Genomic DNA, 57,671 nt, shown 5'->3' on the forward strand with positions numbered 1-57,671 from the left:
AATTAGACAAGAATTTCCGGATTTGGCGGCAAAGTATTTCGACAACAAACCCTATTTTTGGGCGGGAGCTTATTTCGTGGCTAGTTGTGGCGACGTTACTGTCGAACAACTAAAAAAATACGTCGAGAACCAAAACTCCCCGAAAGTGGAAACGCTACCGCGTTAGTTTTATTCTGGTCGCGATTCATCTCGCTCCATTGAGATAGTTTTGATTCCCGCTCTGGCCCGGTCGGGAGGAAATAATACCAATTCTCCAAAGTCTGACTACAGAAGTTTAATCCCCCTAAATCCCCCTTAAAAAGGGTGACTTAAATTCGATGTGTAGTTTTCATTTAGAGAAATGGTATAAGCATATTCCAGAAAAAGGGTTTTTTTGAGAAACCCGTTTTCTAACTGATAACTCAAAAAGATTGGGATTGAATTGCCGTGATTACCACCGTATTGATAATATCGGGAACGGTACAACCGCGACTGAGATCATTGACGGGTTTTTTTAATCCCTGTAGGATTGGACCAATCGCTAAAGCTTTCGTTTCCCGCTGCACGGCTTTATAAGTATTATTCCCTGTATTCAGGTCAGGAAAAATAAACACCGTTGCTTGGCCTGCTACCTCTGACCCCGGCATTTTTTGGGCGGCTACTTCCCTATCCACGGCCGCATCGTACTGAATCGGCCCTTCTAGCTTCAAATCGGGGCGTTTTTCCCTAGCGATTTTGGTCGCTTGTCGTACTTTTTCCACGTCTTCTCCCTGGCCCGATTGACCCGAAGAATAGGAAAGCAGGGCGATTCGCGGTTCAATTCCGAATTTTTGGGCAGTTTCAGCAGAAGATAGGGCGATTTCGGCTAATTCCTCAGCGCTGGGGTCGGGATTGACCGCACAATCCCCATAGACCAAGACCCGATCCTCTAGACACATAAAAAAGACCGAGGAGACGATCGCACAATCGGGCTTAGTTTTGATAATCTGGAGTGCAGGCCGAATCGTGTGTTGAGTGGTATGCACTGCCCCCGATACCATACCATCAGCATCGCCTTGATACACCATTAAAGTCCCAAAATAGGAGACATCCTGTGCATAATCCCGGGCCATATCCAGATTCATTCCCTTGGCTTTTCTCGCTTCGTAGAGGGTCTGCACATAGCTTTCAAAATGGGGACTAGCCACGGGGTTAATAATTTGCAGGCGATCGAGATCGAGAGTGATACCATGTTTTTTAATCACCATTGCAATCTCGTCTGGTTGTCCCAAGAGGGTTAAATCGACGATATCCTGTTCGATTAACACTGTGGCCGCCTGGAGGATGCGCGGTTCAGTCCCTTCGGCCAAAACGATGTGACGTTTTTGCGCTTTGGCCTGTTGTACGAGATTATAGGTGAACATCTTCGGGGTAATCCCCTGGGTCCGCAAAGTGCGAATTTGCGCTTCTAGGCGATCGAGATTGATGTTACTGTGAAAAAGCTGCAGACTGAGGTTAATTTTATCGTAGTCCGTCGAGGTTAGGGTGGTCCGCACATCGTGGATGCGTTCGGCCGTGGTGTAGGTATCGGTGGTGACGGAGAGAATCGGCAAGGGATCGGGCAAACCTTCAATTAAACGGGCGATCGAAGGATTGAGACTATGACCTGCTGTTAAGACTATACCGGCTAATTGGGGATAATTGGCCGATTGATGGGCCTGTAACATCCCGATAATCACATCGCCGCGATCCCAAGGAGTGATAATTAAACTATCTTCTTTTATCCGCTCTAGGGCATTTTGCATCTGCATGGCCACCACCAGAAAGTTACTGGCTAAACTATCTAATCTCTGCTGTCCGTAGAGAACTTTTGCCTGCAATTGTTGGGCGATTTCTGCCACTCGCGGGCTGCTCAGTTTGGCATTGTGGGGAATCACTCCTAGGGCATATTCTTGGGGAGGAAAAATTTTAGTCAGGGTTTTCCGTAATTCCTCTATTTTTTCCTCTTCAGCTTGGTTGATAATAATCCCAATCACCGTACAACCTTTATCCTGGTAGGTGTCGCAGGAAATCAGGATCGGACTAAGGGCATCTTCGATACTGCGATTGTGGGCATTACCTAATATTAAGATGGGATGGCCGAGATTTTTGGCGATTTCTGTATTTAGTTCAAATTCAAAGGCGGAATTTTCTTGCAGATAATCGGAACCTTCACAAAGGATAAAATCATATTTATTTTCTAAGTTTTTAAACTTTTTGATAATTCTTTCAATGATTTCATCAAATTTTTGTTGTACCAATAAATCCTTAACTTCTTCGTAACATAACCCGAAGGCTTCTTCGTAGGTTTGTTCTAATTTAAAATAATTGAGGATTAAGTCAATGTCTTCGTCCCGATGACCTTCGGAGCAGTCGAGAACAATTGGCTGGAAAAAAGCAACTTTATTAGTTTTGCGGAGAATTAAGTCAATAATTCCTAAAGCTACTAACGCTTTACCGCTTCCCGTTGCCGTCGTGCTGATATATAAAGAGTTAGTCATGGGTAGAGCAGAATAATAACGAGGTGGGATTTAATTGGGCTACCCCAACCTTGAGGTGAGCGATTGATCCCCCCTTAATCCCCCCTTGATCCCCCCTTAATAAGGTGGTTTTGATCCCCCCTTAATCCCCCCTTAATAAGGGGGGCAGCGATCAAGTTGTCTATAAGGGCGTGAACTGTTGGCAAATTTTCAGGTAAACTATCTTCAGTTGTTGGCTAATCCAGAGATTTTTGTCCCAGAGCGATCGCTGTTTGAATATCTGCTAGAGAGTGATGGAATATACCTTGTAATCTAGCAGTTATTTTGTCCGATTGCTGTTCACTGGTAACATTTTTTCCATGAACTTGATTTAATTTCCTCAGACTAAAATAAAGACTCCGGCAAATCCTATCACTGGCTTTCCAGCTAGGGCTTGGTTTTTCATAAAGATTTAAGTAGGTGGGTATTAAAAACTTTCAGATCCCCCCGCCTATCGGCACCCCCCTTATCAAGGGGGGCAGGGGGGATCGAACCTAAAATCCATTTTTAATTTAATTATAACCAGCTACTTAAGCTTATCTCCCTCCGCTTGCCATTAAATTTTAACTAGAAGCGATTACCCCAGATTGTTGAAACCATTGGCTAATTCCGGCGGCTAAAACTTGCGCTAGTTGTTTTTGTGCCTGAGTATCGGTAATCCATTCAAATTCTTGAGGATTACTCATAAATCCTAACTCTAATAACAAAGAAGGACTACTATAGGGACGAGTTAAAGCTAAATTATTCCAAAATACTCCATAGGAAGGACGGTTAAGATTTTTGGTTAAATAATCGTGGAGAAAAACCGATAGATCCGATGCCTGGGGATGATACCAAAATATGCCGATTCCTTGAGTATTTAAGGCATCTCCATCATCAGGCAAAGCATTATAGTGAACCGATAGTGCTAGGGTTGGTTGCAGATTATTAATCATCTCTACCCGTGCTGGTAGGGATAGTTCGATGTCCGTTTCTCTGGTTAAATAAACTGTTGCCCCCAATTTTTCTAACTCCCGTTTAATTAATTTAGACATAACTAAATTAATCTCTTTTTCCGTGTAACCCGTTGGACCGACAGCACCGGTTTCTTTACCTCCGTGTCCGGGATCTAATAAAATAACTTTGCCCTGTAAATTATCACTTTTTTCTGGGGAATGACGCAGGGTTAAGATTAAATTTGTCCCCTGGTAACGAAGACTATAACCCCACTGTTGTTTTTGATTAAGATTAAAAGTGTATTCTATCGTAGTCGGGTTAATTTGTCGCCAATCTAAACGTCTGATTAAAGGATTATTCCCCAGAAAAATTGTATCGGTTTGGGCAATAGTATTATAAAGGGTCAAAATAAATTTATCATCTTCTTGTCTCACGGCGATGGGTACAGGATGGGAGAGGGGAAAAATAATTTCTGTTGCTTGATTGATACTGCGAGAAGAGAGACCGCGAATATTAGCATTATCTAGGACTTCATTAACTATTAAACGGGTTTCTCGCTCTAAAATCCAACCACCATAATCTAACCGTAACCAATCCCCTTCTTTCCCAGTGACTCTCGCTTTTGTGCCTTGGGGTAAAGGAGTTAAACGGGAATAATCACTACCTGGCCCCGTGCGTGCTACCCCTTGGACCGCTATAATTTCAATCACTGGTAAATTTTGATCGCTAATAATGTTAATTTCTCCTTGACCTTGTTGACTAATCGAGCGATTATTTAATTGTGCTGTAAAAATAGGTTTTCCTAAGTTAGCCTCTTGCTTAAACTGCTGACAACCTCGATAGTAACCAGTTTTATCCTCGGAATTCGCTTGATTAAGATTAGTTAAAACTGCGGCATTACTAGGCAGTTTTGTAGTTTGAGTTTGGGGTAAAAGAGGTAAGATTTTATCTCCTAACTGCACAGAAACCTGAGCTTGGGGAGTGGCAATCGCACTAAAACAAATCCATTCCCCCACTAACCTCGTCTTATTGACAGAAGGACTGAGAGAGTTATCAGCAAAAGCTAATCCTTGGGGAATAATTGCTTGAGTATCTCGACGAATTATTTGACGATTAATAGTTTGGTTTTGATAGCGAATAGTGAAATTATTTTCGCCAACTTCTAGGGGAAAACTAGGGGCAAAATATCCTTTAGCACTGCGTTGAATCGGTTGATTATTAAGCAAAACTTGACCCGATGGAGGAGCAGAACCAATAAAAAAGATTCTCGATGCCGTGGTTTGATGATTATCGGGAGGATAAACAATCATTAATGAGGCAGATTTAGCGCTGATGCTGTGATAAAAACCGATTAATAGCACTAAAACTAAACCGATTAAGATATTTTGCCCAAAAGTTCTCACCTTTAACCAGAATAGCCCCATATTATCCCCCTCTTAGCTGACAAATATTATCCTAGGACAAATTCTAGAGGTTTGTTGTTCGTCTTCTCAGTTGTACTGCATTTAAACTGATCAGGAAATTCAGTACAAATGCTCTGACTTCTTCTCCCCTCTCCCTGTTTTTGACCCTCATCCCTTATGATCAATATAGATTAGCTTTTGTAAAGGAATCGGAGTTATGGCTTTAACCGTTGGAACAATCGCACCGAACTTTACCACCACCGACGATACTGGAAAAACCGTTTCCCTGTCGGATTTTCAAGGTAAAGTCGTAGTTTTATACTTCTATCCCAAAGATGATACCCCCGGCTGCACCAAGCAAGCGCAAAGCTTCCGGGATAACTACGAACAATACCAAGACAAGGAAATAGTAGTCTTCGGGGTGAGCAGGGATGACCAGGGTTCCCATGCACAATTTAAAGAAAAATACAGTTTACCCTTCCAATTGCTTGTAGATACCGATGGTGCTATCACCAAAGCTTATGACGTCGATGGGGGTGGCTATTCTAAGCGCGTCACCTATATCATCGATGCAGAAGGCAAAATTAGCCATGTGGATGACAAAGTGAATACCGCTAGTCACGCATCGGATATTCTCTGTGTCGTCGGTTAATTTTTCCTAAAATCTTTTCTGGGTGTTTTAGGGGAGCCTAATACACCCGATATTTATACCCACTTTCCGCAGTTGCTGGTGAGTCTTTCGTCTAAAAAGGGTTGACAAGCTCAGGTGAGGACGGTGGAGCGTCAGGGTTATTTGTTGGGAGTTTGTGGTCATGCGTCATCTTTTTAATTATATTCCTCAGTTTTAACCGGCTAAACAGTAGGTTGTCTGAAATACCCAGTTAATATTATAATTTTTTTATCTCAGTCAATGAATCGGCCATCAGACGCTTATGAGTTTAATTCAAGAAGGAATAAAAAAAGGCTTAATTAAGTTAGATGATGAGGAGAAATATATTACATATATTAATCAAAATAAAAAGCGAAATTATAGCAATCATGAAGAACAGGTACAAGCTGAGACTTTTTTAAAATTAGTTTTGACCTATGGTTATGCTCAAAAGCGGATTCGGTTATTTGTTCCCGTAGTAATGGGATCATCGACCAAAGAAGCGGATATTATTGTTTATAATGATGATGGGCATAAATCGCCTCATATCGTTGTTGAATGTAAAAAACAAGAGGTTTCAGAATTAGAATTTACTCAGGCAGTAGAGCAGGGTTTTAGTTATGCGGTGGCGGAAGGAGCGAAATATGTTTGGATAACTTCCGGTATTAAAGATGAATATTATCAAGTACCAACAGAAAAGCCAAAGGAAAGAATTACTATCACTGATATTCCACAATCGGGAGTGGAAACATTAGCGCGTTTTAAATATGCTAAAGGTGGTGGTATTTCTAATGGACAAAAGTTATTTGAGTTAACAGTAGTTACAGAGGATGAGTTAACCCGTCGTTTTAAGCAGGCTCATCAATCGTTATGGGGAGGGGGAGAGTTGAATCCCTCGGAAGCTTTTGACGAGTTAGATAAGCTAATTTTTTGTAAAATTTGGGATGAAAAGAAAGCTCGCAAGGTAGGGGAACCCTACGATTTTCAGATCTTTAGTGTTGCACCTAAAGCTAATGAAAAAGAGGAGGAAAGAAAGCAACGGGAAAATAAGCAATTAAGTGAGCGCATTAAGGCTTTATATGAAGAAGGCCGTCGAGCAGATGCAGAAGTTTTTAAGGATGATATTCGCTTAAGTCCAGAGAAGTTGCGGACGGTGGTGGGTTATTTGGAAAGTATTAATTTAGGCGAAACAGACTTAGATAGTAAGGGTCGCGCTTTTGAGACGTTTATGGGGTCATTTTTTCGCGGAGATTTTGGGCAGTATTTTACACCTCGACCAATTGTTAAGTTTATTGTGGATGTGCTACCCATCAAGCAGAGTTCTCTTGTTTTAGACACATCTTGTGGAAGCGGTGGTTTTCTGCTTCATGCGTTAGAGAAGGTTCGTACGGAAGCTGATGAATACTATCCCAATTATCAAACGGATCCGAAAGAATATAACAAACATTATCAGCATTGGCATAATTTTGCTCAGAGTAATTTGTTTGGCATTGAAATTAATGAACAGATTGCCCGGGTTGCCAAAATGAATATGATTATCCATGATGATGGTCATACCAATGTGATTGCAGCGGATGGTTTACGCGATAGTGAAGATTTAATTAAACGGACAGAAAATAAAGGCTTTACATATAATCGCTTTGATTTTGTTATTACTAATCCGCCTTTTGGTTCGGTTATTAAACAAACGGAACAGGCTTATATATCCCAATATAGCTTTGCGATTAAGGCGGTAGATTGGTTAAATCCTAAAAGTAGAACAACGGAGCGGGATAGCCAAAGTACAGAAGTTTTATTTCTTGAGCAATGTCATCGTTTTTTAAAGGAAGGTGGCTATTTAGCGATGGTGGTTCCTGATGGTATTTTGACTAATTCAAGTTTGCAGTATGTCAGGGAGGGAATCGAGGAAAAATATCGCATTGTGGCTGTGGTTTCGATGCCTCAGACGGCTTTTTCTGCAACGGGAGCGGGGGTTAAAAGTTCGGTTTTATTTTTGAAGAAGCATTCGCAAGCAGTAACGGAAAGTATTCAACAGGCTAAACTGGCTTTACAGGATCAAATTAAGCAAGGCAATGATTATTTAAAGTTATTGGATAAGATTGAAAATAATAAGAAGCGGCATTTAAAGGAGTTACGAGGTTTTGATAATGCTCAAAATTTGTCCGGTAAAGCGTTGACGGATTCGGAGCTTTATAAGGAGTGGAAAAAGTCGGTCACGGCGGAATATAATGACCAAATTGAGGCGTTAAAGGAGTCTTTGAGTGATCAGTATGCGGAGGAAAAGCAAAAGGTAATCGAAGATTATCCGATTTTTATGGCGATTGCCGAAGATATTGGTTATGATGCAACGGGTAAATCAACTAATAATAATGAGTTAGATTTTATTGGTCGGGAGCTTGCGCGGTTTATTGAGTCGATAGAGTCAGCAAAAGATAGTTTTTTTTTAAGTCTTGATGTGGATAAAGATAAAATTTTTCTGGTTAATTTACAAGGATTAGAAGGAAGACTCGATCCACATTTTTACGAGCCAAAATTTATAGAGAATGAAATAAAATTACAAAAAATAGGTTGTACTAAATTAGCTCATCAAAGTTTATCTATATTTTCTGGAATTACTCCGAAAAGTGGAGGTGATGCTTATTGTGAAATGAATGTAGGGATACCTTTTATAAGAAGTGGTGACTTTTTAGAAAATGGTAATATTAATTTTTCCGAATTACTATATATAAAGCCAGATATTCATAATGGCATTATGAAAGGTTCACAACTTAAAAAAAATGATCTCTTGATCGCTATTGTTGGGGCTACGATAGGAAAAGTAGGAATCTATCAAGATGCAAGAGAGTCTAATATTAATCAGGCGATTGCGGCTGTTAGATTAAAACAAAATCTCAAGCCAGAATTTGTCAGAGCTTTTTTGCTTACACCAATCGGTCAAAAAGTAATTGATCGAATCAAAAGACCAGTTGCAAGAGCAAATTTAAATCTTGAGGAAGTAGGTTCTTTTCTCATACCTAATTTTTCTATTTCTAAACAAAATAAAATTATCTTAGCAATGGAGAATGCTTATGCGGCTAAAAAACAAAAAGAATTAGAAGCACAGCGATTACTAGATAGTATTGATGATTATCTGTTAGGGGAGTTGGGGATTGAGTTGCCTGAACCCGAAGAAAATACTATTAAAAACCGAATTTTTATCCGTAATTTACGCGAGGTATCAGGCGATAGGTTTGATCCTCTATATTGTTTCAGCAATATCTATAAATCACTAGAAAAATCAGCTTTTAAACTTGATTATATTTCCAGAATAACCGCCTATATGAAAACAGGCTTTGCATCAGGAAAGCAAGATCAATCAAAAGATGATCAAGGCATTATTCAAATAAGACCAACTAATATTAATAACGCAAGAGAATTTGTTTTTACTAAAAATGTTTATATTCCTCATTTTGAACTACTAAAAAGAAAAGAAGATATTCTGCAAAAAGATGAAATACTTTTTAATAATACTAATAGTCAAGAGCTTGTTGGTAAATCAATACTTTTTAACTTAGAAGGTTTTTATTTTTGCTCAAATCACATAACTAGAGTTGGTGTTAAAAAAGATAAAATAGACCCTCAATATTTGGCACATATATTTAATCTTTATCAACATCAGCAAGTTTTCTTTAAAATCTGCACAAATTGGAATAATCAATCTGGTGTTAATGTTGAAGTATTAGATCAACTAAAAATTCCTATCCCTCCTCTTGAAAAACAAATCGAAATTAGTGAGCATATCACCGCAATTCGTAATCAAGCCAAACAACTCCAACAACAAGCCAAAGACGACCTAGAAAAAGCTAAACAGGAAGTGGAAGCCATGATTTTAGGTGATGACTAAAAGCCTAATTTATCGGCTCTTCTAGGTTCTGTGTGATCAGTTTAACTTACAATATGATCGATCTTTGTGTCCTCTGTGTCTTTGTGGTTCGTTCCACTCCCTCGCCAGCAGGACTGTATCTTAGAATCCATTTTACCCACCAAACCTAAGAGAGCCATATTTTTAATACAATCGACCGCGCCAACTTTGGGGACGGGTAAAAGCAGAGATAAAAATGCGGATAACTGCCAGCGGATCCGCGAGGGGAGATAGCCAAAATAATCCCGAAGATAGATTGACTTTTTCGCCGCGATAGTAGCTAGGAGAGACAGCCAATAAAAGGGCAAAACGAATCAATAACAGCAGCAGGTTTAAAGTCAAAACAATTTTTAAACTCAGGAAATTGTAGCCAAAAATCAAAGCTGTGAGCAGTAAAGGGGTGATAATTATCGGTAATCCCTGAGTAAGAGCTAATAAAGCTAAATCGCCCCATAATTGCCCCTGATAGGAGGCATCTTTGAGGTCAAGGGATCTGCCCCATTCGCGCCAAGTTTCCTTAAGTCCTTCGTACATCCGCACGCGAATCAACTTCGCCCCATCGAGAAATCCCACCCGATAGCCTTTCGTTGCCGCTAGACGGGCCAGGGTGACATCATCGCAAAAAGAACCTTTTGCCCCGCTATAACCGTTTAAAGCCGCTAAAACTGACCGCCGGCAGAGAAAACATTGACCATTGGCCATGACTCGTTCGGGATCTTGCCCGCGCACTCCAGCCGCATCAAAGCGATAGAGCAAAGTCATCAATAAAGCCGGCTGTAACCACCATTCTCCCGGATAGGAGAGGATAAATTGCGGCGACAGGGAAACTAAATCGTAACCTTCTGCGATCGCAGCTTTAACTAAACTAGCCACTAAATTTGCTTGGGGTTGGGTATCGGCATCAATGCCCAAAATCCAGTCACTTTTAGGAGAACTAAACAAAAAACCATTGTGTAACGCCCAGGGACGACCTACCCAATCGGGGGGCAAAGGATAATCGGTTTTCAAGCGAAAGCGGGGGTCTTTTGCCGCTATCTCTTTGACTTTTTCCCGCGTACCATCTTGGGAATTGCTATCGACAATCAGAATTTCTCGCACTTCGTAACTCTGTTGACTCAATCCCCGTAAACAACCGTCAATCCTGGCCACTTCGTTTAACGTCGGCACAATCACGCTTACCGTCCCTAACATCTCCGGGGTGGGGGGTTGGGGAGTCAGGGGAGGACGACGACGCGCCCCTTTCAGCAGACGGGAAAGAAGGATAAAAAAGGCAACAGCCTGAGACAGCAGTAGCCCCAGGCAGAATGCACCGAGAATTATCTCAGTTAACAACTTATTTGGCTCCTCTCACCGAAACAACGGGGATTTTTAGGGTTGTTACTTCGCTGGTTGCCACTGTTTGCCCGGAAGCAACAGCCTTGGCGCGATTATAGAGGAGTATTAAAGGCAGAATACCGGTGAGTAATCCTAGGAAAATCGGCGGATAAATACCAGCACCGATACTCATGACCGTAGCAAAGCCAAAATTACCCAAATACATCACAAAAGGTAGGGTTAAATCTTGACTTGGCAGTTTCACCGGTTGCACTTGCCAGATTAAAGTGGCTACCGTCATAAAAACACAGCCTGTACCGAACCAACCAGCAAAATTTTCATAGGGCATCCCAAAGAAGGCCCCCGGTTGTTCCCAAATCCAGAAGGGGATGGTACTTTGACTCATGGCTGGATCTAGGACAAAATCCCAGGAAGTTAATAATACCGCCCCGATAGCGATCGCTCCTAGATTTTGTAGCCACTGGGGTATCGCAAGAGTGGATAAACCAACACGAGCGATGATATAGGCACTAAAACCGAGATAAAACCAAGATAGGGGGATAGTAAAGGGGACTAAACCCGCAATTTTGTAACCTAGGCCCGAAAGATAACGATAATGACCGAAAGGAAAGCCGGTACTGGTTCCTAATAGTTCGCTACAAAGGGATAAGCTGATAGCGGGAACCATGAATCCTAACCAGTGCCACACTCCTAGAGTCCGATAGGCATAAACAGCCACGGCTGCCATTCCTAACACCATATACACCACACCCCCCCCGGCCATTGACCAAGCAAAGGCGGTTTTGCCAAAATCCGGTAAATTGGCCACAAATTCGGGATGGGGCAAGACTAGCAACAATCCCGCTAGTCCAAAAGCCATCGATACAATATGACCGATGAGCAGAGCTTTTTCGATCGCAATTAGTCGTCTCATTAAATCTCTAGCACTGCGAAAGGATAATCATTTTCAAGTTTACAAATCTTTATTAAAGAATTATTACGCAGATCGGTCACTTTCGGCAAAAAAGTTTTAGGGGGGTTAGGGAGTTCCCTGTCCTAGTTGTTTAGGAGTCAGTCCCGATGAAAAAATTTTCACCCCCACAGATGAAAGAGGTTTCTTTCCCCACACCCTACACCCTACACCCTCTTTCAAGTCAGGAGAATCAAGAACGAAAATAATCAATCAAATTGTCTATCTAGAGATTTTATGCTATTTTATACTTAGTTTTTTCATTTTTTTCAACCCCCAAAAATTAATTAGGCAAGAGGCAAGGACTAAAAATGCCTGAAAATATATGTTAACAATCATGCTTTTAGCCTAAAAAAAGGGCATTCTAAGGTTAAGTCCTCTCGATCAGCCACGGATTGCAGCAGTTCTTAAAAAAACTCTCTCCACCAGACTCACTATAATTAACACAGTAGCCTAGTTATGTCGGCAGATTCTAGACATCGGCGCCTACTTGCCAATCGATACCAACTGGTCGAGTTGATCGGCAGCGGTGCCATGGGACAAGTATATCGAGCGGAAGATAAACTCTTAGGTGGCGTAACCGTCGCCGTGAAATTCCTCTCGCAAACTCTCCTCAACAAAAGAATGCGCGAGCGTTTCGAGCGAGAGGCGACTATTTCGGCACTTTTAGGCGAAAAAAGTATTCATATTGTTAAAGTTCGTGATTATGGTGTAGATGAAAAGGAAGTCCCCTTCTACGTCATGGAATTTTTGCAGGGGGAAAGCATAGGAGAAATCATCAAATATCACCCGCTGCCTCTCTCGCGCTTCTTTCATCTCACCCGTCAGATTGGTTTCGGCATCGAATGCGCCCATAAGGGTATTATCTTCCAAGGCGAGATCTGTCCAATTATTCACCGGGACATCAAACCAAGCAATATTATCATCATTCAGGACTCAGGATTAGGGGAATTGGTGAAAATTCTCGATTTTGGCATCGCTAAACTCATCCAATCGGGAGAATCCCAAACCCAATCGTTTATGGGAACCTTAGCCTATTGTTCCCCAGAACAGATGGAAGGTAAAGAACTCGATCATCGTTCCGATATCTACAGTTTCGGGATCGTGATGTACGAGATGCTCACGGGAAAAACGCCCTTTTTTCCCGATAATTCCTCCTTTGGCGGTTGGTATGAGGTTCACCACTACGCTGAACCCCGTCCCTTTAATCCTAGCTTGCAATTACCGCCAGAATTAGAACAGTTAATCCTGCGCTGTTTAGCCAAAGCACCCAGCGATCGACCGCAAAGTGTTACAGATATACTACAACTTCTCGAACGACTCGAACCCCTAGTCAAAAATAATCAACCCAATAAATTGCATCGTATCGGTGAAATAGTCAAAAAAATCGACGATTACACCACTAAAATTAAAACCCTTGAAGATTTAGATCGAACCGGTCTTGCTGTCGCTAATACTAAGGATATCTGTCTCAAGTCCAGTTGGCCCGAGGATAAACCGCGCCAAAAAATCGTCTTCCCACGCTGTATCAAGGCTGCTGACGGCGTTTTTGCCAGTTTATGGGTAATGTTGGATCGAGAAGATATCCCCGTCCGGGTTGCTAGTGTCCGTTATAATCAATTTCTCTTCTTACCCACACCCCACCCGATGATTCTCTGGATTACTGTCCTCTATCATCGTCAACAGGGGCCGCGCTGGTTGCCCTGTTATTTGGACTTAAAAACCCCCCAGGGTCAAAAAATGACCAAAACCCTTGGCGAAACTGGTCAATACTGGATTTTATTTTTCTCCCTCGAAGGCGGCCCGATCTGTGAAAATGTGATCACCGCCAATATTCCCACCAATCAATGCCAAATTTTGCAGCAATGGCTGACCGATAGTCAATTGGCCCAGGTTGGCAGCCCACAAATTAGCAAGCGGATGTTAAAACGGAAACTCGAGGAACTTAAACCCAAAATTCTGGCCAAATTAGCCTCAGAATTAGCCCAAGACACACCAATTTAACTTTCTAAAAAATCAAATCGGGGGGGTATTAACTAACCCCCCCTTTTATCTATACTACTCACCCAGATTACAGAGGTCGATAGACACGGTAATCAATATTGGGGAAAATATTATCGATTTCCTCGACTTTTTCCAACCAACCAGAGTCAATCTTCTCCGATTTCACATCTTCATAGATTTTATTTAACCGCAGCAGGTGGGAACGAGTGCGCCGGACAGCATAGGGAACCATTGTACCGGTTCGCATAATAAAAGCCCAGTCAGAAGATTGCGCTAATAATAACTCCCGGGCCGCCTGATTTAAAGCCCGTTCCTGCAATTCATCCTCCGCTTCATGATGACTTAATTCAATCATCCGTTCTGTGCCTTTGTGCAGGTGAGGATAGATCCAAGCGTTAGTTTCATTTAGCCAGTATTCATGGAAACCCTTATAACCCCAACTAGATTGGGAAGGACGACAGACCTGCTGATGGGGGTTAGACCGGAGATAATCGGCTAAATGGGTCATTTGGTAGATATTTTGGTCATACCAGGACTTACGGAACAGAAAATCAATAAACCAGGGTCCCTCATACCACCAGTGACCGAATAACTCGGCATCGTAGGGAGAAACAACCAGGGGAGGACGGCCCATAATTCCGGCTAAACTCTCCACTTGCCGCTCGCGATTATACATAAAATTGCCCGCGTGTTCGGCGGCTTTTTCTTTGGCCCAGTAGGGGTCATAAAGCCCTTTTTCCGATAAACCACCGTCCCGGCTAGTAATTTTGTGGTATTTGATGCCTATATTCTTGCGTTGACCGTTGGGCATGATATAGGGCTTAATATACTCGTATTCCGCTTCCCAGCCCAAATCTTTATAGAATTCCCGATAAACTATATCCCCCGGATAACCGACTTGGGAAGACCAAACCTGTTGAGAAGATTCGTGATCACGACCGAAAGCAGCCACCCCGGTTTCCGTGAAAATGGGCGCGTAACTGCCGTAACGGGGACGAGGACGACCGTAGAGAATACCGTGGCCATCGACGAGGAAGTAACGAATGCCCGCATCGGCTAACATTCTTTCTACCCCTTCGTAGTAGGCACATTCCGGCAACCAAATGCCCTTGGGACGACGACCGAAATTTTCTTCGTAGTGTTGACAGGCCACCTCAATTTGCGCCCACACCGCTTGTGGGTACATTTTCATCAGGGGCATATAACCGTGAGTCGCACCACAGGTGATAATTTCTAGGTTATTACTGTCGAGGAATTGTTTAAATGCCTTGACCAGATCTCGATCGTATTTTTCCCAAGTTTGTCGGATACTTTGGAAAGATTCGGCGTAATATTCGGCTAAGTAGCGAATATGGCCATTATGTTGATTATGGTCGATTTCTTTAGCAATTAATTCTTCTAACTTACCTAAGTGTTCTTCATAACGCTCTTGCAGTAACGGATCCCGCAGCATCGACACCAACGGCGGAGTCATGCTCATGGTCATTTTAAAATCGATACCATCCCGCTTGAGACCTTCAAAAACTTGCAGCAGAGGGATGTAGGTTTCTGTGATTGCTTCGTATAACCATTCTTCTTCGAGGACGTAATCGCTTTCGGGATGGCGAACGAAAGGGAGATGAGCGTGGAGAACTAGGGCAACATAGCCAAAAGCCATAGGATTTCTTCTTAGAATTAAGGAATAAAACTTTAAGATTAGGTTGAGTAGATTTTATACTATCTTAAGCTTCTACAATAAAGAATATGATAAAAGTCGATCGACGATCGATCAATCCCGTCAATCCCTAGGTTTACTAATTTTCCGATGCTCCCATCTAACGAGCCACTGACTGCTTTAGGGAGAGAGACGACAACGCCTCTCTCGATTCAACTTTTGCTGTTTGTTGATGACCGTCCCAGTTCTCAAGAAATTATCCGTCAAATTCAGTCCTATCTCCAGTCTTTAAAGTCTGATTACCCAATTGACCTACAAATCATCGAAATTCGCCAGCAACCTCATTTAGTCGAACATTTTCGCCTTGTAGCTACCCCGGCCCTGGTCAAAATTGCCCCCGCCCCCCGCCATACCCTCGCGGGCAGTAATCTGGTGGAACAGTTTAAAAAATGGTTGGTACGCTGGCAAAAAGCGATTAAAGAGGAGGTCAAAAATCATCACGCTGAGGATGAACAACGTCAAGAGGTGGAACATTCGGGCGAACTCATCCGCATTGCCGATGAGGTTTTTCGTCTTAAACAGGAAAAGGAAGAATTATTAGAACAGTTGAAATTTAAAGACCAAATTTTGGCTATGTTAGCCCACGATTTACGCAGCCCTCTCACCGCTGCTTCCATCGCCGTGGAAACCCTAGAATTAGCCTATCATCAACCGGATACGGAGCGCAGTCTGCAATTACGAGAACAACTGCACCAACAGGCCCGCAAACAGTTCCGGATTATGAACCGTTTGATCACGGATATTCTGCAAGCTTCTAAGAGCATGGCGGCGCAATTCACTCTCCACCAGAGTAAATTTTATCTTCAAGCTCTTTGTCAGGAAATTTTGTCTCAATTTACCGATATTTTTCAGGAAAAGACTTTAACTCTCCAAAGCGATATCCCCCAAGATCTGCCCCCCGTCTATGCTGATGAGGAGTTAATCCGACAGGTGATTATTAATCTCTTGGAGAATGGCATCAAATATACTCCCCCTGGCGGCGAAATTACCCTTTCTGTCCTCCATCGTACTACTCAAAAAGTACAAGTGAGCATCAGTGATACCGGCCCCGGCATCCCCGAAGAAAAACAAGAGCATATTTTTGAGGGTCATGTGCGTCTCAAACGGGATGAGGGTAAAGAAGGTTATGGCATCGGTTTATCGGTCTGTCGCAAGATTATTCGCGCCCACTACGGTCAAATTTGGGTGGATAGTGTCCCTGACCACGGCAGTAGTTTTCACTTCACCCTGCCAGTTTATCGCTAAAATGCTCCGCTAACCAATTATCAATGTCCCCTAAAACTAAGTCGGGGATTTCCCAGGGGAACAGATGGGCTGTATCTGGGTAACATTTCCACCGAGACAGTTTCAGTTTTTCGGCTGTTTCTTGGCTCGAGGCACTGGTAATATGGCGATCATTTGCTCCCGCCAGAACTAAGCAGGGAATTGTGATTTTGTCAAGAGATTTTAAACAATTGTAACCTTTTTTTAAAGCCCGATTTAAAGCGCGATTAGCAGCTGGAGAAGTGCCTAAGTAGGCGGTAACAGCATCTTGAGCGAGATATTGATAGGATATCGCTTGATGTTGTGAAAAAAGGTACTGAAACAGGGAACGACGGGCAAAAGTATTAATATTCCAACGCCATCCCGGTTTAATCTGATTGAGAATTGCCGCCATCCCCGTCAAAACTAAATCTGTGGTGGTGACGGGAGGATGACTACCCCAAGGCCGCCCGGCCGAGGCCACGAGAATTAAACCAGGAAAGCGATCGGGATGGCGCAATACTAATTCCAGTGCGATTATACCCCCCAAAGACCAACCGAGAATTAAACATTGCCGGATTTTTTGGCGATCGAGCAGTCCGATTAAATCCTCTAGATGTTCTTCTAGCTGAAAATCCAGGCGATAACGACTTTTACCGTAGCCGCGCAGATCCGGGGCCAGGGTTTGCCAGCGTTGGCAAAAATGATCGGTAAATACAGACATACTGGATGCCGAACCGGGATGACCGTGCAGACAGAGGATCGGATAGCCATTACCTTTAATGTTAACGTTTAGAGCGATCGACATTGATCAGTTATCAGTTATCAGTTATCAGATTTGAGTTTTAAGTGAGCAGTATGTAAGTACCTAAGCAAAATTAATTACACACATCTAACCCCGCTCTTGCCTATTGCCTCTTGCCTATCTTCACTAGGAAATTAATTTTGCACGACTACTTATTAAGCGAGCAGTATTAAATAGCAGTTTCCTGCTGTCTTTTCACTGTTCACTGTTTACTGTTTACTGATCACTGATTATTGACTAGGATATATGAGCGATCGAGTCTCTGGTAAGTCATACTAGAGAATAGGAGAGAGTTGGTCTAGAGGTTGCGGGGTCATTTGATTAATGATTCCGAGGAAAGTCCGAACTCCCGAAAGACCACACTTGCTGGATAACGTCCAGTGCGCGTGAGCGTGAGGATAGTGCCACAGAAAAATACCGCCTCCTTTTTTCAGTGATTAGTAAACAGTAACGAAAGTAAATTCACTGATAACTGATAACTGATTGGGGGTAAGGGTGCAAAGGTGCGGTAAGAGCGCACCAGCAGTATCGAGAGGTACTGGCTCGGTAAACCCCGGTGGGGAGCAAGGTGGAGGGACAAAGGTTGGTCTTTTTCCTGTCCCGTTTTTAGGAACCGCTTGAGGTAATTGGTAACAATTATCCCAGATAGATAACCTCTATTCCAACAAAGGTAAAAGCAATTTTACTGCTGTTGGGAAATACAGAATTCGGCTTATGTCTGACTCTCTCCTTTATCAGTTATCAGGAGGCGGTCGGCGGTCGGCAATAGGCAGCTTTGTTCTCCCCATCACCCCACACCCGTTCGGCTGAGCTCACGGCCGAAGCCCACACCCCACACCCTACACCCCACACCCCACACCCGTTCGGCTGAGCTCACGGCCGAAGCCCACACCCCACACCCGTTCGGCTGAGCTCACGGCCGAAGCCTACACCCCACACCCTACACCCCTTCTTCTCGCTCCCATGTCCTTAAGTGATCCGCGTCGCCAAAAACAATTAAAAACCCTAGTGGAAAAGCTGGGTTTATCGGCTGATGTCCCCGTCAGGTGGGATTTGTTAGATTTGGCCCTAACTCATCCCAGTGTTTCGCGTGATAAGAATTATGAACAATTAGAATTTGTGGGCGATTCTGTGGTAAGACTCGTGGCGGCGGAGGTATTGTTAGAAACTTATCCAGAGGCGCTCGTGGGAGAATTTGCCGCCCTGCGATCGATGATGGTTAGCGATCGCACTCTGGCGGAATTTGCGGATCGCTACGGTTTCGAGCGTTATTTGTTGGTATCAAGTAGTACGAGTATCGATCAAGCGGGGCGAATTTCTCGACTAGCAGACGCTTTTGAGGCGGTCTTGGGAGCATTATATCTTAGTACACAGACGATGATTTTAGTGCGTTCTTGGTTAGATGAACCACTGCGGGAAAAAGCGGCCGAAATTCGTCGAGATCCGGCCCGACAGAATTATAAGGATGCCTTGCAGGAGTGGACACAAGCAACATACAAAAAACTGCCGCAATATTTAGTAAAAGAAATCAATGGTTTAGATCAAGAACGTTTTTGTGCGGAAGTGTGGTTAAATGAGCAGAAATTAGGAGTGGGAACTGGCAGAAGCAAAAAAGCAGCGGAACAGGCAGCGGCGAAATCGGCTTTTCTAGAAGTGGTTAAAGGCTAAATCAAGGCATTTTTGCCTAACGGACGAATTGCCAGAGGCGAATTTTAAAATCATAATTACCACTAGCCAAATACTGCCCATCGGGACTAAAAGCCAGGGATTCCACCCAGTCGGAATTATTATCAAACCAGGCTAACTGTTTACCCGTGGTCACATCCCATAAACGCACCCCGTCATTACTAGCACTAGCGAGAATTTGTCCGTTAGGATGGAGTGCCAGGGAACGGATTCGGGCCGTATGACCGACGAGGGTAAATAATAACTGATTATTGCTCGTATCCCAGATTTTAATCGTGCGGTCTAAACTACCGGTAATTAAATTTTTACCGTCGGGAGTGTATAAAAGCTTGCTAACCGCTTGGGGATGGGCAGAAAATTTCGATAACAATTTGCCCTCGCGGATGTCCCAAAAATTTACCTCACCGTTTTCATGACCACTGGCAAGGGTGACACCATCGGATTTCATGCCTAGGGAATAAACAAAATTACCCACCCAATTTAAACGATAGAGGGGACGGCGGGGGGGTTGCACTGTCCAGAGGCGAATTCCTTCCAAACCACCACTAATTAACGTTTTACCATCGGGAGTAACCGTAAGGGCGAGGACAGTATTACCGTGTTCGAGGGCAATTCCTAAATACTTGCCTTCCACCAGATTCCAAAAATTAATGGAACCATCTGAACCGCTACTAACTAATAATTTTTCGTTGGGACTAATGGCTAAAGCTTTGACGCTAGTTCTTTGGGCCCGAGTTTGGGAAACTTTTTGCCCTGTTTTTACGGACCAAATTCTCAGGAGAGGATCCGTATCACTACCACCAGCGAGAACCAATTGGTTATCGGGGCTGAAAATCACAGCATTAGGGGTGGATTGTTGCCCTTCTAAGGTTTTAGCGAGGGTAAGTCTGCCTAAACCCTCTACTAGGATAGTTTCTGGGGTTTTTTCGCCACTTTCAGCTGCGGGTTTAGGGGGAGCAATAGGACTTTGGGCCTGACTAAGCTGATGTTGCCCGATTGTCAGCGTGGTTAGGACACTGACCACAATTGCCCCGACAAGTTTCTCCCCACCCGTAAATCGGAATTTCATAAATTTAGTTGAATATTAACAAATGAACGGTGCTATAGATTCTAGCCTTTGAGGGGATTGATTGCCAAGCAAGGTGAAATTTTTGAGCTAAGAAGGTCGATTTTTTTCATTTTTCAGGGTCGGTAAAGCTACTTGACCCGATTGGGGCGGTAAATAGTATCTTGCCGCTTCTTCTTTGTTGATTGCCTTGCTTTTTTGGCTCTGTTGCCACCTGGCGAAGATAGCGATCGCCATAATCGTTGCCCCTAAAGACAGCAGTGTCCATCTTTGTCCTAGAACCCCGATGATGACATCTACTGCCGCTGCGGTAAAGATAAAGCTAGTTATTGGTTCTTGACGGTAAGCTTTCTTGAGAAAACGCGGCCAGAGGAGATTACTCATTTTATCTATTATTTCTACGGTTTCGATAATTCCAGCTTATCCTATTACCCTGAAAAATGTTGTCGCTCGGGTGAAGGCGGTTTTTCAGTTATCAGTAAACAGTAGAACTCTTGCAAATTAATTATATGTTATAAGTAGTCGTGCAAAATTAATTTCCTAGTGAAGATAGGCAAGAGGCAAGAGCGGGGTTAGATATGTGTAATTAATTTTGCTTAGGTACTTAATGATCGGTTGACTAATTTTCCCCCAAAAATTAAGCTAGTTGGTACATTTGTTTTAAATGAAAACCTGAAGTTTTACTTTTAACTCAAAACTCTTTAGATATGCTTTAATTTGGTGGCTCTCCTAGACTGGTTATAGCCAATTAGTAGTTTAAATGGTTCTTCGTTATCTGGTATGGTTCTATCGGGGGGCATAAATCGACTAAATCCTTATCTAGCAAGAGACTTAATTGATTAGTTCGCTCTAGATTGAAAACAATTGACAAATATCGCAGCAATATCTTTCTCTATAAGGGTTTCATCTCTTATAATCCCGTCCCTTGCATAACACAAACCGAAGAACCGATAAGATTTACTCATCACCATAACCTCAAGAGAGCCAAATAATTAGAGAAAAAGTCTTTTATTCACGCAACTAGAATATGCTGACATAATTTATGTTCTAACTCTCGTTCCTCTTTTTCTAGGGTAAGAATCGCCTGTTTGATAATACTTTTAACATCCATCCCCTGGTCGTATTGTTTTAACCATTGTTGTGCCGTGTTACCTTCGCGGAGGATTTTTTGTAGGGGAGAGAGGAAACAACTAAAACCCCTTTCTTTAGCGATCGGATAAACTTGAACATAGAGGTCTTTAATCCAATCCCTAGCTAAGATTTCCCGGCCATCGTACCAATGTCTCAGGGTGGCATCAAGACTAAAACGCGCGGCAGCCTGTTCGTTTTCTTGAGTTAAAGTTAATAAATCCTCGCTACGATTGCTGCTGGGTAATTGACTTAAAATTAAGGGGTCTAATTGGGGATCCTGTAAAAGTTGAGTTAAACGGGCCTCTAAAAAAGCCATAACTGCTAATAAACTAATAGGATTAGCAATCAGGTCACAAATTCGCAATTCTAGACGATTGAGATTATAGGGACGATTGCTACCGTTAGGACGTACTGACACCCAGAGATGACGAACATTCTGCATCGTAGCGAGTTTTAATTGTTCCTCAGTCCAGGTGACAAAATGTTTATGACTTTCAAAGAGGGGAACATAAGCAGGAGTTTGGGGGAAAACTTGCCAACGACGGGAATGGGAACCGGTGATTTTACCGTCGAGAAAGGGAGAAGAAGCACTTAAAGCCAAGTATAAAGGAGCTTCTAGGCGAATTAAGCGACAGGCACGCATTAAATCCTCATAATCGCTAATACCGACGTTAATATGAATACTGGCCGTGACTACATTAGTGCCGTAGGTCTGTTCAATATAGTCATGATAGGGATTGTGGGGGTCGCTGCGATAAAAATGTTGACTATCGCCCAAGGAGAGGGTACTGCCGGGGATGAGGGTATAATCGCCTAAACGACGCAAATATTGCCGTAGAGCCAGACGAGGTTTTAAAGTAGCGCATAAAAGACGGTCATAGTTAGTCATGGGAGCCGTAGTATATTCTACGTTACGACTATCCGGTTCCCGGACAAAACCATCTAAATCCTTGACAATGCGATCGGATAAACCGATAATTTCTCCGGCTGCTGTTCCGGTGTACATTTCCACTTCAAAACCTTTACTTAGGAGCATCGTCAATTCACCCTGCTGTGTCTAATTTGTAGTGTGACATTATTTGGACTGTAAATGACGTTCAATCAGCAGAATCGCTACTATATCATCAATGGGGCGATCAGGAAGACGCATACCTTGGGGGATGAGTTTCTGTAATCCTTTGGGGGGGAACATTTGCCAATAGCGATCGCGAGCTTCTAGGGTACTATTGCGTTCATCTACTAGAGTAATCGGGACGGTGACACGAGCGGCAATTTTTTCGCGCCAACTTTTTGAGGTGGTTTGATTCCCCATCACCAATAATTCGATCGGATATTGTTGACAGAGACTGGCTAAACGCTCGATCGCTTGTGACGATGCTATCACCTCATGGGTATAAATTTTCCCCGTCGATGACCTGACCGCGATCCCACATTTATCCTTACCCGGATCAAAACCGAGAATACACATAGTTTTTATCTTCTGCAGCAGTGGTCGGTTTTATTAAATCACTAAATTAGCGGGGGTGTGGGAAGTGGGGATAATAAATAAAAATAGTCTCGGAGTCTCGGAGTCTTCTTAATACTGTCTCCTGACAAATATGATAATGCTCAACGGATTTAGTCTCGGTGAAAATTTAACGGGAGAGATAGCGGCTTTGAGTACGGCGGCGCTTTGGGCGATTTCTGCGGCGATTTATAGCCTATTAGGCCAGAAAATCCCGCCTTTATTGCTTAATTTTCTGAAAGGAGTAGTCGCGATCGCTTTAATTGCCCTGACGCTGCCCCTTTCCGGACAATGGCGCGATATTAATCAACAAAGTTCGGTATTTATACTCTTGACAAGTGGCGCAATTGGTATAGGAATCGGTGACACGGCCTATTTTACCGCCCTCAATTATTTGGGACCGCGAAAAACCCTCCTGTTAGAAACCCTTTCGCCTCCCTTGGGGGCGATTCTAGCGGCGACTTTTTTGGGGGAATCCCTGAAAATATCGGCTTATATTGGCATGATTTTGACCATCTTCGGGGTTGCTTGGGTTATTTCCGAAAAAACTCCCGAAATCAATAGTCAACGTCCTTGTCGGCGAGGAATTGCCTGGGCTTTAATCGCTGCGATTTCCCAAGCGGTGGGAGCGGTTTTATCTCGTCAGGCACTGGTAGAGTCGGGAATGTCTTCTTTGCAGAGTGCCCTGTTTCGTCTGTTAGCGGGGACGGGAATAGTGTTAATTTTGATGTTTTTTCGCCGTCAGGAATCACCGCCAGCGATTAACTGGTCATTGCGTCTGATTGCTATTATTATTGTCACTGCTTTCGGCAGTACGTTTTTAGGGATATGGTTACAGCAAACTGCTTTAAAATTCTCTCCTGTGGGTATTGCCCAAACTCTCACCGCTACCAGTCCTTTATTTGTCCTGCCGATCGCTGCCATGATGGGGGATCGGATTAACTTGCGGGCGATTTTCGGGGTGATGATTGCTTTGCTGGGAATCGGGATTTTGTTTCAATAAGTGGTTTATCCATCGGTTTGTAGTCTTGTTTTAGCAATAATGCGGGTTTTCTTTAAATCACCCTCGCTCAATTCTTCTCCCACCTGTAAACGGGTGGCATTAGTTTGGAGGACAGTGGCGGCATTTTTTTCTCCCAATTGTAGGGCTGTTTTGGCTGCGGTTTGTAGCATGGTGGCGGCGGCTGCTCGATCGCCCTGTTTTAATTTTTCTTCAGCGATTTGGGTTTGACGATATTTGGCTAAAGTCAGAATTGATTTCTGAACTTGATCGTTTAATTGGGATTGATAGAGAGCTTGGGAGGTGATATCAAGGTTAAAAGTCGCAGTTTCTAGCCCTTTTTGACCGGAAGCGGGATCATCGTAGCGAATCTTCACCTTAGCTATGGTGTGAGTACCGGGGGGAATTTGGTCAATATAGAGATTGAGGAGGAGAATTTTTTCTTCATCTATCATTAAATCCCCCAAACGGGTGATGTAAAAATTACCCTCTTTTTGTAGGCTCATTTCTATGGTTTCTGGGGCAACTTGGGCGATGGGTTTTAAGTCGGCTAAATGAGTCCGAGCATCTAATTCTAATTGCAGGAAAGCGTTAGTTAACCGCACAGATTGCAGACGGTTAAATAGACGAGTAAATTCAATTAAAGCTTGTTCGGGTCTTTCGATATAGGATAAACTTCCGCCGGCGATATCGGCAATTTTTTCTAGGATATCTTGATTCCAATGATCGCCAAAACCGAAGGTATTTAAGGTGATACCATACTCAGCCGCTACTGCGGCTAATTTTAAACAGCGTTGATTATTTCCGTGTTCATTTTCACCATCGGTAAGCAGAAAAATATGAGATACATAACCTTTGCTGCCGCTAGAACTTTCTTGAATACCTAATTTTATCCCTTCATCGATCGCCGTGCCTCCTCCCGCTTGTAACTGTTTAATTTTTGAGCGAATTAAGGTCAGATCATCCTGTCGTGATTGGGAGGGAAGAATAACTTTAGCGCGATGATCGAAAGCTATCACCGAGAGACGATCGTTAACTCCGAGGGATTCTATTAAACTTAAGGCCGCTTTTTTTACCGTTTCTAGGGGTTTTCCCTGCATAGAACCGCTATGATCGAGAACTAAACAAAGATTAATCGGTAAATTTGTGTTGATCTGTTCACTGGTGGCGGCGATCGATAGCATCAGTTGACGTTGACTGCTGCTTTGATTAGCATCGATATGACTGTCACTCAAGGCCGATTTTAGAGTTACCCGCATAAGAACTTTTTATCGTGGTCGTTGATATTTATATTGTAATGAGTATAGTTAGATTTGTGGTTATTTTCCCATCTGGCATCGAGTTAGACAAGTTCGAGAAGTGGCTGCATCTCATTTTTGTCAATCTACATTGATCTTAAAAATTAGGAATTGTCCCCACAAAAGAGCCTAAATCAATCAATAAGTCCTGAACAAAAATAGAAAAGGAATAAATAAGTAGATAGGTATTAAAAACTTTCAGATCCCCCCGCCTATCGGCACCCCCCTTATCAAGGGGGGATTAAAGGCAAAATCCATTTTAAATTTAATTATAACCAGCTACTTAATGATGGGGAAAGTCTGTATTAATGGCACTTTTGCTCCTTGACTGTTCCCTTCTTGTTAACCACAAAGACAGGAAGTTAGGAGATAGGGATTTAGGGAGATGGGGAAATTTTAGCTAAATTCCCTAACACCCCAAAACCTATCTATCCCCAAGAAAAATTTTTTTAGCAAACCCTAACTAGGGGAAAGAAGGAAGGTGAGGGGAACCATTCATTAAAGCAGCGATCGCTTGTTCTAAAGCTAGAGAAATATGGGTCCAATGGGTTCCCCCCTGACAAAAAACGATATAGGGTTCCCGTAAGGGTCCATCGGCGGAGAATTCCGAGGTGCTACCATCGATAAACGTGCCACCAGCCATCACTACTTGGCTCTCATAGCCCGGCATTTGGGCAGGAATGGGATCCAAGTAGGAACCGATGGGAGAATAGGCTTGAATGGCTTTACAGAAGGCAATCAGCTTATCAGGGGAACCGAGTTTAATCGCTTGAATAATATCGCGTCGAGGCACAAAAGGGGCAGGATTGACTGGATAACCCAACTTATCGCCCACATAGGCAATTAAATGACTGCCTTTCATCGCTTCTCCCACCATTTGCGGCGCTAGAAACAATCCCTGATAAAGAAGACGATTTTGGTCAAAAGTTGCCCCTCCCTCGCTACCAATCCCCGGTGCTGTCAGACGATAGCAGGCCATTTCCACTAATTCCGCTTTACCTGCTATGTATCCCCCGGCCGTGACGATTGTACCTCCGGGATTTTTAATTAGAGAACCGGCCATTAGATCTGCCCCCACGTGGGTGGGTTCTTGGGTGCTGATAAATTCTCCATAGCAATTATCGACAAAACAGACTGTATTCGGGTTTTGTTGTTTAACTATACGGACAATTCTCTCGATTTCGTCAATAGACAAACTTGAGCGCCAGGAATAACCGCAAGACCTTTGAATATGTACTAAACGGGTTTGGGGTTTAACTGCTGTTTCTAGAGCTAACCAATCGATCGCACCAGTAGAATCTAGCTCTAATTGCCGATAACTAACGCCAAAATCCTTTAAAGAGCCTTGACCACTGCCCCTAATCCCAATTACTTCCTCTAGGGTATCGTAGGGCGCACCGGCTACCGCTAACATCTCATCCCCCGGTCGAAGAACCCCATACAAGGCACAGGCGATCGCATGGGTTCCTGACACAAATTGTACCCGCACCGCCGCCTTTTCGGCCCCCAGGGCTTGGGCGAACACTTGATCTAAAGTATCCCGTCCCAAGTCATCATGACCATAACCACTAACACTAGCAAAATGATGCACCCCGACCCGGTTTTCACGGAAAGCAGCGAGGACTTGACGGAGATTTTCCTTGACCTGTGCGTCAATTTCCGAAAAAATGGGCAGTAAGGCCTTTTCTGCCCTGTGGAGTAGAGAGGGGATATCCATCAAACAATAGACTGTGATATTTGTTACTATTTATTAAGCGTCAAAGTTTCCCCTGTGTCAAATCGAGACAGATAAGACAATGATGCTCTGTCTCCTGTTGTTTCCCTTTGGGTTATTCAATGACTGTTGCGACTTCCGAAAAACTTCCCATTGACTGGGTGACTCTCATCTACATGGCTTTTATCCACTTAGTGGCTCTTTTAGCCTTCTTGCCTGGCAATTTTAGCTGGGGCGCTGTGGGAGTGACATTGATTCTTTATTGGATTACCGGGGGTTTAGGAATTACCCTCGGTTTTCATCGTTTGGTTTCCCATCGGAGTTTTAAGACTCCCAAATGGTTAGAATACTTTCTGGTTTTGTGCGGAACCCTCGCTTGTCAGGGGGGTGCGATCGCATGGATAGGTTTACATCGTATTCATCATAAATATTCTGATACTGCTCCCGATCCCCACGATTCTAATAAAGGTTTCTGGTGGAGTCACATGGGTTGGATGTTGCACGAAATTCCTGCCGACGAAGAAATTGCCCGTTTTACCCAAGATATCGCCGACGATCCTTTCTATAAATTCTGTCAAAATTATTTTGTTCCTATCCAAATTGTTTTAGGCTTAATTCTCTATGCTATGGGTGGTTGGCCGTTTGTAATTTGGGGAATTTTTGTTCGCTTGGTCTTAGTTTTCCACTCCACTTGGTTTGTCAACAGTGCCACCCACAAATTTGGTTATGTTAGCCATGAATCCCACGATAATTCTAAAAATTGTTGGTGGGTTGCTCTCTTAACTTTCGGTGAAGGTTGGCACAATAATCACCATGCCTATCAGTATTCTGCCCGTCATGGCCTACAATGGTGGGAAGTTGACCTGACTTGGATGACCATTCGTCTGCTGCAAATTCTGGGATTAGCTACTAATATTAAGTTGCCTCCCACCACAGCAACGGCGACAGAAAGTTAGTTTTATCCAGTTGTTAAATAGATTATAAATCTAGCCGAACTTAAGTTTAAGTTCGGTTATTTTTTCTCCGACTTAACCCAAATCTGACGGCTTTTCCCACGGCACAACTGAGGAATATAGGTACGGCGAATCCTCCCCCAAAAAAAAGAATTAAGGACAGAATCCCTTTCATGAATGCTGCTGCTGCCGAACATTGACTGGGGAGAGCGCAACTCATCCCAAGAGCGAAGGATAACCAAACAAAAAAGAAAACACACAGGGGAAATAAGAGGCAAAAAACCAGACCCCCCGCTAGACAGCCTAATCCATTGGCCGTTCTATTCGATTTCTTCTCTGTCACCATCTCTATCGCTAACTCTTTCTAACCCATAGCACAAAAAAGTCAAACTAGCAACTTTTTTAACAAATATTTAATATTTACTCTGATGTGCCAGAAAGACCCCAGAGAACGTATATTTAAAGCTAATCCCCAAATTATATTAAGTTTCTAATGAAAAAAATCTCGATTTTAGGCTCTACAGGCTCGATCGGTACTCAAACTCTCGATATTGTCACCGATCATCCCGATAAGTTTCAAGTGGTGGGATTAGCCACGGGTAATAATATTCAACTACTATCGGAGCAAATTTGGCAATTTCGCCCGCAAATCGTGGCGATTAACAACGAAAGTCAACTAGAAGACCTAAAAAGCCTAATTTCCGACCTTGACTATACCCCGATTATCCTAGCAGGAAAGGAAGGAGTAATCGAAGTGGCCCGTTATGGCGATTCCGAAAGCGTCGTCACGGGAATTGTTGGTTGTGCGGGATTGCTGCCGACGATTGCCGCTATTACTGCTGGTAAAGATATCGCTCTCGCTAATAAAGAAACCCTGATTGCTGGCGGTCCGGTGGTGCTGCCTTTAGTGGAAAAACACGGAGTTAAATTATTACCTGCTGATTCGGAACATTCAGCTATTTTTCAATGTTTACAGGGAGTTCCCACCGGGGGATTAAAAAAGATTATTCTCACCGCTTCTGGGGGTGCTTTTCGGGATCTACCCGTGGAAAAATTGTCACAAGTAACCGTAGCTGATGCCCTCAAACATCCTAACTGGTCGATGGGCAGAAAAATCACCATCGATTCGGCTACTTTAATGAATAAAGGTCTAGAAGTTATCGAAGCTCATTATTTATTTGGTGTTGATTATAATGCGATCGATATTGTTATTCATCCCCAAAGTATTATTCACTCTTTAATTGAGTTACAGGATACCTCGGTTTTAGCCCAATTAGGCTGGCCTGATATGCGTTTACCCCTGTTATATGCCTTGTCTTGGCCTGAAAGAATTTATACCGATTGGGAACCTTTAAATTTAGTTAAAGCCGGCAGTTTAACCTTCAAAGAACCCGATCATCAAAAATATCCCTGTATGGGATTAGCTTATGCAGCCGGCCGCGCAGGTGGGTCAATGCCAGCAGTATTAAATGCGGCCAATGAACAAGCAGTAGCATTATTTTTAGAAGAAAAGATTAGTTTCTTAGATATTCCACGGGTGATTGAAAAAGTCTGCGATCGCTTTGCGATTCATAACAGTTCTACCCCTAGCCTAGATGACATTTTAGCCGCCGATGATTGGGCGCGTCAAGAAGTATCTAATTGTCTGATTGCCAATCCGGTCTAGATAGTCTAGAACCTGTAGGGATGTTAACTATAATGTCTCTACAGGTCTAGGAAGAAAAATCACTAATTTCGGCTATTTTTTCTAGTTAACTAGATTTATGATGATCATGACAAAAGTTGATAACCTTCAATAAACCTCTTGCCTAATTAATTTTTGAGGGTTCAAAACCAGCAAAAATAAGGATTAAATTGCCTAAAATCTGTAAATAGACCATTTAATTGATTATTATTGATTCTTAATTCTCCTAGCTACTGAATCCTAAACCTAACAACAATTTTTGATTTTTACAATGAGGTGTAATGACCCTGAAACTTGATCAAAAATAAGATAAAATAAACAAGATAGCGGTTATTACTTTTAATTTTCTATGGTTACAACTTCTCTATCCCTCCCCGAAATCGCCAGAGAAACCCGTCAAGCGAGTCGTCAACTGGCTATCCTGACTAACGAAGAAAGGAATGAAGCTTTAGAGGCTATTGCTGAGGCTTTAACTGCCAATGCCGATAAGATACTAGAAGCTAATATCGCCGATGTTCAAACTGCCAAAGCGATGCAATTATCTCCGGCTTTATGTGCGCGATTAGAGTTAAGTCTTGGCAAATTAAAAGCCGCCATTGCTGGGGTGCGAGATGTGGCTAAATTAGCAGATCCTTTAGCTACTATGCAAATTAATCGGGAATTAGATCAAGGTTTAACTCTTCGGAGAATAACCTGTCCTTTAGGGGTTTTAGGGGTTATTTTTGAAGCTCGTCCCGATGCTTTAATTCAAATTACCAGTTTAGCGATTAAATCTGGTAATGGCGTTATTTTAAAAGGGGGGAAAGAGGCGCTCCGTTCTTGTCAAGCTTTAGTAACAATTATTCATCAGGCATTGAGTCAAACTAAAGTTAATCCAGCAGCGGTACGATTATTAACAACACGAGAAGAAATTCAGGAACTCTTAAAACTTGATCAATACATCGATTTAATAATTCCTAGAGGTTCTAACGAATTTGTGCGTTATATCCAAAATAATACCCGCATTCCTGTCCTCGGTCATGCCGATGGTATCTGTCATCTCTACATCGACAAAGAAGCCGATTTAAGCAAAGCAATTAGAATTACCGTCGATGGCAAAACCCAATATCCTGCCGCTTGTAATACCATTGAAACTTTATTGGTTCATCAAGACATCGCTAGACAATTTTTACCCGCAGTGGCACAGGCATTAGAGGAAAAAAAGGTTAAATTATTAGGAGATGAAGCAACTCGTCAGATGATTAACGTGCCATCGGCCACAGAAGAAGACTGGCAAACCGAATATAGTGATTTAATTCTGTCAATTAAAATTGTCGATAGTCTAGAATCGGCAATCGAACATATTAATTATTACGGTTCTCGACACACGGAAGCCATTGTCAGCGAAAATTTTAACACGGCCAAAACCTTTAGCGATCGAGTTGATGCCGCCGGAGTTTTTCATAATTGTTCCACGCGATTTGCCGATGGTTTCCGTTACGGTTTTGGGGCCGAAGTGGGTATCAGTACCCAAAAAATGCCTCCCCGGGGTCCTGTGGGATTAGAGGGATTAGTGACCTACAAATATCAATTAGTGGGAGATGGTCATATTGTCGCCGATTATTCTGGGGAAAATGCCCAATCTTTCACTCATAAAGATTTATAGTCGAGAAAAAAGCCGATGTTTACAGGATTAATTCAAGCCTTGGGAAAAATTCGGGTCGTGGATACTGATAGACTATATTTGTCTGTATCCTCTGATACAATTATTCAAGATTTAATGATTGGTGATAGTGTGGCTGTGGATGGAGTTTGTTTGACAGTCGAGGAAATTCTCCCAGAGGGTTTTGTGGCCACCGCTTCCCCAGAAACCCTACAGCGCACTACTTTGGGACGAAGGATTAAAACAGAAACCAACGTTAACCTAGAAACCTCTTTGCGGGTGGGTAGTAAAATCGGCGGTCATTTTGTCACCGGTCATGTGGACGGTATTGGCTGTTTAGTCGAATCGATAATCGTGGCTAATTCGTGGGAAATGACCTTTGCTGCCCCTAGTTCCCTAGAAGAGCAGTGGAATAACTACATAGCTCGTTATATCGTCGGTAAGGGCAGTATAGCTGTTAATGGCATTAGTTTAACCGTGGCCGATTGCGATGCCTCCGGCAGCTGGTTTAAAGTGGCTGTCATCCCCCACACCTACGCCGAAACCAATCTTTCCCATTTAAAATTAGGCGATTGGGTGAATCTAGAAGGGGATATTTTAGGCAAATATGTGGAAAAATTGTTAGGAATGCGCTCTTATCACCCTCCTACCGAGATTAGCCTAGAATTTCTGACTGAACATGGTTATTAGTTTTCCAGAAAAAGCCTTTTCAACATATAAATTTATTGGCAATTTATCCATTAATTTTAGTTTTAAAATTGCCAACCTTCTCGCTCCATTAAACCCTGAACATTGGTACAATCGATAGAAAAGTGTTGACAGACTGTGGGAATTTTGGCAGCATTAGGCTTCAAGGCTTCTTCGGTAATTACGCAACCGTCTTTTATCTTGGCACAGGCAATAATAAATGGGTCTGCCACTGGCTTTCCTTGTAATCTTGCTTTTTCACTCACTAAATCCCTAAAGTTTCTTATAGAAAAAATTTCAGGAATAAATAGGGTTTCCTGAGCAGTGGGTGGTAAAAATATTTGTTTATTGAAGTCTATCCAATCTAAAACAAATTGTTTATTATTGCCATATTCTACTTCTTTAAGCACTTCGCGTACTGATTGTAGTTTACCTTCTGACACAATCAAATCGATTTTTTGCCAAACGGTAGGAAAACTTTTGGGAAAATAGTTTCCTAAAACCTTAAAACTACTTGTGTCAAAAATGTAAACCATCAAAACAGTCCTTTGTCTAATAAATATTGTTCAAGTTCTTCCACCATAGCAACTTTTTTAATGTTTAGATAATCAGCAACGCGCTCAATATCGTATTGGCCTTGATAGTATTTATTGAACACAAGTTTTAGGTAATTTTCTCCCAAATATGTCGCCTGATTAGCATAGTAATCACCTCCAGATTTTTTATTTTTGTCCTGACTTTTTCCCACCTGCTCACTGTACCACTCCCTTACTTTAAGAGTATATTCTTTCTGGGAGATTAAGTTATTATCTAATAGTTTTCGTAAAACTACTTCTCGACTAACCTTATAATCACTGGAAATTTTCGAGATAATTTTATCGTTAACTATTGTTTCTCTAATTATCTCAGAAAAGACATGATTAGGAAGCAAAAACTCCGCAGCAAATTTATTACAAAATATCTCGATACTTTTATTTGCTCCCTGCAAACTATTAATATATCTATCGTCAGACTTAGTAATTCCATTAGTCTGCAAAAGAATATGTGCTAATTCATGAAAAATGGTAAATATTTGTCTAGATTTTTCCGTGCTATTATTAAGATAGATGATCGGAAATTCAATATCTATCAAGCAAAATCCCGAAATTTCTCGCTGCTTAAAAGAACGCTTAAAAATAAAAATACCGGCTTCTTCCACGGCACTCCGCCATTTTTTTAAGGCAGTTTCCTGATCATTCCAGGTCAGTTGTTCTTCTAGAGTAACGTTTAAATAATTTCTTATCTGTTCGGCTAATATCCTTAAATCATCACTAGAGCTAACCGAAATATCCTGAAAGATTTTCTTGGTACTAGGATTAATACCATTATTAATTTCCTGTAGCGACAATTGCATCACTTTTGCTTGTCGTAAAGCATAGATAGTATCGGCGGCCAGGTTTTCGATTTCAAAGTCTGGCAAAGTTCTAAATTCTTGTTTTTCCTCCGCTTCTAGGGGAGGTTCTGGGAAAAAGAATAAAGCGAGAGGACGTTTATATATTTCTGCTAACTTTTCCAATTGACTATAGGTAGGAAAGTCCTCTCCTGACTCCCATTTCTCGATAACAGAAACATCTTTTTTAAACTTGACCGCCACAGACTCAAGAGAATATCTCGCCCTTTCTCTTGCCCATTGGATTATCTTGGGATTAACGCCTGTCAGTTTCTCGCCCATCGGTTTATCTTATCATCACGAGATAGAGATTTCTAGCTTAATTTAGCTTGTGTGATAGTTTAATTGTACTAAATAATCGGTCAGAATAGAGACAATATACTGAGTTCTGGATAGGTCAGTGAGGAATTGATAACTTTTTCCTATATAAAAAACCAGCCGAAAGCTTGACATTAGCCAAAATCCCCAGACAATGTTAAGTTAAATTAACCAATAGCCGAGGCTTGTATTTAAGGAAAACCCCTTATGGTAGCAACACCAGTTCAACAGAAATACGACATTAAAGATATTAGTTTAGCCCCCATCGGCAAACAACGTATCGAATGGGCCGGTCGGGAAATGCCAGTTTTGCGTCAATTAGCCGAACGTTACGCCATCGAAAAACCCTTTGCCGGACTGCGTTTAGTCGCTTGCTGTCACGTTACCACCGAGACCGCTAATTTAGCCATCGCACTAAAAGCTGGTGGCGCTGATGCGTTACTAATTGCCAGCAATCCCCTTTCCACCCAGGATGATGTGGCCGCTTGTTTAGTCGCTGATTACGGCATCCCCGTTTATGCAATCAAAGGGGAAGATAACGACACCTATCACCGTCACGTTCAAATCGCCCTCGATCATAAACCCCAGATTATCATCGATGATGGTTGTGATGTAGTGGCCACCCTGGTTAAAGAGAGAAGTCACCAATTACCCGACATTATCGGTACTACCGAAGAAACTACCACCGGTATCGTCCGTTTGCAAGCCATGCTCAAAGCCGGGGTGTTATCCTTCCCCGCAATGAACGTTAACGACGCAGAAACCAAGCATTTCTTTGATAATCGCTACGGTACAGGTCAATCTACCCTTGATGGTATCATTCGCGCCACCAATATCCTCCTCGCCGGTAAAACCGTGGTTGTGGCTGGTTATGGTTGGTGTGGTAAAGGTGTCGCTATGCGGGCCAAAGGTTTAGGCTCTAATGTAATTGTCACCGAAATCAACGCCGTGCGTGCCATTGAAGCGGCGATGGACGGTTTCCGGGTTATGCCCATGGATGAAGCCGCTAAGGAAGGCGATATCTTCATCACCGTCACTGGTAACAAGCACGTTATCCGGGCCGAACATTTCGACCTGATGAAAGATGGGGCGATTGTTTCCAACTCCGGTCACTTTGATATTGAAATCGACCTGCAAGCTTTAGGCGCAAAAGCCGATAATGTTAAGGAAGTTCGCAACTTTACCCAACAATATAGGCTAAAGAGTGGTAAATCCGTCGTTGTTATCGGTGAAGGTCGCCTAGTTAACCTGGCAGCCGCTGAAGGTCATCCTAGTGCCGTTATGGATATGAGTTTCGCTAACCAAGCGATCGGTGTAGAATACTTGGTTAAAAATCAAGGTAAATTGGCCCCCGGCATCTACTCAATTCCCTACGAATTAGACCAAGAAATCGCCCGCTTGAAACTGCAAGCCATGGGGATTGAAATCGATACCCTCACCGAAGCCCAATTAGAATATATCAACTCCTGGACTTCCGGAACCTAATATCAGTTATCAGTTATCAGTTATCAGTTATCAGTTATCAGTTGTCAGTTGTCAGTTGTCAGTTATCAGGAGATTGCTTTTATTTATTCTTGCCACTCCCCCACTCCCTTTTTTTACTTTAAAACTGTTTTCTAAATCCTAAAAAATTATGACTGAATGGATTACAAATACAATGACTTCTATGGGCTATTTAGGCATAGCCCTATTAATGTTTTTAGAGAATCTTTTTCCGCCCATTCCCTCGGAATTAATTATGCCCCTGGCGGGTTTTACCGTCCATGAGGGACAAATGGAATTTATTCCGGCAGTGGTAGCGGGGATTGTCGGAACCGTAGTCGGAGCGCTACCTTGGTATTATCTGGGTCGGGTTGTGGATGAGGAAAAAATCGAAAAACTAGCCGATAAATACGGCAAATGGATTACCGTTTCCGCTAAAGATATTCAAAAAGCAAATCAATGGTTTAACCGTCACGGTAGTAAAGCGGTTTTACTCTGTCGTTTGGTCCCCGGAGTACGAACTTTGATTTCCCTTCCCGCCGGGATGAATCACATGGCGATGATTCCCTTTTTAGTTTACTCCACCATCGGCACGACCCTCTGGGTCGTTTTTTTAACGGCAGCAGGTTACTTTTTAGGGAAAAATTACCCCCTTGTGGAAGAATATCTGGCTCCTGTGTCAAAAATAGCCCTACTGGCCCTCGTTATCTGGTTTATCCTCTGGATTATCCGCAAACGTAACCGCCGGTACGAGTAAATGTTGATCATAGGTGTTGAGTTACGACGGATTGTCACCTTCGAGTCAAAGCAGCAATTTTTGCCGTCTAACGCGCCCTAAGTTTTACTACTGACAACGCTGCAGCAAAGGTATAGTCATTTCAGATAAGTCTGATACAGTCTAGACCAGTTAAACCCTTATGAAATCTGGCATTGATATTCTCAATCTTAATTGAAATGACTATATCTTGCCAGAAGGGAAGTATCACTGACTTGCACATTCACCAACACAGCAATGGACTGACTCTCACAGCGACATACAAAGGTCATAAAGAGCATCTCGATCTTGATCTACGGCAGACAGTTGAGGATTTTGGAGAAACTTTGGACTATTTCTACAAGAAGCTTCAACAGAAATGGGGCTAGATGTCCACCACCTGAGTTATAATCTTTCATAATTGACAGGGTGGGCTATGCCTACTCTGTTTTGTTGAAACTTTTAGCACTCTAGTTGACAATAAAGGTAAAGATCGTAAGAGCTACCTTAGACAAAAATAATTACTTTTTCAAAAAAACACTTTTCTATTTTTTTGTTGGTTATTTTATTCTCTGGAAGTCCCTTACCAACTACAAATCAAGGAGTACAGCATGATAAAAAAATTGACGCAAACCAAACGTAAGGATTCAGGTGTCTCAAATGCAGTCACAGAGCGGCTTCTAAAATCTCAGAACTCGCTAAACTAACAGTTTCATTCTCAATAAGCACGAAAATTAAGGCTTTCAGCGTTTCTTAATGAGAATGAGGATTTGTCCATAATTCGCCTAAATGCTTACACAGCATGGGTTTGACTGCTTTTTGTATGACCTGAATCCTTACAACCAAACTAACCTACACTCTCGCTGTGGGAGCCGCTAGTCTCGGATTAGTCGCTGGTTTAGGACTTGTCGGCTCTGGTGCAGCCAACGCTGCCACTCTAACTTATAGCTTTACCAACCCCAAGCAAAATACCGAAATCAGTCAAACTAATACGCTGAGAAAAAGGGTTTTGTCGGTCTAGAGTGTATCAGACTTATCTGAAATGACTATAACTTTGATAACTTTAGGCGAAGAGTCCTCTTAAATTGGCATTTTGCTACTAATCGATCCTACTAAGTCTAGGAGAGCCATTAATTCTTTTTTCATTACTTTTTAGGTGCTGGGGTTTGCTGTTTGGAAGCTGCCGCAATCGCTTGATTTAAACGAGTTAATTCTTCTTTAAACTTCGGTTCTTGGGGATAATTTTTGACTAATTTTTCTAGGAGACTTTTCGCTCCAGAAACGTCTTGAGTTTGTAATCTTGTTCCATAAAGAACCAGCATAACTTCCAGATTGTTGGGATATTTTTGATATAACTTTTCTAAAGGTTCTCTGGCTCCGCTAAAATCTTTTAACTGTAGGCGAGCTTGGGCTAGTCCTTGCAAAGCAGTGGGATTATCTGGTTCACGTTCAAGAATTTTCTCGTAACCTTTGACCATTTCTTGTAATTTTTCGGGGGAAATAGTTGCCTCTTGCCCGGGTTGATTGCCTTGGGGGGAATTAGAATTATTATTTTTAAATAAACCTAAAGTTGGCACCACCATTAAAGCCAGAAATACTAAACCAGAGGAAACAATTAAGACTCGTTTGAGCGTATCGTTATTTTTTTTGGGCATACTTTTTAAAGATTAGAGATAAGCAATTTTGTAGGGTGCGTGTTTGCGGCGATAACCTTGGAATGAAAAACCAAAATTAGTAATCCGCACCCCACGCACCAGATAAGATTAATCAGTAGTAACTTGATGTAATTCGTGACCCCAAAGATTATAAGCCCAAATTCCCAAGCCAAAACTACCTAAGCAGAGGATGGTGATCATCAGGAAAACTTGCCACCTATTGTAACCCGCTTCCTGAAGTTCTAGACGACCGAGGATAGCAGCAGCTAACAGAATTAAAGCTCGAGTAAATACCGCCCACTTGTGGAAGATAAAGACTACCGCCAAGGACCAGCCAAGAATTGATAATACAGCGCTAATATCATTTTTAAACCAACTGCGGAAAAATAGCGGCATTAAGTTACTAAACAGAGTTAATCCTAGGGCAATTAAGAGGATAACCCCTACCGCAAGGATATAGATGATGATTTCTAGCCATTCGCTAGTGAGAGTCCAATTCATTTCATCACCGCGGGCAAGTAACCAATCACTCCATGATAAACGCTCATGGGCGATCGACCAGCCAAACAGCCCATAGACCGATGGTATTAGAAAAGTAAGTAGTATAATGCGCCAAAACATAATCAGTTATCAGTTATCAGTTATCAGTTTTGAGTATTAAGTGAGCAGTATGTATTAAGTGAGCCTGATCAAATGCCAGTTTACTACTGTCTTTTCACTGATTACTGTTTACTGCTTACTGATCACTGTTTACTGGACGGCTACGCCGTGCCTTTGGCAACACTGAAAAAAGTCAAGCCTGAACCCTGAAAGAGGGGAAAATTGCCCCTTTTCAGACTTCAGGCCTCTGGGACTGTCCCGATCGCTTAGGACATATACTGGATGATAAAGTCGAAGTAGGGGGCTGCTGCCACGGCATCTTCTTGAGTCAAAAGACCTAAAGCGGCCTCTTTGAGACAACGAATCGCCTCCACCATGCCGGGGACGGGAACATTAAGAGAGTTATACATCTCTTTGACCCCGATCAGGCCGGTTTGTTCGATCGGACCCTTATCTCCGGCTAATACCCCATAGGTAACTAGACGGAGATACCAACCATAATCGCGCAAGCATTGATTATATTGACGCTGACCGTAGGCATTACCCCCCGGCGCTCTATAATCGGGACGTTTCTTGAACAGTTGTTTTTGAGCCTGATCGACGATTTTTTTCTCATTTTCAGCGAGAGTCTCGGCAATGCGAATTCTCTGCTCACCGGTTTTTAAAAATTGCCCGATACCCTGTAGTTCACCACTACTAGGATAACGAAGTTCGTCGTCGGCTTTGAGGATGACTTGGCTAACTACGCTCATAATATCAAGGTAAATTCTGATAACATTCTGTAGTTTATCTCAGGTCGGGGTCTGGAAGTAGAGTCATCCCTGCTGGGTGGGCAATTCCTAAAAATTGTAATATTTCGTTATGAGTTTCCCCGACAGCCCGGTTACTCTCTAGAATGAATGTATTAGTGGTCAGGAGCGAGGAGATTGTAATTGAGATGTCACCGCACACTGATTAACTTGAACCCGATAAGTGGTAATTAATATGGAATTTCTAGCACCCTTGCTGTTGATAGCGGGCATTCTGGGGTTAAATGGCTTTAAAATCGATCGAGAATACCAGCGTGGTGTTATCTTTCGCCTAGGTCGTTATCAAGACACCAAAGGCCCCGGACTGTACTGGATCATTCCCCTAGTTGACCAAAAAATGCAGCTGGATATTCGCACCAAAACCGTCGATATCGCCCCGCAAGAAACTGTCACCGCCGATAATGTCACAATTAAGGTTAATGCGGTTCTCTACTATCGTATTATCGACCCGGGCAAAGCGATTAATAAAGTCGAATCCTACCCCGCGGCCGTTTATCAAGCGGCCATGACCACTTTAAGAAATGTAGTCGGTCAAAATCATCTCGATGATGTCTTGCAAAAACGAGACAAAATTAATCACGCGGTCCAACAAATTGTCGATGAAATTAGCGAACCCTGGGGCATTGATATCGAACGGGTGGAGATAAAAGATGTGGAAATTCCCACTGGTATGCAGCGAGCTATGGCCAAGGAAGCGGAAGCATTGCGAGAAAAACGGGCCCGTTTGATTAAAGCTGCCGCAGAACAGGAAGCCTCCCTAAAATTAGCGGAAGCTTCCCGATTAATCATGGAAAACCCCGCCGCTTTGGAATTACGCCGCCTACAAATGTTAACGGAAATTGGAGCGGAAAATAACACCAGTACCGTGATTATGCTTCCCTCCGATATCTTAAATCTCGCTCAAAAATTAACCGAAAAACTATCACAAAATGGCTCAATTGTCAATAGCCCAAAAGGTTAATTTTCTCTGGTGTGTTAGGTTGTTTTAAGTAAGTGGTTATAATTAAGAAGATAGATTTTGTCTTTGATCCCCCCTTAATCCCCCCTTAATAAGGGGGGTGCCGATAGGCGGGGGGATCCCCCCTTAATCCCCCCTTAATAAGGGGGGTGTCTGACAATTTTTAACACCTATCTAACACACCTAAAATTGTTAATTAACGCATGGTGACGAATTCCTCGGCAGCACTGGGATGAATGCCGACAGTGGCATCAAAATCGGCTTTTGTCGCCCCCATTTTTACGGCAATGGCTACTCCTTGAATAATTTCGGCGGCGTGATCTCCCACCATGTGCGCCCCGAGAATTTTACCACTTTCCTGATGAACAACTAATTTCATCAAAGTTTTGTCCTCTCGGCCTGGTAAAACATTGTAACCAGGGCGGAATTTAGACCGATAAACTTTAATTCCCGTGTCACCATATAGGTTTTTTGCTTGCAATTCTGTTAATCCCACCGTCGCCGCTTCAGGAGTAGAAAATACTGCCGAAGGAACGTTTTCATAACTCATTAACCGGGGTTTATTACCAAAGACTGTATCGGCAAAAGCTCGCCCCTCATTAATCGCCACGGGAGTTAAATTAATTTTATCGGTACAATCGCCCACGGCATAGATATTATCTTCGCTGGTTTGGCTATACTCGTTGACGACAATTGCCCCGTTTTTGACCTCAACATTGACATTCTCTAAGCCCAATTTTTCCAGCTTAGGAATTCTTCCCGTAGCGGCTAATCCTAGGGCATCAACAAAGAGCATTTCTGAGGTTTCTTTCCCCTGAATATGTACTTTTAAACCCTCAGCAGTTTTCTCGATCGAAGTGGGGAAAGTTTCGGGCATAATTTTAATTCCCTGACGGATCATTTCCCCTTGAATCTCATCGCGGATATCCTCATCAAACCCTCTTAAAATCTTGTCTTTACGGATTAACTGCACCACTTCTGTCCCCAATCCGTGCATAATACCAGCAAATTCTACCCCAATATATCCTGCCCCTAAAACTATAATTCTTTTCGGTTGTTCTGGCAGTTGAAACATGGCATCAGAAACTACTGTATGTTCGATCCCCGGAATATCGGGTTTAACGGGATGTCCCCCCACGGCAATTAAAATTTTATCGGCAGTAATTTTCTCCTCTCCCACCTCGAGGGTATGGGTATCAATAAACTTGGCATAATTAGGAAAAAGCGTCACTTGAGAATTATCGAGCATCTTTTGATAAATGCCATTTAAACGGATAGTTTCCTGATTAAGCGCGCTAATTAATTTTTGCCAATTTAACTGACTCTCTACCGGACTCCAACCGTAACCTTCCGCATCCTTAAATAGTTGGGGAAAACGACTAGAATAAACCATTAATTTTTTAGGAATACAACCGCGATTAACACAGGTTCCTCCCAAACGATCGTATTCTGCTAATCCCACTTTTGCCCCGTATTCGGCTGCCCGTCTAGCGGTGGCAATACCACCAGAACCACCACCAATCACGAATAAATCAAAATCATAACTCATAAAAATATCCTCGCGAATAAATAGAAATTTGACGGAATCAAAAAACTTTCTGGGCAAAAAGGGGAGCGAATATCTCGGATCAATCCCTAACTGAATCTATCGAGTAACTAGCACAATATAGTCACTAATGCTGCTAAATTAGAGTCAATTTATTTACTAAGTAGCTGGTTATAATTAAATTAAAAATGGATTTTAGGTTCGATCCCCCCTACCCCCCTTGATAAGGGGGGTGCCGATAGGCGGGGGGATCCCCCTTAATAAGGGGGGCATCTGATAATTTTTAACGCCTACCTACTGCCAAGATTTAATTCTATGCTAACACGCCGCTCGAAATTATCTTTTCTCTTGGGGACCTGTTCCCTATTTCTCTGGGTAAACCATCCCCTCACCCTCGCAACCCCCATCAGTCAAGACAATTCCCCCCCTTCCCAGTTTATCTGTCCCGCAGACTTAGCCACCGAGATCGATCGCATTTTGGCCCGCCCCGATTATCAAGGCGCTTATTGGGGAATTTTAGTAAAATCCCTTAATTCTCAGGAAAATCTCTATAGTCTCCACGAAAATAACTTTTTTACTCCCGCTTCTACTGCGAAATTATTAACCACTGCTGCCGCTTTCAGCAAATTTAACCGCGATTATCGTCTGAAAACCCCCATTTTAGCCCAAGGCAACCCCCCCGATTTAGAGACTTTAACCTTAGTCGGGAGGGGAGATGCAACCATAACCACAGAAAAGTTAGAAAAATTAGCAGAAAAGTTAAAAGCAAGGGGAATTAACTCAATTTCTCGTTTAATTGTCGTTGCTAGTCCTTTTGTCGTCTCCGATAGTCAAAAAACATGGGAATGGGAAGATGTCTTTTTTGACTACGCAGTTAGTGCTTCTAGCTTGGTTTTAAACGAAAATTCCGTCACTTTAAGGCTTTTACCGCGACAATTGGGGCAAAGCTTAGATTTACAATGGTCTGATCCCATTGCCGCTAAACAATGGCTAATTGAGAATCAAACCAGCACTGCAGCGCAAGGAACCCCGAATACTTTGGCAATTAAGGGCAATTTAGCCAATAATCGCCTGATTATCACTGGTTCTCTGGCTATTGATAGTCAAGATGATTTTAATTTAGCTATTCCCCAACCCTCGGAGTATTTCCTCGATCGCTGGCGTAATATCCTCGAAAAAGCGGGAATTACCGTTAAAACCGCCGAAATTAGCTCAGAAATTCGCGGCGATGAAATCACAAATTTAGAATCAGAACCCCTAGCATATTTGGTGGAAAAAGTCAATAAAAATAGCGATAATTTACTAGCCGAAACCCTACTACAAATGCTCGGCGGTGTCTCGGGATTGCAAGAAACTTTAACAAAACTGGGAATTAACAGCGATAGTTATAAAATCGGCGATGGTTCGGGGCTATCACGACAAAACCTGATTAAACCCAATACTTTAGGTCAAATATTACAACTAATGGCAGAAAATCCTGATTATCGTCGTTCTTTAGCCATTGGCGGCATTGATGGCACTTTAACCAATAGATTTCGCCAGACTCCCCTAGAAGGACGATTACAGGCAAAAACCGGGACTTTAACCGGAGTTATCGCTCTCGCCGGTTATCTAGAAACCGCCGACAATCAACCCCTAATCTTTAGCATAACCGTCAATAACAGCGATAAACCCGCCACTACCCTCAGAAACGGCATCGATGAGGTGATTTTGCTTCTAGGACAGTTAAAACGCTGTTAATATTGAGGAGGCAAAAGGCAAAAGGCAAAAGGCAAAAGGCAAAAGGCAAAAGGCAAAAGGCAAAAGGCAAAAGGCAAAAGGCAAAAGGCAAAAGGCAGCTTTGTTCTCCCCAACACCCCAACACCCAAACCCGCAACTAATTCGATCGAGCCATTTAATCACAGAAGACTGTATACTTTTGTAAAAATTGCTTCTAGCTGACCTGTAGATTAATCGAGGGAGTTATTGATATATGTATATAGTTCAGGTTGCCTCCGAGTGCGCCCCGGTGATTAAAGCTGGGGGATTGGGGGATGTGGTATATGGATTGAGTCGAGAATTAGAAATTCGCGGTCATTGCGTGGAGCTAATCCTACCCATGTATGATTGTATGCGCTACGACCAAATTTGGGGCTTACACGAGGCTTATCGGGACCTGTGGGTGCCTTGGTACGGTGGCGCAATTCACTGTAACGTTTTTTGTGGTTGGGTACACGGGCGCTTGTGTTTCTTTATTCAACCCAATTCGGGCGATAATTTCTTTAATCGCGGCACTTACTACGGTTGTAAAGACGATAATATGCGTTTTGCCTTCTTCTCTAAAGCCGCTTTAGAATTTTTGCTCAGAAGTAATAAACGTCCCGATATAATTCATTGTCACGACTGGCAAACCGGTTTAATTCCGCCCTTACTTTTTGAAATTTATAAATATCATGGTATGGGCAATCAGCGCGTTCTTTACACCATCCATAACTTTAAGCACCAAGGATTTGGAGGTGCAGAAATTCTCTGGGCAACAGGATTAAATAACGATCCTTACTACTTCAGCTATGCCCGACTGCGCGATAACTTCAATCCTTTTGTGATTAATTTTATGAAAGGTGGGATCGTTTTTGCCAACTATTTCAATACCGTCTCACCTCACCATGCTTGGGAAGCACACCACACCGATGTTAGTTACGGTTTAGGTCATACAATTCACCAGCATCAACACAAATTTACTGGCATTCTCAACGGTTTAGATTACAATATCTGGAACCCGGAAGTAGATAAATTTATTCCTGCACCCTACGGTGTTGATAGCTTCTCCGAGAAGGCCCGCAATAAGAAGGCACTGCGAGAAAGACTCTGGTTAAGAGATGAAGCAGAAAAGCCCTTAATTTGTTATGTCGGTCGTTTAGATGACCAAAAAGGCGTACATTTAGTTCATCATGCCATGTATTATGCCTTAGCTCGCGGGGCGCAATTTGTCCTACTAGGTTCCGCCACCGAATCGTTAATTAATAACTGGTTCTGGCATGAGAAAAATCACCTAAATAATAACCCTGATGTCCATATTGAATTGGGCTTTAATGAGGAATTATCTCACCTCATTTATGCGGGGGCTGATATGATTGTGGTTCCCAGTAATTTTGAACCCTGCGGACTGACACAAGTAATCAGCTTAAAATACGGAACCGTTCCCATCGTCCGGGGAGTTGGTGGTTTAGTTAATACGGTTTTTGATCGCGATTATGATACCTATCACCAACCGGAAGAACGCAATGGTTTTGTCTTTTTTGATCCCGATAATAATGCCCTCGAATCAGCCATGTCCCGAGCATTAGAATTGTGGTACACTCAACCAGAAGAATTCCAAAAATTAGCGATTCAAGGCATGGAATGCGATTACTCTTGGAATGGTCCCGGGGAAGAATACGTTGCCCTCTATGAAATGATTCGCCACAAATAAACTGTCTTGTCTCTAGCAATTCCCTGGCAATTGTCAACAGAAATTCGAGGAATAGATTTGTTGAAATTTCCGGGGAATTGCTTTAGTTTTGACCGATTGCTGACTCCTAACCCCACCAAAAAACTTTTTGCCGCAAACCCTACCTAGTAGAGCAGAAATGTTAACTTTGCTTGGTATTCTTGGGTGAGGGGATGACTAACTCCTAAAATCTGAAATATGGCTAACATGGCTTTTCTTGCCCCATCCTGACGATATTTTCTACTTTCTCCCACCAGGCTGATCAGTTTATCTAAAGCAGCGGCATAATCTTCTTTTAAAGCGAAATTAATCCCAGTAAAAAATATCGGATCGAGGGGATTATTTTCTGGTTTTAACTGTTGAAATTCTAGGAGAGTTTTCCAACCTTTGATAACAGGATTTTCCTCTTTAATAGCACTGATTAATCGATAGGCATCTGACCATTTTTCCAGACGCATGAGAAATTTTACCGCCATAATAACTAATCGCGGTTCGTTGGGATATTTAGGGAAAAGACGATCAAATAATTGTTTAGCTGCGGGCAAATTATCGAGGGCGATCGCTTCTTTGATTTCTGCTAATCCTGTTTCTAATTCCGATTGTAAATCGAGACGGGAAAATAAGTCTCTAATTTGTTCTTCTGGCAAAGCACCGACAAAACAGGGTAACACTTCTCCCTTGCTGACAATTCGCACATCTGGAACTCCTTCTACATCGTATTGTTCGGCTAATTCGGGACTTTTATCTATATCTATTTTTGCCAGGATAAAATTATATTCACTTGCCAGTTTTTCCAGCATCGGTTTTACCAATTTACAGGGTCCACACCACAGGGCATAAAAGTCTAAAATCACTGTATTTAGATAGGACTTCTCGATCACTTCACTGTCAAAATTTGTCCCATCTACATCGATAGAATATCCCATCTATTTCTCCTCTAATAAATTATTTTTCAGCTAGTTTTGTCTCACTTATCTCTTTTACCCAAAGGGCTAATCCTCCCCCTCGTCCCCGGGCTGCTATCATTGTTTCTGTGATCAGAAAATAGGCAAAAAATGCCTGTTTTTTGATACTTTCCTGATAAAAATTCGCTTCACTTACCTGGCCATTTCTAATAAAACCAGAATAGAGAGAGCGATTAAATAGGGTTAGGTTGAGCCTGGTGAAATCAAAGGCGAGAAGACGGGTTTTAGGAAAAAACTTAACCGGACCGCTTACGGATAGTTTTACTGCCCCTAAAACTATCTGATTGCTGACGCTTCCAGAGATAAATTCTCCCGGTTCTAAACTCTCATTTCTTTGGTAAGAGATGGTAATTTTTAACCAGGATGGTAGATAGCGACCCTTACCCAAAACAATCCCCGCTCTCTTTTTCGCTTTTTGAGTTCCCGTGATAAAGTATAATCGCCAAGTACCGACTAAAGCCTCAAAAGTAAGATTTTCTTTAGTTTTTTTATTGTTTTTTTCTTTGCTTAAGAGAAATTCCAGCAATTGAGAGACAGGGGGGCGATTATTATCCTCAAGTATTAGGGGTGAGTCGAGATTTCTAACCATGATTTCAGACAGTGCCAAGATATTTTAACTGAAGCTACCGAACTCGAAAAAGCGAGCGATAAACCGGTTGACCTTTATTATAAGTGGACTTTTCCCTCTCCGTCGGTACGGGGAAAATATTTTCCGCTAACCAGGGGGTTTGATGTTGCCGAACAAAATGGGGATGTGCTTGAAATCTCTCGGTCATTTCCAGGGCGATCGATTCCACATCCGACTGTAAAAAAACCCAGCCCCCAGCTACCATATACTTAGCCAAAGCTATTACTAATTCTGGCTGCACAACCCGACGCTTACTGTGACGCTGTTTAAACCAAGGATCGGGAAATTGAATCGACACCCAAAATAACTTATCTGCGGGCAAAGATTGCAGTAAAATTTCTGGGGCAACATTCATATTGCCAAAAACAAAAGCGAGATTACTTAATCCTAACCTTTCCCGTTCCTGATTGGCTTCAATTACCAAAGGTTGACGAATTTCAATCCCCAAAAAATTAATTTCTGGCTCTACTTGGGCCATTTGTAACAAAAATTTACCCCGCGCACAACCAATGTCAAGATGGAGAGGTTGCGTCATATCCTGATAAACTTGATTCCAATCGGGGGGAGCGATCGGATGGCGATATTTATGACTTAAGGGATTGACGTGCTGACGAACGCGAACTTTAGCCAAAGATATTTTCTCCTCTATTTCTCCTCGATCGATCTAGTTTACCGATATTTAGCCCAATTGAATGCGATGAATTTCCGTTTCGCCATTCTCAGCGATCCTCATATCGCTTTACCCACAACCATTTTAAACCATTCTAATCGCTTTCATCTGGTGGAAGTGAGTATTCCCGCTTTAAAAATTGTTTTAGACCATCTCATCACCCTTAACCTCGATTTTCTGCTGATTGCTGGCGATTTAACCCAAGATGGTGAACCAGAAAATCATCGTTGGTTAGCCGATTGTTTAGCCACTTTACCCTTCCCCGTCTATGTGGTGCCGGGTAATCATGATGTTTTGAGTTTAACCGCAACAGAAAACCAGATCGGTTTAGGAGATTTTCCCTTTTATTATCAACAATTTGGTTACAGCGATCCAGAACAAATATACTACCAAAAAGAAATTTTACCCGGAGTGCAATTAATCGGTCTTAATTCTAATCAATTCGATGATCAAGGTAAACAAATTGGCAGTTTAGATGCAGAACAATTGCATTGGTTAAAACAGATTTTACCATCGCTAAAAAACGATCTGGTTATGGTGATGATCCATCATAACGTTATCGAGCATTTACCCGGACAAAGCAATCATGAATTAGGTAAACGCTATATGTTGGCTAATGCGGTAGAACTGCTCGATATACTAGAGGAAAACGGCGTAAAATTGTTGATTACTGGCCATCTCCATGTGCAGGATCTGGCTTTTGCCAGAGGTATCTATGAAATTACCACCGGTTCTCTCGTCAGTTATCCCCATCCCTACCGGGTGCTAGAATATTCCGAAAACACGGTTGAATTAGCCATAGAATCCTTTCATCTGCAAAATATACCCGGATGGGAGAATTTACCCGCTATTTCTCGGCAATGGTTAGGCGATCGCTCTTATCCTTTTATGATGCGTTTGTTAACCTGCCATCCCCTCAATCTTCCCATGAGTCTAGCGGAGGAATTAGCCCCGAAATTACGAAATTTTTGGGCAGATGTGGCCAAAGGTGACACAATCTTCGATTTTAGCGATTTTCCGCCCCTAGCACGCCGTTATTTTTACGCTTTCAGTGCCATCGATCCCCTCGGTAATCCTCATTTTATCGACAATCAAGCTGTAATTAGGGTTTGCTGAAAAAGCTTTTCCTAGGGGCAGGGTGTGGGGTGTGGGCTTCGGCCGTGAGCTCAGCCGAACGGGTGTGGGGTGTGGGGTTTTACCGATTTTCAGGTGGTCAATTACCTAATTTTCAGGGAAAAAGTCCAGGAATTTTCCCCCTAATCACTCCAAAGGTCGGCACTTTTTGAGGGAAAACAAGTCTAAAAGTCTTATACAACAAGGTTTTTAGATTTATTCAGCAAGCCGTAATTAGTTTCAAGCATCAGTTCAGTTATCGGCGATCAAACTTGCTGGTAGAGTTCAGAGAATAGCTGCAACAAATAATTAACTATAGCTTATAGTTATGGTACGCGGCCGCTATCTTGGCAGAAAATGTCAAAAAAAATCAATGGAAGCAATTAAAAAGGAATTGAAAAAAATCGGTTCTCTTGCCCTGTTTTTTTTCTTGGCTTTCGGTTATATTCTTCTGATCATGAAATTATTTCTGGAAGAGTATTCGATTACCACCTACGTTTTGGGTAAAGCGATCTTAGGAGCGATCCTTGCGGCAAAAACCGTGGCCATTCTCGACGCAGCCATGAAGCTAGAATGGTTAGAAAATCGTCCCCGTTACGTTAGCGTTCTATATCGAACCTTTGTTTATACCCTAGCAGCACTGATTCTCGGCTCGATCGAGGGTTTTCTGGAAGCTTATCTGGGAACGCGGGTAATTTCGCAGGCAATGGCCAAATTTTGGCAAAGGGAAAGTTTCTCTCAAATCCTTGCGGTTACTCTCTGTCTCGCAGTGGTTTTTTGTCTCCACAATCTCTGGCAAGAAATCGATCGCTATTGGGGTAAAGGCAAATTGAGAAAATTTTTTCTCGGTCGCTCCTAGAGTACAGCAGTTATCTTAATGGTGAGATAGGAAGTTTTCCTTTTGGGATTTTTCCCACTTGCCACACCCCTAAGGGAAAATTTTTGATTTTTGCAGGGGATCTGATATTAACCAATTTTCCGCGATCGCCCTATCTACCTGCTGTCCGCCCTATCTTTCGCGGGCAACCCCTGCTAGGATAAAATACGGGTGAAAAATTGCTAATCCAAGGAGTACAGACGTGATTGAACCTTTAGTGCTAGGGATTGTCCTAGGCTTAATTCCCATTACCCTAGCGGGTTTGTTCGTTGCCGCCTATTTACAGTACAAACGGGGCAATCAATTCGGCTTAGACTAAATCTATCACGCCAATCCCCCGAATTGAGAAAATCTCCCGTCAAGCTAGGCACTAGACGGGAGATTTTCCACAGGACAAATTTGCCGCTTAACAGATTGTGGCTGCCGGCGTTGCCATCCCCGCAAAACTTATCTGTCTTATTGGGAAAGCGATCGCCTAAAACCAAGAGCTACACGACTGTTAAACTAGGAAAACGAATAACGGTTTCCGTGTATTCGGGAACCCATCCGGCGGTAGTGGTGAAGTAACGCACTGCTTTAACTCGTTTACTGGCAGTGAGGTGAAACCAGTGTTCGCTATGGGCAGGAACATTGATATATTCTTGAGGTTGAATAGTTAATTCCCCCTGAGAACCATCGGGAAAGACAAAGCCAAAAACCCCCTCCCCATCAATGATATAACGCACCTCATCGTCAGCGTGGGTGTGACAGCGCTCGAATTTGGCCAGTAAAGTGTCGAGATTGGGAATTTCAGGGTGTAAAACGATTAAATCTCTAGCTTGATAACCCGCTTCTTGCTTTAGTTGCTCAAAATAACCGTCTAAGCTGGTTAAAACTATTTCTTTTTCTTCGTCAGTCAGAGAAGCTTGTTTAAGTAGCTGACGAGTGGCTTCGTTTTCGATCGGCCAATAGTTTAAAGTAACATTTAATTTGGCCAATTCCAGACTAATATCGGCTAACTGGGTATAGGTTGTCCCATTCTCTAAGCGTAGTATCGCCATTGGTTATCATCCTCAAGATTACTTTTTTCATTTTAAAGTTTTCCAGAGGCAAGCCGCTCGATTTTTTGCCCCTCGATCCCTTGCCAGTTACTAGGATTTTCTGCTCAAAAATGCTATTATGGTTTATATCTGGGGAATTAGCTCAGTTGGTAGAGCGCTGCGATCGCACCGCAGAGGTCAGGGATTCGAGTTCCCTATTCTCCATTTGCCAGAGATATTAACCGCTTTTCAAGGTTCAAGAAAGATTATGAACCAGTGTCAACTTCCCAAAAAGGCGTTACTTTTATTTCTGGGGAGAATAGCAGAGGATTACTGACAGAAAAGCTAAAAGATTTGACTTGTGGTGGTAATTTTCCTTGAAAAAATGCCATTAATTCCTGATCATTTCTCGGTAAATGACTAAGGATAACTCCATTAGCTGAATTATCTTGAACAAAGCGAAAATTGGCTTGAGTTCCATCGAGATAATTAACGTTAATTATCACAGGAGGGATTCTAAATATTTTTTTGATTATTTTACCCAACCAAGAATATTCAAATTTAACTTGAACACGAGTAATCCCACTATTACGAGTAGGTAATTCATAGACTTGATCCCAAGTAACATTAGTAGTCTCTCCTAGAGGGGTTGGACTGCAACGACTGATATTTCGTTTTTCTAGAAGATAAAAGTTGGTTTTGATTGCGGGGACGGGGAAGGGCGAATTTACCGAGTCAAGTTGATAATTACAAACCACATAGGAAAAGGCTTTAGGTTCATCAAAAAAAGGATGTCTGTCATCAATAGATTGAAAGTGATAAATCAGATAATCTCTGGGAGATTGAGATAAGCTTTGATAATTTAGTTCATCCAGTTTTTCTGTATAAGCAGAATAGGATTGAATAATCGGCCTCGGTTTCCAATTAAGCTGATTGCCCGGAATAAGTGAAAATTCCCAGGGAATTATATCAATAGTTTTGCCTTGCACTTTTTCCAGCACAGAATCGGGAAGTTTTAGTCTATTATTTAACTTAACTAAATTTTCGCTCGTAATCCTTTGAACCTCTGCTTGAAATTTATTGTTATCGAGCAATAAAACAACAATATTTATGTTATTGGCTACTTTTGCAGGATTGAGTTTACTAAATTGATAATTTCTAAGAGTTGAAATAGCGATACAAGATAGTAATAAAATTAAGTAAATAATGTATAATTTTGGTTTATTCTTAACTGGATTATTGTCAATTTTGATAAAATATAATGAGATGATTAGCAGGACAATAATACAGAACAGCACTACATGAAAATCCTGACGAACAAATCCGTGCTTAAATCCTAAAAATAGGGGAAATAGCAGGGCAGTACTTAGGCTAGTTGAACCACTATTGCACAGACGAAAAAGTAGATTTATTATCACTGCACAACATAATGTTGCGAGGAGAACATTTATATCTCTGATCAAGGATATAAATGCTCTCTTAGAACCTGTAAGACTCATGGCACTGGAATAACCAGAAGAAATTTGCCAAGAATTGAGTATATATTCAGATAAAGAAGGAAAGTTATTTGATGAAAAACTTTGAATTAATAAAGTTGTATAAAACAGATAAAAAACTAGATAAGGTAATAATTTTTTAAAAAATGTTGTCAGCCTTGTTTTACTCAAAATTTTATCAATAACAAAAGCTACTATTCCCGAAATTATAAAATTAACCAATAGTTTTGTTAAAACTGTTATTGATTGCCCAGAATATAAAAAAATACTAGCAACAGAAATAGCGATTAAAGTAAAATTAAACAGGGATTGAATATATTTACTCAAATTCTTTAGTTTTTGTTTTCTATAGGCTAGGTAAAAGCCCGAAAATAAAAAGAGATAAAAAGTACCCGCTATATAAATTCCCAAGGTTAACTTAGTTAAAATAGCCAACCCAGTAAACATACCTACTATAATAGAATTTACCGGTAAATATTTTATAAAAAATTTCTCAAAACTTAAAGCCAGTAAAAATATAGAAAATATTTGATAATCTGTCGTAAATCCTATAGTATTGCCGTAATGAATTCCCAGGACAAATATAAAAATAAAATTAATTAATATCAATATTTTAAGACTATTCGTTTGTAACTTTATTATCCTTAAAATCAATAATCCTAATAGGACAAAATGAACGGCAAATCTGAAAAGTATAATTTGCTTAAAATTGCTATATAAAGCAGCTCCTTGCGTTAAATATCCCAGAGGCCCATAGGTAAAAACTATCTCTTTTCCAAAAACTAACTTTTCCTTGGCTGCTTGACTAATTCCGTAAGACCAAGAAGCATCTAATCCAGGGTTTATTAAGTGTATCGTCGGCAAAAATGCCAAAAACAGGTAAGTCAGAGTTAGACTAATAATTAAATTAAAAACGATTGTTTTTGAAGCAAGTATTTTGGTGATTTGCATAGCCTTATTTCCAGAATTTTTCTTTAAAAAATACCTTTTAATTCCTTCTCGTGATTATAAATCCAATCAAAAATATCTTGGATTAATTTGCTACCATCTCGCTGAGGCTGCCATCCAGTTATAGAACTGATTTTGCGAGAATCAGTGATAAAAATTGGCATATCTCCGGTGCGATTTTCGGGAATTGCCTCAATCATTATACTATTGCCCGTGATTTCTTGACATAGTTTTGTGGTTTCATAAAGGGACAAGGAAAAATTTTGCCCACCCCCCACATTAAAAGTCTGCCCATTGAATTGTTCTAAATTAGCAATCTGAATATCGATTAAATCGAGTAAATCAGCTACATGAAGAAAATCTCTAACCTGTTTCCCTGTACCCCCATAACCGATATATTTTAAGGACTTCTGAAAGTAATGATTAGCCACCCAAAGGGCAAAAACTCCCTGATCAACTTTTCCCATCTGCCAAGGGCCAGTTAAAACTCCACAACGATTAATTAAAGTTCTTAATCCGTAGGCATTCCCATATTCATTAATAATCAATTCCGATGCTAACTTAGTGGAACCGTAGAGAGAACGGGGCAAATCTAAGGGAAATTGTTCACTGATACCAAAAGCAGAAACCCCAGGTAAATTTTGCTGTTCAGATAACTGAAAACGAGTATCTGTTTCTGTATAGTTTAATTGATTAAGATAGGCAATGGGATAAACTCTGCTGGTGGAGAGAAAAATAAAATCTGCTTGGGTTTGTCTAGCTAATTCTAAACAGTTAATCGTTCCAATTAAGTTTGTTTGCAAAACGTAGCCTGGGGAAGTATAACCAGCTAAAACAGAAGGTTCTGCCGAACATTCTAGGATTAAATCCACTGGCAAAGCTGATGCTTCTAAGTCTTCTGCATTTCTGACATCTCCATGAACAAATTCAATTCCCGCTTGTTTGAGACGGGAAATATTTAATTCAGAACCCCGACGCTTTAAGTTATCTAAGGCGATAATTTTCCAGTCGGGATAGAGTTGGGCTAATCCTAAACCTAAAGAACTGCCCACAAAACCCGCACCACCAGTAATTAACACTTGCCTAGTCATCAATAATACTCCACTAGATAATAATTATCAACCGACTTGATTCTTTTTCTGTTTGCGCTTATAGTCGCCTCGAGAAAGGTGTTTTTCTAACCAGATAGAGAGAACTATAAATAAATAACGACTGCCCATTTCCTTGAGTTTTAACTTGGAAACCCCCGTGGTACGATTGCGCCAAGTGATGGGAATTGTCGTATAGGAATATCCTCGCACGATTGCTTTTAAGGGCATCTCTACTGTTAAGTTAAAATGGTGAGATAGTAGAGGTGAGATTCCTTCGATAACCTCCTTACGATAGATTTTAAAGGCGTTAGTGGTATCATTAAATTTTAGCCCAAATAAAACTTGAATGAATAGATTAGCCAAACGATTGACGAATAACTTGTGCTTGGGATAATCAATAACTTTTCCTCCTTTGATAAAACGAGAACCAAAAACGCAATCGTAGCCTTCTTGGAGTTTATAATAATAGTCCACCATGTTATCGGGAGAGTCGGAATTATCTGCCATTACTACTGCAACTGCATCCCCGCTAAAATTTTCTAACCCACAGCGCACCGCAAAACCAAAACCATTGGGATAATAGTTATTGATGTAGCGAATCCGAGGATTGTCTTGGTTGATTTTTTGCAGAACTGCTTCGGTGTTATCTTTGCTATTGTCATTAACCACTAGGATTTCATAATCAATTTTATCCTCTTCTAAACGTTCGGATATTAAGTGAGTTGTGCTTTCGATGCAATCTTCTTCGTTGTAAGCAGGAATAACTATTGATAGGGTTTTTACCCCATGGTTATCCCTTGATTGACGTGGGTGAGAGTAACCGTCCATCTCGAAAGCTGGCGCTAATCCTTCCGGATAGTACATTTCTGTCTCATTAGTCTTATTCTTGGGTTTAAAAATTAGGCTATCACTGGCGACATAATTAATACTAGCACCCACTAAAACCCCGATCATTGTGTTAACTCCGGGGCTAATTCCTAACCAGTTTAAGAAGGGAAATATCAAGAAAACTCGCAGTAAAACTGCTAAACCTGCCGAGAGATGATAGAGAGGAAGTTGTATCAAAATCACATCTCTGATTGTCCAATCTCCTCCAGTCCACACCCAGATTCTATAGATAAAAAAACTAGCAATTAAAGATATTTCTATCGAAATGACATTAGCAACATTCTTCAAAAATGGTGTATTAAATCCCAAGTCATCAATGAACCAATAAATTAAGAATAAGTTGATTAGAAATGCCACTCCCCCAGCAATGAGAAATCGGAAAATTTTATTGTTGTAGATTTTAGTTAACATAATGGTATCTTAAAATATGCTCTGGTTTAGTTTTTCTAGGTCAATATTGCGATTAATATCCTCTTACTAACTAATTAACATAGTCCCTCAATTACTAGCAGTATATTTTGCTAAAAATCACTTTGGTAACGAGGGAAAACTAGCAGATAAAAATTGACCAGAATAATTCTTGATTTACCCTAAGTCCAACGGCTAACGTTTTGACTAAAAATCTCCTTGAGAATATCCGTTACTGTGTAGGTTAACTGCCAATCAGGATAATGATTTTTAAACTTACTCACATCAGAAATCCACCAGATATGATCACCAATACGATTGGTCTCTACATACTGCCAGTTTAACTTTTTATCCGCAATCGCTTCACATTCTTGAATAGCTTCTAACATGGAACAATTACTAAAGCGACTACCACCGATATTATAAACTTCTGCTACTCGCGGGGCCTGATAAAAATGATAGAAAGCATTGACGAGATCGTAACTATGAATATTATCGCGTACCTGCTTACCCTTATACCCATAAATACTGTATTCTTTGCCAATCATCGTACATTTCATCAAGTAGGATAAAAACCCGTGTAATTGGGTTCCCGAATGACTTGGACCGGTTAAACAACCGCCACGAAAAGAGGCAGTTTTCATCTCAAAATAACGCCCATATTCCTGTACTAACACATCCGCTGCCACTTTCGAGGCACCAAACAAAGAATGTTTACAAGCATCAATACTCATCAACTCGTCAATACCTTGAGCAAAATAAGGATGATTTTCCGAGATTTCCCAACGTAGTTCTTTTTCTACTAAAGGTAATTCATTCGGTCTATCCCCGTAAACTTTATTGGTGGAACAGAAAATAAATACTGCTTGGGGACAGTGTTGACGAGTATTTTCTAATAATACTAAAGTTCCGTTAGCATTGACACTAAAATCCATATAGGGATCCTTAGCTGCCCAATCGTGGGAAGGTTGCGCCGCCGTGTGGATAATTAAGGATATATCATGACTATAGGTTTTAAATATAGCTGCAATAGCTTCATGGTCGCGAATATCTACAGCATGGTGAATGTATTTATCCCCGTAATCTTGCGATAATTTGGCTCGATTCCACTCCGTTGAAGCGTCTTCGCCAAAAAATACCTGACGCATATTATTATCGATACCGACGACGGTATAACCCCGATCACAAAAAAATCTCACTGATTCGGAACCAATTAAACCAGCAGAACCGGTTACTAGAACGATCGCCATAACTATATCCTGAATTTTTTGCCCAGTTGTTGAGAAATTTCCCAAGTTGAGAAAACTTTCTCCGACTTTACTAGATATGTTCGCCTTTGTCAATTAAACAGGAGGAGATTCCCCTAACTGCAGCAATTCCCTCAAAAATTATCGTCTTATCCACTAGGAGCGATTTAATGGCGTTTTCTTGGCAGTAATCCCTAATTAAGTCCCCATCTCCCCCTGTTAAAATTATCCTGCTCTCTGGATATAAATTTAACCATTCCTGAGTGAATTTTTCTATTCCCGCCAAAATTGTATAAATTATCCCACTTCTTATCCCTTCTGCTGTTTCTTTTGCCCACATCTTCGGTAATCTTTCCGATAAGGACACCTCTGGTAAGGCTGCCGTCCGTTCCCTTAAACTGGCTAATTGCACCTTTAACCCGGGTAAAATGGCCCCCCCCACTAGCTTTTTATCCCTATCCACTCCCGTAAAAGTTAAAGCTGTTCCCGCATCGATGACTAAACAGGGAAATCCGTATTTTTTCCCCGCACCTAAGACAGCTAAAGCTCGATCGATGCCGAATGTCGTATATAAATCCAGTAAAGGAATATCTTTTAAAGTAATTATCCGTAAATTGCCATAATTTGCCCATAATTCTTTTTGGCTAGGAACCACGGAGGCGACAATCAATGCACAGTTACATTTATTTGTCAAGAGTTTAGGGAAAATTTGTCGCAAAAATTCATCACTTAGGGGTTCGTTCAGGTGAGGAGTATCGAGACAAGCTAACAGGGTTTGACCGCGAAAATACCCCCAATGTAAGCGAGAATTGCCGATCATCAACCCTATCCAGTCAGTATCTTGCTCAGTCATTTAGTTAGTGGGAATTATGAATTGGGGTGTGGGGTGTGGGGTGTGGGCTTCGGCCGTGAGCTCAGCGTTCGACCGAGCTCACGCCGAGGTCCGAACGGGTGTGGGGTGTGGGGAGAATAAATAAAATAATCTCCTGACTTGAAAGAGGGTGTGGGGTGTGGGCTTCGGCCGTGAGCTCAGCGTTCGACCGAGCTCACGCCGAGGTCCGAACGGGTGTGGGGTGTGGGGAGAATAAATAAAATAATCTCCTGTCTCCTGACTCCTGTCTCCTGTCTCGGAGTCTCCCGATGGCTTCAAGATAGTTGATATTTGGGGAAATTATCTAGAAATCATGACAAAAGTTTTTTAATGGTTAAACAGACAAGAGAATAAGATAACCTAGGTATAGAATTTAACAAAAAATCTGGTTAACGGACATTGATCAAGTCGATAGCACAGTGTCAAACGAGTTCTTTTCCCGCTCAGGTATGGCAATTAGATCACGGCTTAACCGTAATTCATCAGTACTTACCCGTGACTCCTGTGGTGGTAGTAGATGTGTGGGTTAAAGCAGGTGCGATCGCTGAACCCGACCCATGGTTAGGTATGGCCCATTTTCTCGAACACATGATCTTTAAGGGGACGAAAAA

Annotated in this window: 47 protein-coding genes, 1 tRNA gene, 1 other RNA gene and 1 pseudogene (1 of these 50 running past the window's edge); 22 read left to right on the top strand and 28 right to left on the bottom strand. The window is 41.9% G+C overall.

What is annotated here, in order from left to right:
• A partial coding sequence (locus IM462_RS08720) for a transposase (protein WP_287699916.1) occupies positions 1 to 166 on the top strand: 166 nt, incomplete at its 5' end.
• Between the two features lie 235 nt (positions 167 to 401).
• Here the strand turns inward: IM462_RS08720 and pta are convergent.
• Complete coding sequence (pta, locus tag IM462_RS08725; protein WP_287699876.1) at positions 402 to 2,498, bottom strand: phosphate acetyltransferase; 2,097 nt, start codon at positions 2,496 to 2,498, stop codon at positions 402 to 404.
• Between the two features lie 581 nt (positions 2,499 to 3,079).
• The gene (locus tag IM462_RS08730; protein WP_287699877.1) at positions 3,080 to 4,876 is read right to left on the bottom strand and encodes an N-acetylmuramoyl-L-alanine amidase family protein; all 1,797 of its coding nucleotides are present in this window, start codon (positions 4,874 to 4,876) and stop codon (positions 3,080 to 3,082) included.
• Between the two features lie 196 nt (positions 4,877 to 5,072).
• Here IM462_RS08730 and IM462_RS08735 point away from each other — a divergent pair, with 196 nt between their 5' ends.
• Both IM462_RS08735 and IM462_RS08740 read left to right on the top strand, forming a co-directional pair.
• A complete protein-coding gene (locus IM462_RS08735) occupies positions 5,073 to 5,507 on the top strand; it encodes a peroxiredoxin (RefSeq protein ID WP_061431517.1) in 435 nt (144 codons plus the stop codon).
• Between the two features lie 280 nt (positions 5,508 to 5,787).
• Positions 5,788 to 9,387 carry an N-6 DNA methylase gene (locus IM462_RS08740; protein ID WP_287699878.1) on the top strand — a complete coding sequence of 1,200 codons (3,600 nt, stop codon included), beginning with the start codon at positions 5,788 to 5,790 and terminating at the stop codon, positions 9,385 to 9,387.
• A gap of 162 nt (positions 9,388 to 9,549) precedes the next feature.
• Here IM462_RS08740 and cruG read toward each other — a convergent pair whose 3' ends face one another.
• Complete coding sequence (gene cruG / locus IM462_RS08745) at positions 9,550 to 10,737, bottom strand: 2'-O-glycosyltransferase CruG (protein WP_287699879.1); 1,188 nt, start codon at positions 10,735 to 10,737, stop codon at positions 9,550 to 9,552.
• Between the two features lies 1 nt (position 10,738).
• Positions 10,739 to 11,653, bottom strand: coding sequence for a gamma-carotene 1'-hydroxylase CruF (cruF, locus tag IM462_RS08750; protein ID WP_287699880.1), 915 nt, complete (start codon positions 11,651 to 11,653; stop codon positions 10,739 to 10,741).
• A 495-nt stretch (positions 11,654 to 12,148) separates the two neighbouring features.
• Here cruF and IM462_RS08755 point away from each other — a divergent pair, with 495 nt between their 5' ends.
• The gene (locus IM462_RS08755) at positions 12,149 to 13,693 is read left to right on the top strand and encodes a serine/threonine protein kinase (protein ID WP_287699881.1); all 1,545 of its coding nucleotides are present in this window, start codon (positions 12,149 to 12,151) and stop codon (positions 13,691 to 13,693) included.
• 67 nt (positions 13,694 to 13,760) lie between these two features.
• Here IM462_RS08755 and IM462_RS08760 read toward each other — a convergent pair whose 3' ends face one another.
• Entirely contained in the window at positions 13,761 to 15,350 is a 1,590-nt protein-coding gene (locus IM462_RS08760; RefSeq protein ID WP_072926856.1) for a glycoside hydrolase family 57 protein, read from the bottom strand.
• A gap of 147 nt (positions 15,351 to 15,497) precedes the next feature.
• Here IM462_RS08760 and IM462_RS08765 point away from each other — a divergent pair, with 147 nt between their 5' ends.
• Positions 15,498 to 16,652 (top strand): histidine kinase, encoded by a 1,155-nt coding sequence (locus IM462_RS08765; RefSeq protein ID WP_104396387.1) that lies wholly within the window; start codon positions 15,498 to 15,500, stop codon positions 16,650 to 16,652.
• On the opposite strand, the gene IM462_RS08770 is transcribed toward IM462_RS08765, so the two are convergent.
• Positions 16,630 to 17,457 carry an alpha/beta fold hydrolase gene (locus tag IM462_RS08770; protein WP_287699882.1) on the bottom strand — a complete coding sequence of 276 codons (828 nt, stop codon included), beginning with the start codon at positions 17,455 to 17,457 and terminating at the stop codon, positions 16,630 to 16,632. The genes IM462_RS08765 and IM462_RS08770 overlap by 23 nt on opposite strands.
• Positions 17,458 to 17,743: 286 nt before the next feature.
• Between IM462_RS08770 and rnpB the strand changes: the two genes are divergently transcribed.
• Together rnpB and rnc are read left to right on the top strand one after the other, a co-directional pair.
• An RNA gene (rnpB, locus tag IM462_RS08775) (RNase P RNA component class A) lies at positions 17,744 to 18,184 on the top strand.
• A gap of 233 nt (positions 18,185 to 18,417) precedes the next feature.
• A complete protein-coding gene (gene rnc / locus IM462_RS08780; protein WP_287668630.1) occupies positions 18,418 to 19,122 on the top strand; it encodes a ribonuclease III in 705 nt (234 codons plus the stop codon).
• A gap of 16 nt (positions 19,123 to 19,138) precedes the next feature.
• Here the strand turns inward: rnc and IM462_RS08785 are convergent, their stop codons facing one another.
• The 5 genes and pseudogenes from IM462_RS08785 to IM462_RS08800 form a co-directional block, all read right to left on the bottom strand.
• Positions 19,139 to 20,209: a WD40 repeat domain-containing protein gene (locus IM462_RS08785; protein ID WP_287699883.1), complete on the bottom strand. Its 1,071-nt coding sequence runs from the start codon at positions 20,207 to 20,209 to the stop codon at positions 19,139 to 19,141.
• Between the two features lie 87 nt (positions 20,210 to 20,296).
• Complete coding sequence (locus IM462_RS08790; RefSeq protein ID WP_287699884.1) at positions 20,297 to 20,590, bottom strand: hypothetical protein; 294 nt, start codon at positions 20,588 to 20,590, stop codon at positions 20,297 to 20,299.
• A 364-nt stretch (positions 20,591 to 20,954) separates the two neighbouring features.
• A pseudogene (locus tag IM462_RS21205) lies at positions 20,955 to 21,144 on the bottom strand (hypothetical protein).
• Positions 21,145 to 21,218: 74 nt separating this feature from the next.
• The gene (gshA, locus tag IM462_RS08795; RefSeq protein ID WP_287699885.1) at positions 21,219 to 22,373 is read right to left on the bottom strand and encodes a glutamate--cysteine ligase; all 1,155 of its coding nucleotides are present in this window, start codon (positions 22,371 to 22,373) and stop codon (positions 21,219 to 21,221) included.
• A gap of 39 nt (positions 22,374 to 22,412) precedes the next feature.
• Positions 22,413 to 22,805 (bottom strand): pre-16S rRNA-processing nuclease YqgF, encoded by a 393-nt coding sequence (locus IM462_RS08800; protein ID WP_016515004.1) that lies wholly within the window; start codon positions 22,803 to 22,805, stop codon positions 22,413 to 22,415.
• 136 nt (positions 22,806 to 22,941) lie between these two features.
• Between IM462_RS08800 and IM462_RS08805 the strand changes: the two genes are divergently transcribed.
• Complete coding sequence (locus IM462_RS08805) at positions 22,942 to 23,844, top strand: DMT family transporter (RefSeq protein WP_287699886.1); 903 nt, start codon at positions 22,942 to 22,944, stop codon at positions 23,842 to 23,844.
• A 5-nt stretch (positions 23,845 to 23,849) separates the two neighbouring features.
• On the opposite strand, the gene IM462_RS08810 is transcribed toward IM462_RS08805, so the two are convergent.
• Entirely contained in the window at positions 23,850 to 25,100 is a 1,251-nt protein-coding gene (locus IM462_RS08810) for a vWA domain-containing protein (protein WP_287699887.1), read from the bottom strand.
• 502 nt (positions 25,101 to 25,602) lie between these two features.
• Entirely contained in the window at positions 25,603 to 26,856 is a 1,254-nt protein-coding gene (locus IM462_RS08815) for a methionine gamma-lyase family protein (protein ID WP_287699888.1), read from the bottom strand.
• 119 nt (positions 26,857 to 26,975) lie between these two features.
• Between IM462_RS08815 and IM462_RS08820 the strand changes: the two genes are divergently transcribed.
• The 4 genes from IM462_RS08820 to IM462_RS08835 all read left to right on the top strand — a co-directional run bounded on the left by IM462_RS08820 (position 26,976) and on the right by IM462_RS08835 (position 31,822).
• Positions 26,976 to 27,809 carry an acyl-CoA desaturase gene (locus tag IM462_RS08820; protein ID WP_002748596.1) on the top strand — a complete coding sequence of 278 codons (834 nt, stop codon included), beginning with the start codon at positions 26,976 to 26,978 and terminating at the stop codon, positions 27,807 to 27,809.
• 490 nt (positions 27,810 to 28,299) lie between these two features.
• The gene (gene dxr / locus IM462_RS08825) at positions 28,300 to 29,472 is read left to right on the top strand and encodes a 1-deoxy-D-xylulose-5-phosphate reductoisomerase (RefSeq protein WP_287699889.1); all 1,173 of its coding nucleotides are present in this window, start codon (positions 28,300 to 28,302) and stop codon (positions 29,470 to 29,472) included.
• Positions 29,473 to 29,839: 367 nt separating this feature from the next.
• Positions 29,840 to 31,135, top strand: a complete 1,296-nt coding sequence (gene proA / locus IM462_RS08830; protein ID WP_287699890.1) for a glutamate-5-semialdehyde dehydrogenase — start codon at positions 29,840 to 29,842, stop codon at positions 31,133 to 31,135.
• Positions 31,136 to 31,150: 15 nt separating this feature from the next.
• Positions 31,151 to 31,822, top strand: coding sequence for a riboflavin synthase (locus IM462_RS08835; RefSeq protein WP_287699891.1), 672 nt, complete (start codon positions 31,151 to 31,153; stop codon positions 31,820 to 31,822).
• Between the two features lie 62 nt (positions 31,823 to 31,884).
• Here IM462_RS08835 and IM462_RS08840 read toward each other — a convergent pair whose 3' ends face one another.
• Both IM462_RS08840 and IM462_RS08845 read right to left on the bottom strand, forming a co-directional pair.
• Positions 31,885 to 32,355, bottom strand: a complete 471-nt coding sequence (locus IM462_RS08840) for a PIN domain-containing protein (RefSeq protein WP_287699892.1) — start codon at positions 32,353 to 32,355, stop codon at positions 31,885 to 31,887.
• Positions 32,355 to 33,530 carry an ImmA/IrrE family metallo-endopeptidase gene (locus tag IM462_RS08845; RefSeq protein ID WP_287699893.1) on the bottom strand — a complete coding sequence of 392 codons (1,176 nt, stop codon included), beginning with the start codon at positions 33,528 to 33,530 and terminating at the stop codon, positions 32,355 to 32,357. Before IM462_RS08845 ends, IM462_RS08840 begins: the two co-directional genes overlap by 1 nt.
• A gap of 243 nt (positions 33,531 to 33,773) precedes the next feature.
• Between IM462_RS08845 and ahcY the strand changes: the two genes are divergently transcribed.
• Positions 33,774 to 35,051 (top strand): adenosylhomocysteinase, encoded by a 1,278-nt coding sequence (gene ahcY, locus IM462_RS08850; protein WP_002732258.1) that lies wholly within the window; start codon positions 33,774 to 33,776, stop codon positions 35,049 to 35,051.
• 148 nt (positions 35,052 to 35,199) lie between these two features.
• Entirely contained in the window at positions 35,200 to 35,805 is a 606-nt protein-coding gene (locus tag IM462_RS08855; protein WP_045360674.1) for a DedA family protein, read from the top strand.
• Between the two features lie 1,142 nt (positions 35,806 to 36,947).
• Here IM462_RS08855 and IM462_RS08860 read toward each other — a convergent pair.
• The 3 genes from IM462_RS08860 to IM462_RS08870 all read right to left on the bottom strand — a co-directional run bounded on the left by IM462_RS08860 (position 36,948) and on the right by IM462_RS08870 (position 38,809).
• A complete protein-coding gene (locus IM462_RS08860; RefSeq protein WP_287699895.1) occupies positions 36,948 to 37,457 on the bottom strand; it encodes a tetratricopeptide repeat protein in 510 nt (169 codons plus the stop codon).
• Positions 37,458 to 37,565: 108 nt separating this feature from the next.
• Entirely contained in the window at positions 37,566 to 38,078 is a 513-nt protein-coding gene (locus IM462_RS08865) for a hypothetical protein (RefSeq protein ID WP_287699896.1), read from the bottom strand.
• Positions 38,079 to 38,323: 245 nt separating this feature from the next.
• Entirely contained in the window at positions 38,324 to 38,809 is a 486-nt protein-coding gene (locus IM462_RS08870; protein WP_002738559.1) for an allophycocyanin subunit alpha-B, read from the bottom strand.
• A gap of 232 nt (positions 38,810 to 39,041) precedes the next feature.
• Here IM462_RS08870 and IM462_RS08875 point away from each other — a divergent pair, with 232 nt between their 5' ends.
• Positions 39,042 to 39,827 (top strand): slipin family protein, encoded by a 786-nt coding sequence (locus IM462_RS08875; RefSeq protein ID WP_287699897.1) that lies wholly within the window; start codon positions 39,042 to 39,044, stop codon positions 39,825 to 39,827.
• 193 nt (positions 39,828 to 40,020) lie between these two features.
• Here the strand turns inward: IM462_RS08875 and gorA are convergent, their stop codons facing one another.
• The gene (gorA, locus tag IM462_RS08880; RefSeq protein WP_287699898.1) at positions 40,021 to 41,373 is read right to left on the bottom strand and encodes a glutathione-disulfide reductase; all 1,353 of its coding nucleotides are present in this window, start codon (positions 41,371 to 41,373) and stop codon (positions 40,021 to 40,023) included.
• Between the two features lie 312 nt (positions 41,374 to 41,685).
• Here gorA and dacB point away from each other — a divergent pair, with 312 nt between their 5' ends.
• Both dacB and glgA read left to right on the top strand, forming a co-directional pair.
• Complete coding sequence (gene dacB / locus IM462_RS08885) at positions 41,686 to 43,110, top strand: D-alanyl-D-alanine carboxypeptidase/D-alanyl-D-alanine endopeptidase (protein ID WP_287699899.1); 1,425 nt, start codon at positions 41,686 to 41,688, stop codon at positions 43,108 to 43,110.
• A 232-nt stretch (positions 43,111 to 43,342) separates the two neighbouring features.
• Positions 43,343 to 44,821 carry a glycogen synthase GlgA gene (glgA, locus tag IM462_RS08890; RefSeq protein WP_287699900.1) on the top strand — a complete coding sequence of 493 codons (1,479 nt, stop codon included), beginning with the start codon at positions 43,343 to 43,345 and terminating at the stop codon, positions 44,819 to 44,821.
• Between the two features lie 143 nt (positions 44,822 to 44,964).
• On the opposite strand, the gene IM462_RS08895 is transcribed toward glgA, so the two are convergent.
• Genes IM462_RS08895 through trmB form a run of 3 tightly spaced genes read right to left on the bottom strand, consistent with a single transcriptional unit; the run spans position 44,965 to position 47,063 of the window.
• Positions 44,965 to 45,765, bottom strand: coding sequence for a tetratricopeptide repeat protein (locus tag IM462_RS08895; protein WP_287699901.1), 801 nt, complete (start codon positions 45,763 to 45,765; stop codon positions 44,965 to 44,967).
• Between the two features lie 19 nt (positions 45,766 to 45,784).
• Positions 45,785 to 46,393: a hypothetical protein gene (locus IM462_RS08900; protein ID WP_002801524.1), complete on the bottom strand. Its 609-nt coding sequence runs from the start codon at positions 46,391 to 46,393 to the stop codon at positions 45,785 to 45,787.
• A 34-nt stretch (positions 46,394 to 46,427) separates the two neighbouring features.
• Positions 46,428 to 47,063, bottom strand: coding sequence for a tRNA (guanosine(46)-N7)-methyltransferase TrmB (gene trmB, locus IM462_RS08905; protein ID WP_002801525.1), 636 nt, complete (start codon positions 47,061 to 47,063; stop codon positions 46,428 to 46,430).
• Positions 47,064 to 47,129: 66 nt separating this feature from the next.
• On the opposite strand from trmB, the gene IM462_RS08910 reads away from it, so the two are divergent.
• From IM462_RS08910 to petG, 3 genes are all read left to right on the top strand, one after another.
• Positions 47,130 to 48,218 (top strand): metallophosphoesterase family protein, encoded by a 1,089-nt coding sequence (locus IM462_RS08910; protein WP_287699917.1) that lies wholly within the window; start codon positions 47,130 to 47,132, stop codon positions 48,216 to 48,218.
• Positions 48,219 to 48,588: 370 nt separating this feature from the next.
• The gene (locus IM462_RS08915) at positions 48,589 to 49,074 is read left to right on the top strand and encodes a hypothetical protein (protein ID WP_287699902.1); all 486 of its coding nucleotides are present in this window, start codon (positions 48,589 to 48,591) and stop codon (positions 49,072 to 49,074) included.
• Positions 49,075 to 49,294: 220 nt separating this feature from the next.
• On the top strand, positions 49,295 to 49,411 hold the full coding sequence (petG, locus tag IM462_RS08920) for a cytochrome b6-f complex subunit V (protein WP_002738052.1): 117 nt from the start codon (positions 49,295 to 49,297) through the stop codon (positions 49,409 to 49,411).
• 169 nt (positions 49,412 to 49,580) lie between these two features.
• On the opposite strand, the gene IM462_RS08925 is transcribed toward petG, so the two are convergent.
• Positions 49,581 to 50,132 carry a 1,2-dihydroxy-3-keto-5-methylthiopentene dioxygenase gene (locus tag IM462_RS08925; RefSeq protein WP_287699903.1) on the bottom strand — a complete coding sequence of 184 codons (552 nt, stop codon included), beginning with the start codon at positions 50,130 to 50,132 and terminating at the stop codon, positions 49,581 to 49,583.
• Positions 50,133 to 50,263: 131 nt separating this feature from the next.
• On the opposite strand from IM462_RS08925, the gene IM462_RS08930 reads away from it, so the two are divergent.
• Positions 50,264 to 50,336 (top strand) — tRNA-Ala (locus tag IM462_RS08930).
• A 41-nt stretch (positions 50,337 to 50,377) separates the two neighbouring features.
• Here the strand turns inward: IM462_RS08930 and IM462_RS08935 are convergent.
• From IM462_RS08935 to IM462_RS08955, 5 genes are all read right to left on the bottom strand, one after another.
• On the bottom strand, positions 50,378 to 52,558 hold the full coding sequence (locus IM462_RS08935; protein ID WP_287699904.1) for a hypothetical protein: 2,181 nt from the start codon (positions 52,556 to 52,558) through the stop codon (positions 50,378 to 50,380).
• A 23-nt stretch (positions 52,559 to 52,581) separates the two neighbouring features.
• Positions 52,582 to 53,646, bottom strand: a complete 1,065-nt coding sequence (locus IM462_RS08940) for an NAD-dependent epimerase/dehydratase family protein (protein WP_287699905.1) — start codon at positions 53,644 to 53,646, stop codon at positions 52,582 to 52,584.
• Between the two features lie 27 nt (positions 53,647 to 53,673).
• Positions 53,674 to 54,945, bottom strand: coding sequence for a glycosyltransferase (locus IM462_RS08945; protein ID WP_287699906.1), 1,272 nt, complete (start codon positions 54,943 to 54,945; stop codon positions 53,674 to 53,676).
• 179 nt (positions 54,946 to 55,124) lie between these two features.
• Positions 55,125 to 56,192, bottom strand: a complete 1,068-nt coding sequence (locus IM462_RS08950) for an NAD-dependent epimerase/dehydratase family protein (protein WP_287699907.1) — start codon at positions 56,190 to 56,192, stop codon at positions 55,125 to 55,127.
• A 70-nt stretch (positions 56,193 to 56,262) separates the two neighbouring features.
• On the bottom strand, positions 56,263 to 57,042 hold the full coding sequence (locus IM462_RS08955) for a pantothenate kinase (protein ID WP_287699908.1): 780 nt from the start codon (positions 57,040 to 57,042) through the stop codon (positions 56,263 to 56,265).
• A gap of 417 nt (positions 57,043 to 57,459) precedes the next feature.
• Between IM462_RS08955 and IM462_RS08960 the strand changes: the two genes are divergently transcribed.
• On the top strand, positions 57,460 to 57,671 hold the 5' portion of the coding sequence (locus IM462_RS08960) for a M16 family metallopeptidase (RefSeq protein ID WP_287699909.1). 1,066 nt of this gene lie beyond the right edge of the window; the window shows 212 of its 1,278 coding nt (coding positions 1–212); the start codon lies at positions 57,460 to 57,462; the stop codon falls past the right edge of the window.

The sequence above is a fragment of the Microcystis sp. M144S2 genome, from assembly GCF_020246065.1.
In the GTDB taxonomy this organism is placed as follows: domain Bacteria; phylum Cyanobacteriota; class Cyanobacteriia; order Cyanobacteriales; family Microcystaceae; genus Microcystis; species Microcystis ichthyoblabe_A.

Excerpts from the sequence above, each read along its gene's own strand:
- IM462_RS08865 (WP_287699896.1), bottom strand. The coding sequence starts at position 38,078 with ATGTTTTGGCGCATTATACTACTTACTTTTCTAATACCATCGGTCTAT.
- IM462_RS08820 (WP_002748596.1), top strand. The coding sequence starts at position 26,976 with ATGACTGTTGCGACTTCCGAAAAACTTCCCATTGACTGGGTGACTCTC.
- IM462_RS08910 (WP_287699917.1), top strand. The coding sequence starts at position 47,130 with ATGAATTTCCGTTTCGCCATTCTCAGCGATCCTCATATCGCTTTACCC.
- IM462_RS08840 (WP_287699892.1), bottom strand. The coding sequence starts at position 32,355 with ATGGTTTACATTTTTGACACAAGTAGTTTTAAGGTTTTAGGAAACTAT.
- IM462_RS08870 (WP_002738559.1), bottom strand. The coding sequence starts at position 38,809 with ATGAGCGTAGTTAGCCAAGTCATCCTCAAAGCCGACGACGAACTTCGT.
- IM462_RS08800 (WP_016515004.1), bottom strand. The coding sequence starts at position 22,805 with ATGTGTATTCTCGGTTTTGATCCGGGTAAGGATAAATGTGGGATCGCG.
- gshA (WP_287699885.1), bottom strand. The coding sequence starts at position 22,373 with ATGCTCCTAAGTAAAGGTTTTGAAGTGGAAATGTACACCGGAACAGCA.
- IM462_RS08760 (WP_072926856.1), bottom strand. The coding sequence starts at position 15,350 with ATGGCTTTTGGCTATGTTGCCCTAGTTCTCCACGCTCATCTCCCTTTC.
- IM462_RS08765 (WP_104396387.1), top strand. The coding sequence starts at position 15,498 with ATGCTCCCATCTAACGAGCCACTGACTGCTTTAGGGAGAGAGACGACA.
- IM462_RS08945 (WP_287699906.1), bottom strand. The coding sequence starts at position 54,945 with ATGTTAACTAAAATCTACAACAATAAAATTTTCCGATTTCTCATTGCT.
- IM462_RS08860 (WP_287699895.1), bottom strand. The coding sequence starts at position 37,457 with ATGCCCAAAAAAAATAACGATACGCTCAAACGAGTCTTAATTGTTTCC.
- IM462_RS08935 (WP_287699904.1), bottom strand. The coding sequence starts at position 52,558 with ATGCAAATCACCAAAATACTTGCTTCAAAAACAATCGTTTTTAATTTA.
- dxr (WP_287699889.1), top strand. The coding sequence starts at position 28,300 with ATGAAAAAAATCTCGATTTTAGGCTCTACAGGCTCGATCGGTACTCAA.
- IM462_RS08805 (WP_287699886.1), top strand. The coding sequence starts at position 22,942 with ATGCTCAACGGATTTAGTCTCGGTGAAAATTTAACGGGAGAGATAGCG.
- IM462_RS08855 (WP_045360674.1), top strand. The coding sequence starts at position 35,200 with ATGACTGAATGGATTACAAATACAATGACTTCTATGGGCTATTTAGGC.
- IM462_RS08950 (WP_287699907.1), bottom strand. The coding sequence starts at position 56,192 with ATGGCGATCGTTCTAGTAACCGGTTCTGCTGGTTTAATTGGTTCCGAA.
- cruF (WP_287699880.1), bottom strand. The coding sequence starts at position 11,653 with ATGAGACGACTAATTGCGATCGAAAAAGCTCTGCTCATCGGTCATATT.
- proA (WP_287699890.1), top strand. The coding sequence starts at position 29,840 with ATGGTTACAACTTCTCTATCCCTCCCCGAAATCGCCAGAGAAACCCGT.
- IM462_RS08790 (WP_287699884.1), bottom strand. The coding sequence starts at position 20,590 with ATGAGTAATCTCCTCTGGCCGCGTTTTCTCAAGAAAGCTTACCGTCAA.
- IM462_RS08835 (WP_287699891.1), top strand. The coding sequence starts at position 31,151 with ATGTTTACAGGATTAATTCAAGCCTTGGGAAAAATTCGGGTCGTGGAT.
- IM462_RS08735 (WP_061431517.1), top strand. The coding sequence starts at position 5,073 with ATGGCTTTAACCGTTGGAACAATCGCACCGAACTTTACCACCACCGAC.
- glgA (WP_287699900.1), top strand. The coding sequence starts at position 43,343 with ATGTATATAGTTCAGGTTGCCTCCGAGTGCGCCCCGGTGATTAAAGCT.
- IM462_RS08770 (WP_287699882.1), bottom strand. The coding sequence starts at position 17,457 with ATGTCGATCGCTCTAAACGTTAACATTAAAGGTAATGGCTATCCGATC.
- dacB (WP_287699899.1), top strand. The coding sequence starts at position 41,686 with ATGCTAACACGCCGCTCGAAATTATCTTTTCTCTTGGGGACCTGTTCC.
- IM462_RS08740 (WP_287699878.1), top strand. The coding sequence starts at position 5,788 with ATGAGTTTAATTCAAGAAGGAATAAAAAAAGGCTTAATTAAGTTAGAT.
- pta (WP_287699876.1), bottom strand. The coding sequence starts at position 2,498 with ATGACTAACTCTTTATATATCAGCACGACGGCAACGGGAAGCGGTAAA.
- IM462_RS08940 (WP_287699905.1), bottom strand. The coding sequence starts at position 53,646 with ATGACTAGGCAAGTGTTAATTACTGGTGGTGCGGGTTTTGTGGGCAGT.
- ahcY (WP_002732258.1), top strand. The coding sequence starts at position 33,774 with ATGGTAGCAACACCAGTTCAACAGAAATACGACATTAAAGATATTAGT.
- IM462_RS08810 (WP_287699887.1), bottom strand. The coding sequence starts at position 25,100 with ATGCGGGTAACTCTAAAATCGGCCTTGAGTGACAGTCATATCGATGCT.
- IM462_RS08845 (WP_287699893.1), bottom strand. The coding sequence starts at position 33,530 with ATGGGCGAGAAACTGACAGGCGTTAATCCCAAGATAATCCAATGGGCA.
- IM462_RS08875 (WP_287699897.1), top strand. The coding sequence starts at position 39,042 with ATGGAATTTCTAGCACCCTTGCTGTTGATAGCGGGCATTCTGGGGTTA.
- IM462_RS08915 (WP_287699902.1), top strand. The coding sequence starts at position 48,589 with ATGGAAGCAATTAAAAAGGAATTGAAAAAAATCGGTTCTCTTGCCCTG.
- IM462_RS08815 (WP_287699888.1), bottom strand. The coding sequence starts at position 26,856 with ATGGATATCCCCTCTCTACTCCACAGGGCAGAAAAGGCCTTACTGCCC.
- IM462_RS08730 (WP_287699877.1), bottom strand. The coding sequence starts at position 4,876 with ATGGGGCTATTCTGGTTAAAGGTGAGAACTTTTGGGCAAAATATCTTA.
- gorA (WP_287699898.1), bottom strand. The coding sequence starts at position 41,373 with ATGAGTTATGATTTTGATTTATTCGTGATTGGTGGTGGTTCTGGTGGT.
- rnc (WP_287668630.1), top strand. The coding sequence starts at position 18,418 with ATGTCCTTAAGTGATCCGCGTCGCCAAAAACAATTAAAAACCCTAGTG.
- IM462_RS08925 (WP_287699903.1), bottom strand. The coding sequence starts at position 50,132 with ATGGCGATACTACGCTTAGAGAATGGGACAACCTATACCCAGTTAGCC.
- IM462_RS08785 (WP_287699883.1), bottom strand. The coding sequence starts at position 20,209 with ATGAAATTCCGATTTACGGGTGGGGAGAAACTTGTCGGGGCAATTGTG.
- IM462_RS08900 (WP_002801524.1), bottom strand. The coding sequence starts at position 46,393 with ATGGTTAGAAATCTCGACTCACCCCTAATACTTGAGGATAATAATCGC.
- IM462_RS08755 (WP_287699881.1), top strand. The coding sequence starts at position 12,149 with ATGTCGGCAGATTCTAGACATCGGCGCCTACTTGCCAATCGATACCAA.
- IM462_RS08895 (WP_287699901.1), bottom strand. The coding sequence starts at position 45,765 with ATGGGATATTCTATCGATGTAGATGGGACAAATTTTGACAGTGAAGTG.
- IM462_RS08955 (WP_287699908.1), bottom strand. The coding sequence starts at position 57,042 with ATGACTGAGCAAGATACTGACTGGATAGGGTTGATGATCGGCAATTCT.